Here is a 42182-nt window from a genome sequence, read left to right on the forward strand (position 1 = left end):
ATACGGGTGCAATCTTTACCTTCTTGGCAGCAGTGAGTGAGGGCTTGGCTTATTCGGGGCGTCCATATACGCTCTAAATCCGCCACCTGGCGTCGCACCTGTTTGACGCCAGCCCCGGGTAAACCCCGAATTTCCACCGATCACCGAGGCGTCACAAGGGTGCAACGCGCCGCAGACAGACTCTGGGCAGTACCCGAGCAGGGATCACCCCAATGACGGCCCCTGCTGCATGCGGCACTCTTGCATCCATGGGCTGACGTTTCAGTGCCCAGCGATGTTTTTGCAGGTGTTTGTAAAGCCTGGTGTTCGCAGCGGCTTTGGCAGGCTTTGTGCTTATGAAGCCTTGCAGGGTGCATCCAACGGTGCCCCTGGGCCGGGATTTGCAGGTTATGCGGGTGCTGCAGAGCACGCCGCCATCAGGAGTAACGGATGAAGAAGTTCGCCCCACTGGGTACCTTGGGTACTTTGAGTTCTGGTTTGCTGGTCGCCGTCCTGACCACTGGATGTGCAAGCGTTCCCGCCGAGAAGGTGGCGTTTGGCGAGCGCAGCAACAACATGCAGTTTGCGTGTGGCAATGGCGACAAGGTAGAGATGCAGTTCTTCCCCGAGGAGGGCATGAGCGTGCTGGTGCGCAACGGCTGGACCGTGGGTCTTCCCGAACAAGCCACTGACACCGGCTACGCCTACAGCAACGGCCCCACCACGGTGCGCGGTCAGGGCAACGAGATGACGATCCAGATCGGCTACCTCACCCCCATCTGGTGCCGCGGGCGCCCCATGTTGGTGTCGGGCCGCTGAAGGCCACGCACCTTTTCTCGGATCTTTGGCCGGGTCTTCGGGTCTGCCCCGGTTTTGGCGATAGGAAGCCATCGCCGCTTAGCGGTTGATTGTGAGAATCAAAAAAGATAGCTGCTAGCGCTTGTCCGTCAAGCGCTAGGAGCTTTTTTTATGCCTAAATCGCCAAGCGCCTGCGGCGCGCGGCGTGTCACGGGCTTGTGCCGCAGGTTGCGGGGGCGTGTGCCCTGGCGCCCTGCTGCAGCGTTACGGGTGCCACCAGGTTGGCGCCCGTGGCATCGCGCACCGTCAGCGCCACTTCGCGGGGGGCGGCCGCTGCGTCACTGAACTGCAGGCGCATGACTGCGGGGCTGCGCGTGGTCTGGGGCTGGCCGTTGACGATATCGGTGGTTTCGAGCGTGCCTTCCAGCACCACCACCCCTTGCTCATCCAGCGCCCACGCACCGACGTAGACAAAGCGTTGGCACGGCGCGGTGAACTCCACGCGGTCGTTCTCCAAAACCAGGCTGACACCCTGGCAGTCGTCCACACACGGCGCACCGACGGAAAAACCGGGGCCACCGTAGCCGAAGACGCCGGTAACGGGGCCCGTGCCGGTGCCACCGGTGCCCGGCCCACACGCCGCCAACACCAGCAGCGATACCGAAAGTGCGCACGCCCCAAGAGCGCGCCTAACAAGGTCAGGAAGGGTGGTCATCTTTGTCTGCCGCGTAAAAGTAGCTGCCAAACCGCGCGCGGTGCATGCGCAGGTCGGGGGCGGTGTGTTGCTGGTCGTGGTCGAAACGGGCTTGCGCTTCGGTCATTACCGTTTTGAACGCCTGACGCCAGGCCTTGGCGGCCACCGCGTGCAGGCGCCGGGTGGACTCGTCGCTGAGCTGGTCTACAAAAACGGACTGCTCCAGGTAGTTGTGATCGCCCTGCAGGTTCAGGCTGGCGGCGGCTAGGTGGTCGTGCAGGTTGTCCTGCATCAACTGCGCCATTTCGGCAAAGCCCTGGCGCGGCACAAAGCCGGTGATCAACAGCGCCACCTGTTGCTGGTCGTCCTCTTGCGCCATGCCCAGGCGCAGCAGTTCGTCCAGCACGGCGCGCGGGCGCACGTCGCTGCTGACACTGGTCACCAGCGCATCAAAGGTGGGCCAGTCGCCAGACCGGGGCAGGGGGCGGGGCTGGCCTTCGTCGTCCAGGCAATCGGTCTGGCTCAGCCAACGCGCCACGACCTGGCTGGCCATGTTGAGCGGGGTTTCGCCTTCCACCTCTGCGGCCGCGGGCTCGGCCAGGCGGCCCAAGTTGCGCACATCGCGCCGGTGCACGCCCGACATCAGGCTGACCGCGCTGTCGGTGGGCTTTTTGCCGCTGTCACGTAGCTCGTCGTGGGCGGCGTCCAGAAACACTTTCTTCATCGCCACCGCAAACGCCGGGTACGCCACGCCATTGCGCAGCAGCAGGCGCGCCAGCGGGCGCAACACGTGCAGTGCACAAGCCAGAACGATGGCGGAGCGGGAGGACATGGTCAACAACGGAGAGAGGGGCAGAAACGGGTTGCCATTGTGCTTGGGTTGCCGTCGGCAAATTTGACGTTTTCAAATTGTGTGGGATATTATCCCACCTATCTGCAGCGGGTGTGGCCGTGATAACGCAACACCGGATTGAACGAACGCTTGCGCCCGCCTGGTGCAGATACCTATCTGGAGAAATAAAAATGACGAACTGGGAATCAAGGTTGGGCGTGCGAATGGGCTGGGGTGCGCTGTGCGCCGCTGCGTTTGTGGCAAGTTGCGGTGGTGGCAGTGGCGATGCGGGTGGGCCGCAGACGCCCAACGAGGCGCGCCTGCAGAGCGCGCATTCCGGCGACTTGGTCGGCTACTTCAAGACCAAGGTCGCGCAGCGTGTGGCGGCCGGGCTGCCGGGCACGTCCATCACCGTGCCCACAGTGGGCGGGCTGACCACGGCGGGCTCGGTGGTTGGCAACACGGGCACGCCGCTGGTGGGACCGGTGGTGGAAGAAGACGGTTTGATCAAGGCCGACGGCAGCATGGTGTATGCCCTGCACCGCGGCTACGTTGCCGACGCAGGCAAGGAGCCGCCGCGGTTCTCGGCCATGGCGCGGCTGGCAGACAGCAGCCTGCGCAGCGTAGGTCGCGTGACGCTCGACCCCAAGTTTGTCCCTTACGGCTTTTACGTGGCCGGTGGCGGCACGCGCGCTGCCATCCTGTCGCAGCAAGACCCGTATGCCGACCGGCAGCCCATTGCGACCACCGAGGCCACTGAAAACCCCGCAGACATCACGGTGCTGCCCGAGTACAGCCGCACCTTGTCGGTGGACGTGTTCTCCATCGGCAAGGATGTGGTGCCCGCACAGCTCAAGCAGATGCGCATTGACGGCCTGGTGGTGGGCAGCCGGTTGATAGGCAACACGCTGTACCTCGTCACCACCTGGTCGCCCGACCTCACGCGGTTTTCAGTTGCGGCAGGTGCAACGGCATCGGCTGTGGACGCAGCCCTCAAGGACCTGAAGACGGCGGACATCCTACCCACCTTGCGTGTAGACAGCGGCCAGCCCCAGCCGCTGGTGGCCGAGGCCGATTGCCTGGTGCAGACGGCCAATGCATCGCTGGCGCTGCAGGTCACCACGGTCACTGCCATCGACCTGTCGTCCCCCAGCCTGGCGCGCAGCAGCCGCTGTTTTGCGGGTGGCAGCGAAGGCTTGCACATGGGCGTGGCCAGCGTGTATGTGGCCAGTTCGCGCCAGTATCGCTATGCGGGCGATGTGGCCAACACCGTGTTCCCCACGGGCAGCCGCACCGACATTCACCGCTTTGCGCTGCGCGGTGCGCAGGTGGACTACAGCGCATCGGGCAGCGTGGATGGGCACCTGGGCTGGGACATTGGGCGGCTGCCTGCTCGCATGAACGAATACCAGGGCGACCTGCGCGTGGTGAGCTACACGGGACAGACGGGCCAAAGCGGCACCGCGCCCGTCACCATCCAGTCCAAACCCGTGTCCACCGCCGTGTTGTCAGTGCTGCGTGACAACCCGGGCGACAGCCGTCTCACGCTGCTGTCCAAGCTGCCCATCCGGCAGCGGCTGTCGCCCCTGGGCCAGGGCGGGCAGCAGATCGACACGGTGCACTTTGCGGGCGCGCGGGCTTACGCTGCCACCTTCTTGCAGGCCGACCCGGTGTATGTGCTGGACCTGGGCAACCCCGCCAATCCGTCCATGACGGGAGAGTTTGCGGCGTCGGGCCACAAAGACCATCTGTTCCCCTTGCCCAATGGCTGGCTGCTGGGCATTGGCCAGGACCGAAGCCATGGCGGCACGGCAGACGGCATTCCGCTCGCGCTGTTTGACGTGCGCAACCCTGCCCAGGCACGGCGGGTGGCCACCGACACGCTGGGGCTCGAAGGCAGCACCACGACGCTGGGTGGAGTGCGCCCCGTGCTCAACGTGCTGCAGCAGGGATCGCGCGTGTGGGTTGCCTTCCCGGCGCGCGCCATGCGGGTGTCCGCCATCGTCGGCACGCCGCCCCCGGTGCGGGGTGAACAAGGCGCTGCGCGGTGGGAGGTCAACACCAACACGGGCACGCTCACACAGCGGTCGATGCTGGTGACCAGCAGACTCACCTCGGCGGACCCGTCGGTGCCGGGCTGGAACGGCCAAAACGACCTGTGGAACGAACGCAGCCTGCAGATCGACAACGCGGTCTATCAGCTGTCAGGCGGGCAAACCTTTTACAAGGTGGGCGACTGAGTGAGAGTGAATTTCAAAAATGATAGCTGCCAGCGCTTGATGGATAAGCGCTAGCGGCCATTTTGGCTTGAATTCTGTGCGTCGGAGCCTGCACGCAGCCGCTGCAGCGCGGCCTCGGCTACGTCGATGCGCACGGTGCCCTGCGCCGCGTGGTCGATCTCGTCGCCCACCGCCCCGGGCATCATCGCGATGGTCTGCGCATGCAGAGGGCCATGTGTCCGGTGGTGGCAACCTCGTTCATGGCCGAGAAGTTCTGCGCCAGGCCCACGGCCGGTTTGGGTTCAAAGATCCGTGCGCAGCTTCCAGATCTCGGGGAACAGCACCACGTCCAGCATCTTGCGCAGGTAGCTCACGCCGCCCGTGCCGCCCGTGCCGCGCTTGAAGCCGATCACGCGCTCCACGGTGGTCACATGGCGAAAGCGCCAAAGGCGGAAGGCGTCCTCCAGGTCGGTCAGCTCCTCGCCCAGCTGGTACAGGTCCCAGTGCTCCTTGGGATTGCGGTACACCACCAGCCAGGCCTGTTCCACCGCATCGCTTTCGGCATATGGCAGCGTCCAGTCGCGGTCGGTGTGGCTGGCAGGCACGGGGATGCCGCGGCGCGCCAGCAGGCGCAGGGCTTCGTCGTACAGCGACGGTGCCTCGTAAGCGGCTTGCACTTGGGCCAGCAGGTCGGCGCGGTGCTCGTGGGGCTTGAGCATGGCGCGGTTCTTGTTGCCCAGGGCGAATTCAATGCTGCGGTATTGGTAGCTTTGGAAGCCGCTGGACTGGCCCAGGTACGGGCGCATGGCGGTGTATTCGGGCGGCGTCATGGTGGCCAGAACGTCCCACGCGTGCACCAGCTGCTCCATGATCTTGCTGACGCGCGCCAGCATCTTGAAGGCCATCTGCAGCTCGTCGTTGGCGATGTGCGCAATGGCGGCGCGCAGCTCGTGCAGCATGAGCTTCATCCACAGCTCGCTCGTCTGGTGCTGCACAATGAACAGCATCTCGTCGTGCGCGGGCGACAGCGGCTTTTGCGCGGTGAGGATGGCGTCGAGCTGCAGGTAGTCGCCGTAGCTCATCGACTGGCTGAAGTCGAGCTGGGCGCGCTCTTCGTGCACGATGGATTCGGGCAGGGCGGCGGCCGGCGTGTCACTGGCGGGGATGGTGGTTTGGGAAAAGGGGCACATGGTCAGTCTCCTTGGATACACGTTCGATCCACCAGGGCCGTTCGGGCTGAGCCTGTCGAAGCCTTGCGCAGCGCTTCGACAGGCTCAGCGTGAACGGCTTGGGGTTTGTTTAGATGCCGACTGGCCTCAGGTCACCGCGTGCGTCTGGTTGAACTCGGGCTTTTTCCATTCGCCGTTTTCCAGCACCTGGCGCAGATGCTCCACCGCGTTCCACACATCTTCAAAGCCGATGTACAGCGGGGTGAAGCCAAAGCGCAGGATGTCCTTGTGCGGTCCCTTGCCGCCATCACCCTTGCGGAAGTCGCCGATCACGCCGCGCGCAATCAGCGACTGCACGATGGCATAAGCACCGCTGCCCTCGCCGTTGACGCCTGCGCCTTCATCACGCGTTAAACACACCTGCGAGCCACGTTGTGCGTGGTCACGAGGTGTGGCCAGGCCCAGGCCTTGGCCTGTGCAGCGCTCTTCCACGAGTTTGATGAACAGGTCAGTCAGTGCTAGCGACTTTGTGCGCAGCGCGGCCATGCCGCCCAGGTTTTCTGCGGCGGTGAACACATCCAGCCCGCACTGCAAGGCCGATAGGCTGATGATGGGCTGCGTGCCACACAGGTAGCGCGTGATGCCTGGTGCGGGTTTGTAGTCGGGGGTGAAGGCAAACGGCGCCGCGTGGCCCCACCAGCCAGACAGCGGCTGCCAGAAGCGATTGGCATGGCGCGGGTGCACCCACACAAAGGCCGGTGCGCCGGGGCCGCCGTTCAAATACTTGTAGCCGCAGCCGATCGAGAAGTCGGCGCCCGCACCGTTCAAGTCCACGGGCACGGCGCCTGCGCTGTGCGCCAGGTCCCACACGCACAAGATGCCTTGGGCGTGCGCTGTAGCGGTGATAGCCTCCATGTCGTGCATCGCGCCGGTGCGGTAGTTCACATGCGTCAGCATCAGCACGGCCACGTCGCTGGTCAGCGCGGCGGCAATCTCCTCGGGCTCCACCAACACCAGCTCCAGGCCGCGCTCCTTGCACAGACCTTCGGCGATGTATAGGTCGGTGGGGAAGTTGCTGCGCTCGCTGACGATGCGTTTGCGCGCCGGGTTGTCTTCGCGCGCGATGTTCAGCGCGGCGCTCAGCACCTTGTAGAGGTTGATGGAAGTGCTGTCGGTGCACACCACTTCATCTTTGCTCGCGCCAATCAGCGGGGCCAGCTGGTTACCCAGGCGCTGGGGCAGGTCAAACCAGCTCGCGGTGTTCCAGGATTTGATGAGGTCCGTGCCCCATTCGCGCGCCACCACGTCGGCCACACGCGCTGCGGCGGCCTTGGGCAACACGCCCAGCGAATTGCCGTCAAGGTAGATCACGCCCTCGGGCAGGCTGAAGTGCTCTCGCAGCGGGGCGAGTGGGTCTTGCGCATCGAGGGCGCGGCAGTCTTGGAGGGTTATCGTCATGGCGGTTCAGGTCGGTTACTTCTATTTTGATAGCTGCTAGCGCTTATGGAATAAGCGCTAGAGGCCAAAAAGGCTTGAAATTTTTGTTGTCAGAGTGCTCTGAGCACGGCGCGCACGGGCGATGCATCGGCGGTAGTCAGCTTGAGTGGCAGGGCGATCAGCTCGTAGTCGCCCTCGGGCACGTGGTCGAGCACCAGGTTCTCCAGCACGCGCAGGCCCCGGCGGCGGATCACCTGGTGGCTGTCCAGCGTTTTGCTGTCGGCAGGGTCGATGCTGGCGGTGTCGATGCCCACCAGCAACACGCCCCGGTCGGCCAGGCGTTCAATGGTGTCGGGGGCGTAGGCGGTGAGCTGGCCGTCCCACTGCTCGGGCGCTTGGGCGTAGGTGCGGACCAGTACGCGCTGAGGCAGGGCGTCATCCACTGCGTGGGCTATGTGGTCCCAGGTGATGAGCGGGCCGCATCCGATGGCGTGGATCACGCGGCATGGCCCGAGGAAGGCGTCGAGCGACACGTCACCGATGCTGGCACCGTGCTCGTCGTAGTGCAGCGGCGCATCGGCATGGGCGCCCACATGGGGCGACAGCGTGATGGCACTCACGTTGACCGGGCAACCCGGGCCAATCGTGGCGCACCACTGCTGGCTGTAGGCCGTGTCACCCGGAAACACGGGGCTGCCCGCGTGCACGGGCGGCGAGATGTCCCAGAGCGGGCGGGCGTTGGAAGGGGGGCTTGCTGACATGGGACAAAGTTTGCATGTCCCGGAAAACCCGTGGTGTCGGTTATTTCCAACAGCTCCGTGGTTTTTTGTTGAGGCCTAAAGTAACTGAACACTACTGCTCTATAGCGTTCTGTGCATCGCACGCACCCTGTAGAACCTACGCGGCCGTCGCCAGCGGACGCCGAGCAAGGGCCGCCCCGCAGTGAAGGCGTCGTCCCCCTGGGGGGAAGGCGCGAAGCGGCTCAGGGGGTTAAAAGATCAAGCCTTCGGCCAGCGGTGGCAACCCGTGCCGCAAGCGTGCCCTGTGACAGGCATCGTCCCCCGCCTCGAACTCGCGGCAGGGCGACGGCCGCCACTCGTAGATGCCGCAGGCCGCTTTCTCGCCGATCTTGCCGGTGAGCGCTGCGCAGCGCGCAGGCACGTGGTCCGTGCCGCGCATGCGGCAGGTGGTGCGGGTCACTTCCACGGCCAGGCCGCCCGGCACGGTGCCACCCATCTCTTGCATCTCTTCCACCGCAAAGTCCACACGAAAACTGGCGCAGCAGGCGCCGCAGGTCAGGCAAGGGTGGACGGAGTGGGGCATGGCGGGCGAAGTAGTAAGTGGTTCGCCTGGGTGGACTCAGGCGCTGCGGGGGAGGGGAATCCTAACGAAAAATCCCACGCCTTTGCCGTTGAGCCCATCCCCCACCTGCACCTGCCCGCCCATGCGCCGCACCGCCTGCTGCACGATGGCCAAGCCCAGGCCCGACCCATTGGCCGCATGCCCGGCGCCCCGGTAAAACCGCTCGAACACCCGGCTGCGCTCGGTGACCGGAATGCCCGGCCCATCGTCCTGCACAACAAGGTGCAGCAGGGCGCCATCGTGCCGCAGGCCCACCGCCACGTTGCCGCCAGCCGTGGCGTAGCGCACCGCGTTGTCGATGAGGTTGTGCACGATGGATTCGAACGCGGGCAGGTCCAGCCGCGCGGGCAGGGTGTCGGGCGCGTCCAGCGACAACTCGATCTGCTGCGCCATGGCCTGTGGCGCGGCCTGCGCCAGCGCGGCGCGCAGCCACTGCGCCACGTCCAGGTCGCGCGGGGCAGGGCGCTGCGCTTCGTCCAGCGCGGCCAGGTCCAGCAGCTGCTGCGCCAGGTGCGAGGTGCGGGCGATGGCCTGCTCCAGGTGCGCCTGGGCCTGCGTGCGCTCGTCTTCGCTTTGCGAGCGCGCCATGACATGGGCCTGCGCGGTGATCACGGCCAGCGGCGTGCGTATCTCGTGCGCAGCGTCCTGCACAAACGCGCGTTCGCGCTCGACCTTCTGGCGCATGCGGGCCAGCAGGGTGTCCAGCGATTGTTCCAGCGGCTTGAGTTCGCGGTGGCGGGCATTGAAGCCGACCCGTTCCAGGTCGTCGGTGTTGCGCTGGGCGATGCGGTGGGCGAGTTGCTGCAGCGGGCGCAGACCGTTGCGCACCGAGAGCCAGACGGGCAGCAGCACGAACGGTGCCGCCAGCAGCAGGTACGGAACCAGGTTGCGACCGCTGGATTGCAAGAAGTGCGCATCTGCGCGTTTCATCTCGACGATGCGCAGAGTCCAGCGCGCGTTCTGTCCGGCGTAGACGCGGTATCGCTGACCTTGCACGACGGGCTCCGAAATCAACGACCCGTTGACGTTGAGTTGCTCGGGCAGGGCGATATCCAGGTCCTGAAGACCGGGGGGCGAATAAACGACGTGGCCGGTGGCGCTGTCGCGCAGCTCATGCATCGCCACGCCCGGCAGCAGGCCGTTCTGACGGCGGCGGATGTTGACCCAGCGGTTGGTGGCGGACACCGCCGCCGCAGCCTGCCCCGGGTCGGTGATCGGGGTGAGCGAATCCAGCAGCGCATCGCCGTACTTCAGCAGCCCCGGATCGTTGGTGATGGTGTGCTTGTAGTTGATGAAGTTGTAGCTGAGCAGCACCGCCCACACCAGCACAAACGCCACGGTGACTGAAACCACGCTGCGGCGCACCAGCGTCGGCTCTGCCAGCTTGGTCCAGGTCGTGCGCATGTAGCGTGGAATGGAGATGGGGTGTGTCATGGCTGCAGCAGGTAGCCCACGCCGCGAACAGTGCGGATCAACTCTGCACCAATCTTTCGGCGCAGGTTGGACACATGCACTTCGATGGCGCCAAAGTCCACCGGCTCGCCCAGTGGGTCCAGCCGCTGCGACAGCACGCTTTTGGACACCACCACGCCCGGCTCGCGCGCCAGTTCCAGCAACAGCTGGAATTCGCGGGGCGACAGGTCGAGCGCTGTACCCCCACGCTGCGCGGCATGGCGGCGCGGCTCCACCACCAGATCGCCCAGCACCCAGCGCTCGCTGGCCTGCCGTGCACTGCGGCGCAGCACGGCACGGATGCGCGACATCAGCTCGGCCGTGGCAAAGGGCTTGATCACAAAGTCGTCCGCCCCGCCGTCCAGTCCCGCCAGCCGGTCTTCGACCGCCGAGCGCGCAGTGATCACGATGATGGGCACCTGCCCGCCCTGGCCCGCCTGGTTGCGCCAGCGTGCCAGCAGATCAAAGCCACTGCCGTCGGGCAAGGTCAGGTCCAGCAGCACACAGTCCACCGTGGTGGCGTCCACCGTGGCGGGCGCGTCCACCGCACGGCGCAGCCATTCGCTGGTCAGACCTTCCACCTTCAGCGCGGACTGCAGCGCGCGGCCCAGGTCCAGGTCGTCTTCGATGAGCAGGATGTGCATGGGCCGATTGTGGGGGCGGCGCAAGCGCGGAAAACAGGCAGCAGTCGCCTCTTTGGCTCGCGTTAAGGTCGTGCCATGCACCATGGCGAATGGGAGCAGAAAAGCCAAGAAGGAATAACAGAGGGATGTATGAACGTGAGTGATGGCACTTTGTTGATCGCTTCGGCGCCAGTGGATGGCGTGGTACTGCGCTTGTTTCGTGGGGCTGCAGACTTTCTGGCCATGGCTAATGTGGCCAACGCCAGTTTTGAGGCTGACGGAGTACAGGCGCGGCGCACGGCCGAAGATCTGGAGCGTGACTACGCCGCTTTCACCCGCTGCGATCCCTTGCAGGACTGCGTCGTGGCGGAAATTGATGGCGAGATGGTTGCTTATGGCCGGTGCTGGCGAGTCACCCAGGCAGATGGCTTGACCATGCACGCACACCTCGGCTTCGTGCCGGGGTCTTGGCGGGCGCGTGGTGTTGGGCGCATGTTGCAAACCTGGATGGAGCAGCGCCATCGCACTGTGGCCGAGCATCTGCCGCCAGGCCAGCACGTACACCATGCGTACGTGCAGCAGGGCGAAGATGCGCGCGCCAAACTTCTTGTGGCGTGCGGTTTTAGACCTGTGCGGTACTTCTTCGAAATGCTGCAAACCCGACTGCATTCCGTGCCTGACTTTCCCATGCCCGAAGGGCTGGAGCTGCGGCCTGTGCTGCCGGAGCACTACCGCGCCATCTGGGACGCGCACTACGCCGCGTTTGCGGACCATTGGGGAATGGCTGCGCCTTTGCCCAGGGATTACGACACCTGGCTCGAAAGCTGGGTGTTCCAGCCCGCACGCTGGCAGGTTGCGTGGGATGGCGACGAGGTTGCAGGCCAAGTCCGCACCTTTATCAACGCGGACGCAAACCGCCATTTTTCGCGGGCCAGAGGTTTCACCGAGTACATCAGCGTTGGCCGGAGGTGGCGCGGGCGTGGCCTTGCAAGGGCGTTGATCGCCCGAAGCCTGCGCCTGCTGGCAGAAGAGGGAATGTCAGAGTCGGCGTTGGAAGTGGACAGCGAAAACGAGACCGGAGCCAAACGGGTGTATGCCGACTGCGGGTTCGAGGTGATCAAACGCGGCACGGTTTATCGCAAGGCACTGGAGTTTTGAGTTTCTTTGTGGTCCTGCCCTCTTTTCACATTGATTGGCGACGCGGCGGTGCCTGTCTTTGGCTGCGCTTAAGCCTTCGCCTTGGACAATCTGGCGCAGAGAGGGTGTCTATGAAACCAACAACACACAATTGCCATCGCGTCGCCATCTGGGCGGCGTGCGTGGCATCCGCGGCAGGGAGCGCAGCCTGGGCGCAGGGCATGCCAGAGGGAACGGGCGTCGCCACGCCGCAGCTCGATGGCGTCACGGTCACGGCACGCAGGTCTTTGGAGCAGCGTTTTTTTGCCGCCGGTTCGCTGGTGGTGGTCGACCGCAGTGACATTGAGCAGATGGGCGCGTTCTCGGTGGCCGACGTGCTGCGCCAGTTGCCGGGCGTGCAGGTGACGCCAAGTGCTGACGGCAGCGTGGAGATCCGCATGCGCGGCATGGAGCGCGGCGCCACGCAGTTGCTCATCGACGGTCAGCGCGTGGGCGGCAAGCGCACCCAGCTGCCCATCGACCAACTGCCGCCCGAGCTGATCGAACGCATCGAGGTGGTGCGCGCGCCCAGCGCGGAGTTCTCGGGCGCCACAGGCGGCACGCTCAACATCGTGTTGCGCCAGGCTACGGTGAAGCGCGAAACCACGCTGCGCCTGACCGACAACCACGTGTGGGGCCGGGATGCGGGACAGGCATTCTTCTCGCGCACCGGTCCGCTGGGGACAACGCCCAAGGGCACCGACGAGCCGCGTGAAGCCGAGGCCAGCCAGCCCTGGTCTTACTTTGTCGCCGCGTCTGCAACAGGACTGCTGCTGGGTTCGGACACACACCGCAGCACGCAGCGTGCCGGGGCCGACGTGGCGCAGTCAAACACCAGCGCCCGCTACAAGCGCACCGACTACGCACTGGTGCCGCGCATCAGCGGAAAGCTGGGTGCGGCAGACCAGGTCACGCTGCGGGCAACGCTCAGCAAGGCAGACTTTGGCGGCACAGCCGACAGCGTAGGCAGTGGCGATGGCACCTACGCACTGAACTCGCAGGAGTCGCACCAGTACGACCGGCGTTACCTGCAAGCAGCCGCCGACTGGACGCACCGCTTTGCTGCCAGCAAGCTCGAAACCACGTTCACCGCCAGCCGCGCCAGCGACACCGTGGACCGAAGAGGCGATCTGCTGCGCAACATTGGCGCGGGCGGTGCCGTCGTGACGGACAGCTACAGCTTTGTGGACGACCGGCGCGAGGACGTGTGGAGTCTCAGCAGCAAACTCACCGGCACGGCCGATGCACTGCTGTGGAGCGCCGGGGCGCAGTTGGAAGACCGCAAACTTTTCGTGAGCACCACCGCGAGCGGCGCCCTGCCGGTGAATTCAGGTCTGGACGCCGGGATTCGCCGGTGGGTGGTCTGGGGGCAGAACGAATGGGAGCTGCCCGCCAGCACCACACTGACGCTGGGCCTGCGCGGCGAACGTGTGGAGCTGAACGGCGGAAGCTCTGCAGTGGCGGGCAGCAAGCAGTGGAACATCCTGCAACCATCGCTGCACACCCGCACGCCGCTGTCCGACGACCTGCAGTGGCGCGTGAACCTGGCCCGCGTTACCCAGTTGCCGCGTGTGTGGGACCTGGTGGACCGGGTCATTCCCAGTCAGGGCAGCAATAGCCTGAGCAACCCCGACACCATCGGCAACCCCAACCTGCGCCCGCAGGTGGCGTGGACGCTGGACACAGGCTTTGAGCGGCGCCTTGTCAACGGGCACGCCGGCCTGAACCTGTTTGTGCGGCAGATGAGCGATGTGCTGGCGCCGACGCTGGCATTGAACGGATCGCGATGGTTGGAGCAACGTGCCAACGTGGGCGACGCGATGGTCTGGGGCCTGGAGGCCGATGCGCGCACGGGGCTGGCGTGGTTGGGCCTGGGGCGCGACTGGACCCTGTCGGCCAATGCCAGCCTGCTGCAGTCGCGCATGACCAGCGGGCCCAATGAAGGGCGGCGCATACCCGGGCAGGCACGCTATGTGGCCACGCTGACCGCTGCCAAGCCCATGCCGCGCGGGGGTGGCTGGTATGGCGGTGCCACGTTGACCCTGACAGGGCGTGCCGACCAGGACATCAACGCCACACTCACCGGCCAAAACCGCGCGAGCGCCATGCTGGACTTCTACGTGGGCCAGCTGGTGCGCGGCTTGGGGTATTGGCGGCTGGGTGTGTACAACGTGGGCGACGCGCACTTCCGCCGGGACCGCGTGGATGCCTCGGGCGCGGTGCCGCTGGTCAGCCGCAGCAGCATGCAGTGGACGCCACGCGCGTACCTGACCGTGGGGACGCAGTTTTGATCATGGGGCGGAGCGGCGGTGAAAGCATCCGTCTGCGCGCTCAGGGCGCTGAGTAAGCCAGAAAGGTCAACCTGAAAACAGGAATGAGGTTTCCAGCAGTTTCTGGCCAGCTCGCGGTGCTGGTAGTGACGGCGTCGCTGTGCTGCGCCCTAGCGCCGAGTGCGGTTGCCGCACCGTCTGCCCCGGCAGCGCAGGGCGACTCGGGCGCCGCCACCGTGGATCCCGTTTACACGCGGGCCGCTCTGGTGTCGGTGCAGAAGGAGCCAGACGGCCGATTGCTGGTGCGTTTGAAGCTGCTGCCGCGGGCCAAGATTCCGTTTACCACGCTGGCGTTCGTGGCGGTGGATCGGGCGTGGCTGGCTGGTATTCCAGAAGGCGCCTGGGTCAAGTTCACGGCCCGGTCTGTGGAGGGCGAGAATTTCCTGACCTCCATGCACGTGGTGGAGGAGTGCCGACGGTTTCAACCCTGCGATGAATGAAGCGCCGAACGCGCTTTCCTGAGCCAACGCCTTATTTTGTTTCTGGGCCGTAGAGTCGACCCCCGCTCAGCGCCCCCAGCGCACGGCGCAGGTTCGCGCGCGCCTGCGCTTCATACCGTTGGTAAAACAGGTCCGTGCCGTAGATGCGAGGCCGGTCGAGAAACCCCTGCAGCACCGCACTGCGCCCCGCCACATAGCGCGGCCAGCGCACAAAGAAGTATTCGCGCCGCACGTTCCGCTCGAACTGGCGGTACACCGCATCGCTCTGGCTCAGGATGGCCAGGTCGATATCGACCACCCACTGTGCATCGCCCGCGAGGGGGCCTGGCATGTGGCGGGTGTCCAGAATGTGCTGGTGTACGGTCTGCGCCAGCGTGGCGGACAGGCCCTGGCTGAGCAGGAAACGGCTGGCCCAGTCGGCGCTGCGCGCTTCGTTGTGCTTGCTCCACGGCCAGTAGATGGCGTCGTGGTACCACAGGGCCAGAGCCACAGCGTGCGGATTGTCGAGCGCACCCGGTTTCTGATCCTGCACCATTTGCCAACGCCGCAGGCAGGCCCAGAGGTGGGTGGTGTCGTGGTACGCGCGCGGCCAGCGAGACCAGGCGAGTACCAAGCGTCGCCCTTCCTTGCGCCAAGCCGGTGTATCCCTGCCCAGCGCTTGGCCCAATGTTTGCCAATGCGCCAGCAGTTCGGCGCTATGGGCAGGCTGGCGGCGCCAAGGCATGGATGGGGCTTTGGGGATCAGGCTACCTTGCCAAGCAGCAGATATTCCATGAGCGCCTTCTGCACATGCATCCGGTTCTCGGCTTCATCCCAAACCACCGATTGCGGCCCGTCGATCACATCCGCCTCGACTTCCTCGCCACGGTGCGCAGGCAGGCAGTGCATGAAGAGGGCATCGGGTTTGGCGGCCGCCATCATTTCGGCATCCACACACCAGTCGGCAAACGCCTTCTTGCGCTCTTCGTTCTCGGCCTCGTAGCCCATGCTGGTCCACACGTCGGTAGTGACCAGGTCGGCGCCTTGGCAGGCTTCGAGTGGGTTGCTAAAAAATTGATAGCTATCAGCGCTTATCCCACCTGCGCCAGCGGCCAATTTCTCATCAATTTCATAGCCACGGGGCGTGCTGACGTGTACCTTGAAGCCCAGCAGCGCAGCCGCCTGCAGCCAGGTGTTGGCCATGTTGTTGCCATCACCCACCCAGGCCACTGTCTTGCCCTTGAGGCAATCGGTCAGATGGCCGGTTCCGTCCTTGGAGCCACGGTGTTCGATGAAGGTGAAGATGTCCGCCAGGATCTGGCAGGGGTGGTATTCGTTGGTCAGGCCGTTGATGACAGGCACGCGCGAGTTGGCGGCAAAGTCTTCGATCTTGGTCTGCTCATAGGTGCGGATCATCACCAGGTCCACCATGCGGCTGATGACCTTGGCGCTGTCTTCAATCGGCTCGGCGCGCCCCAGCTGGCTGTCGCCCGTGGTCAGGTGCACGACCGAGCCGCCCAGCTGGTACATGCCCGCCTCAAAGCTCACGCGGGTGCGGGTGCTGGCCTTCTCAAAGATCATGGCCAGGGTGCGGTCGACCAGCGGGTGGTGCTTTTCGTAGGCCTTGAACTTCTTCTTGATGAGCGCGGCACGTTCGAAAAGGTAGCTGTATTCGTCGGCGTTGAGGTCGCTGAACTGCAGGTAATGTTTCATGGGCTTGTGTCTCAGTGCCGGCCGATCATTCGGCCAGGATGGCTTTGACCAGCGGGGTCAGTTTTGCGACGATTTCGTCGGCTTCGGCAGGGGTCAGGATCAGCGGGGGAACCAAACGGATCACGCTGTCGGCGGTGACTGAAAGCAGCAGGCCCGCTTCCGCCGCGCGGCCAATCAGCGCGCCGCAGGGCTTGTTCAGCTCAATACCCAGCATCAGGCCCTGACCGCGGATTTCTTTCACGCCGGGCAGGCTGCCCAGTTCGCGCTGCAGGGCCGCGCGCAGGTGATCTCCCACCGTGGCAGCGTTTTGCAGCAGGCCGTCTTCTTCCATGATGCGGATGGTCTCGACCCCGGCCCGCATGGCCAGCGGGTTGCCACCAAACGTGGTGCCATGGTTACCGGGCTGAAGCACGTTGGCAGCCTTGGGGCCCGCCACCACAGCCCCCACCGGCACGCCAGAACCCAGGCCCTTGGCCAAGGGCATCACATCCGGAACGATGCCCGCCCACTGGTGGGCAAACCACTTACCGGTGCGGCCCATGCCGCACTGCACTTCGTCGATCATCATGAGCCAGCCGCGCTCGTCGCACAGCGTGCGCAGCTGCTGCAGGTACTCAATGCGCATGCCGTTGATGCCGCCTTCGCCTTGGATGGTTTCAAAGAACACTGCCACCACATTGGGGTTGCCTTCGGTCGCCTTTTTGATGGCGTCGATGTCGTTCATGGGCACGCGCACAAACCCTTCGACCAGCGGGCCGAAGCCGTTGTGGATCTTGGGGTTGCCCGTGGCCGACATGGTGGCGATGGAGCGGCCGTGGAAGGCTTTTTCATACACCACGATCTCGGGCTTGGCGATGCCTTTGTCCACGCCGTACTTGCGCGCGATCTTGAGTGCAGCCTCATTGGCCTCCAGGCCCGAGTTGCAAAAGAACACATTGGTCATGCCCGACAGCTCCACCAGCTTGGCGGCAAGCTGCTCTTGCAGCGGCACGTGGTAGTAGTTGGAGGTGTGGATCAGCTTGGTGATCTGGTCTTGCAGCGCGGGCACGAGCTTGGGATGGTTGTGGCCCAGCGTGTTCACCGCGATGCCGCCCAGGCCGTCCAGGTATTCTTTGCCGTTCACGTCCCAGACGCGGCTGCCTTGTCCACGTGCCAGTGCAATCGGCACACGGCCATAGGTGTTCATCACGTGGGGCGAAGCTGCCGGGATGGAAGCGGTCATGCAGAAATCTCCAGACGGTACGGTAATGGGTCGGCTTGTGGCCTGTAAACCCGAAAAAGCGAAGCACGATTCTAGGGGGAGCAGGGTGATCGTCTGTTGACGATTGCGCATCACTGCAATGCAGTGCTCTACCTGAGTTTGGGATCTATGGGTAGCGCGGCATAAGGATTAGGGAGTCAGCTCTTATATAAGAGTTAGAATGTCGCGCTGCGGTGCAGCATGCAGTGATCCTGTGTCTGGCGCGCCCACTACCACTCCAATCCCCGATGGTTTCCCCCTCCTCCAAAGAAGTCTTCATTCAGGGCATTACCCACGACGGGAAAACCTTTCGCCCCAGCGACTGGGCCGAGCGGTTGGCCGGGGTCATGAGCAGTTTCCGCCCGGGTGGGGCACGCCCGGGCAGCCATCTGAGCTATTCACCCTGGTGCATTCCGACCACGCTCAACGGTGTGAAATGCGTGGTGGTGAACCACGATCTGCGCGACCACGAGCCCATGGCCTGGGATTTCGTCATCAACTTTGCGCGCGACAACAACCTGCAGGTGGCCGAAGCCTGCTTGTTGCCGGACGTCCCGCCGCTTCCCAAGCCCTGACAGTTGGATCGGGAAAGGTCTGGCTGGCTGGTGTGCTGCGCGTGCACCACTGGTGCCCGACTCAGTACCGCACGATGAGCCCAACAATGCCCAAAAAGCGGCAATGGCGGCTCCACCCCCGGTAGTTCAATCACCAACTCGCGTTTGAGGGGTGCTGGCCGCTCCTAGCCCAGGATCATGGGGTACCCGGTGTAACCCACGCAATGTCACAAGCCCGTGAAGGGGCCGGAAACGAAAAAACCGCCCGAAGGCGGCTTAGTCGTTTTTCTTTTGCTGGCAGCGCACCCGTTACAAACGGCGAACGGCACATGCCGTTCGGGCTGTTTGCCTGCCGAGGCAGGCGGTGAATGTTTAGGCTGCTGCCAGGGCCAGGGCTTTCACCTTGGCAGACAGACGGCTCTTATCGCGAGCTGCCTTGTTCTTGTGGAAGATGCCCTTGTCAGCCACGGTGTCCACCACGGCTTGCATCTTGGCGAACAGTTCGGTCGCCTTGGTCTTGTCGCCAGCCAGAACAGCCTTTTCGACGTTCTTGACAGCGGTACGGTATTTGGAACGCATGGAGGTGTTCGCAGCGTTCAGCTTGACGTCCTGACGGACGCGCTTGCGGCCGGAGGCCAGGCGGGGGTTCTTCTTCTTTGGTTTAGCGGATGCCATAATTTATTTCCTTGGGGTCTGTGGATGATGCCAGCAAAGCCCGCGATTATAGCCCAGGGTGGGTTACGGGTGCCGCCCCACTCAAAAACCGGAGCGCCGCCATCGCCAGCGCACCCGTGGAACTGGCTCTGCCAGGCCACCGGGTGCGTCCCCCTCGGGGGAAGACGCGAAGCGGCTCAGGGGGAATACACTCCCTGCGGTGTCATTGTTCAAAGCCGCCTCTACCGTCTCCCTGCTGACCCTGGCCTCCCGTGTGACGGGCCTGGTGCGCGATCTGCTCATGGCCTCCATGTTCGGGGCCAACGCCCTGACGGACGCCTTCAACATCGCCTTCCGCATTCCCAACTTTTTTCGCCGCCTGTTCGCTGAGGGCGCCTTCAGCCAGGCTTTTGTGCCGGTGTTGGCCACCACCAAAGCGCAAGAGGGCGAAGAGGTCACGCGCCGCCTGATTGCAGCGGTGGCCACCGTGTTGGCCTGGGTGCTGCTGCTGGCCTGCATTCTGGGCGTGTTCGGCGCGCCGGTGCTGGTCTGGGCCCTGGCCAGCGGCCTGCGCCAAAGCGGCGAGGCCTATGACGCAGCGGTACTGATGACGCGCTGGATGTTCCCCTACATCGGCTTCATGTCGATGGTGGCGCTGTCGGCGGGCATTCTCAACACCTGGAAGCACTTTGCGGTGCCCGCCGTCTCGCCGGTGCTGCTCAACTTGTGCATGATCGCTGCCGCCTGGCTGGGGGCTCCGCAGCTGGAGGCGCGGGGGATCGAGCCCATTTTTGCGATGGCGGGCGGTGTGATGCTGGGCGGTGTGTTGCAACTGGCCGTGCAAGTGCCTGCGCTGGCGCGGCTGGGTCTGCTGCCACGCATCGGCGTGACCTGGGGCGCCATCCGTGCGGCCTGGGCCGAGCCCGGCGTACGGCGCGTGCTGATGCTGATGGGTCCCATCCTGCTGGGCGTGGGCGTGGCGCAGATATCGCTGCTCATCAATACCCAGATCGCCTCCTACCTGGAACCCGGAAGCGTGACCTGGCTTTTTTACGCTGATCGGTTGATGGAGTTTCCGACTGCATTGCTCGGCGTGGCCCTGGGTGTGGTGCTCACCCCGCAGCTCACGGCCGCCAAGGCCGCGGGCGACTCTGAACGTTACTCGGCCATGCTGGACTGGGGCCTGCGCATTGTGGTGCTGCTGTCCGTGCCCTGCGCGGTGGCGCTGCTCACGTTTTCCACGCCCCTGGTGGCCACGTTGTTCCACCATGGCAAGCTGACCGATAACGATGTGGCGCAGATTGCTGTCGCGCTGTCGGGCTACGGCGCCGGTTTGCTCGGCATCGTGGCCATCAAGGTGCTGGCGCCCGGCTACTACGCCAGCCAGGACGTGCGCACACCCGTCAAGATCGCGATCGTGGTGCTGGTCATCACCCAGTTGCTCAACATTGCGCTGGTGCCTTTGATTGAGCACGCGGGCCTGGCGCTGTCGATTGGTCTGGGCGCGCTCATCAACGCCCTGTGGTTGCTGGTGGGTTTGCTGCGGCGCGGCAGCTACCAGCCGCTGCCGGGCTGGGGCAAGTTTGCGCTGCAGGTGGTGGCCGCCAGTGCGCTGTTGGCGGTGTTGCTGGTGTGGGGCGCGCAGCACTTTGATTGGGTGGGAATGAAAGCGCAGACCTGGCAGCGCGTGGGCTTGCTGGCTGCGCTGATGGCCGCCGCCGCGGTGCTTTACTTTGGCGCGCTGTGGGCGTCGGGCCTCAAGTTGCGCAAGATGCTGCGGCGCTGACGTTTCGGGCTTGTCCCTTCAAAGCCGTCAAATGCCCCTTGAAACCGCTCTTCCTGTCGCTTGACGCGGCCGGGCGAGGCACTTACAACCCTGCCATGTCCCTGAGTTATTCCGTACCCACCTCGCTGGAGTACTTTGCATCGCTGGTGCAAAGCGACGATCACTTTCCGCTGCTGGAGGCCGCGGCCAGCCTGGCCCAGGACGAATACCCCGAGCTGGACATGCAACTGCTGCTGGGCGACATGGACCAGCTGCTCGCCCGCATCAAACGCCGCCTGCCTGCCGATGCGCCTGCGCTGCAGCGCTTGCGCACCCTCAACCAGTTCTTTTTTGCCGACCTGGGCTTTGGCGGCAACATCAACAACTACTACGACCCCGAAAACAGCTACCTCAACGCTGTGCTGCGCACGCGCCGGGGCATTCCCATCAGTCTGGCGGTGTTGTGGATGGAGCTGGCTCAGGGACTGGGTCTGCATGCGCGGGGCATTGCGTTCCCGGGGCATTTCATGGTCAAGGTGCTCTTGCCCAAAGGCCAGGTGGTGCTCGACCCGATCTCGGGCCAGTCATTGAGCCGCGAAGAGCTGGCCGAGCGGCTGGAGCCCTACAAGCGCCGCAACGGCCTGGTGGACGATTACGACGTGCCCCTGGGCCTTTACCTGCAGGCCGCCACGCCGCGCGACATCATTGCGCGCATGTTGCGCAACCTGAAAGAAGTGCACCGCACGCAGCAGGACTGGCAGCGGTTAATTGCGGTGCTGGACCGCCTCATCGTGTTGCTGCCCGAGGCCTGGGGCGAGTGGCGCGACCGCGGCCTGGCCCATGCCGAGCGCGGCAATACGGCAGAGGCCGTGGCCGACCTGGAGGCCTATCTGGCCCATGCCGACGATGGGCTTGACATTGACCTGATTGCCGACCGGCTGAGCGCGCTGCGCAGCGCCAACCGGTGAGTCGGGTGGGCCGGATCGACCGGATTGACCGCCCCGCGAGGGCGGTCAACACACCGCGTCAGAACGGCTGATCGGCGGGGTTGAGCTGGGCCAGCTGTCGGCGCAGTTCGGCGTTCTCTGCCGTCAGCTCTGCGATCTGCTGGCGCAGCCGCTGGACCTCATCGCTGTCACCGCTACTGCTCTCGTTTTCGACATCGGCCTGGTCTGCATCCGGCTGATCTTTTGGCGCTTCCTCCCGCGGGGGCTTGCGCTTAAGGTCGCGCACACGCTTGGCGGCCTGCTTCAGCTCCTCTTTGCCTGCGGCCACAGCCGCCACCTGCTCTTCGGCGGGCAAGGTGGCCACGGCGGCGGCCGCGTTGATGGAGATGGTGCCGGACTTCACCGCCGCCACCAGCTCCGGCGCGGCTTGCTTCTGGATCTTTTCGATCATCACCACCTGGCTGCTGCTCAGGCGTGCAGCCTTGGCAATAGCTTCGCGGCTGTTCAACGGGTCGGCGGCGGGCAGGCCTGCGGCGGTTTCTGCGGGGTAGGAGTTGGCGGCGCTCTCGCCCGAAGCACCGGTTGCGTCAGGCGCAGCGACCGCGCGGGCGCGGCGGTCAGCCACGATTTCGCGCTTGCGCAAGGCCAGCACACCGCGCTGGAAGTCCGACACGCTGCGGCGTCCCAGGTGCTGGTCAATCATCCACAGGTGCACGTCTTCCATCGACTGAAAGCGCGGGTTTTGCACGGTCTGAAACGGCAGGCCATGTTTTTGGCAAATGCCATAGCGGTTGTGGCCGTCCACCAGCACGTCGCCCCACAGCACCAGCGCGTCGCGGCAGCCCTCTGTGAGGATGCTGCGCTCCAGGGCCTCGTGCTCGTCGGGGGTCAGGGGTTCGATATAGGCTTTGAGTTCTTCGTTGACGACGATGTTCATGGTGGGCGTGCAGTCGGGGGGCAGGGCAAGGCAAGGGGCGCGATTGTAGACATGCTGGCCACAACCCAGCGCGCATCTTTACCGGTCGCGCGTGCCTCGCAGTGCCAGCCAGCCAGCCACCGCCGTGAATGCCGCTACCACCGCCACGATGATCCAGAACCCGTGGCCGTTGTCCGCCAGCGGCACGCCGCCCACGTTCATGCCAAACAGCCCGGCCAGGATGTTGATGGGCAGGGCCAGCACCGTGACCACCGTCAGCACAAACAGGCTGCGGCTGTTGGCCTCTTGCACGCTGGCAGCAATCTCTTCTTGCAGTAGCTTGATGCGCTCCTGCAGCCCCAGCATGTCGCGCAGCACCACCGAGAACTCCTCGGTCGAATCGCGCAGCTCTTGCGCGTCATCAGCGCCCATCCACGCGGGCGGGTGCTGCAGCAGGCGAAACAAGGCGGCAGGCTCCGGCGCCATCAGGCGCTGCAGGCGCACCAGCAGGCGCCGCAGCACACCCAGCCGCGCGCGCTTGTGGTCCAGCCGCCCGGCCAGCAGCGCGTCTTCGACATCGTCAATGCGCTGCGTCACGCCCCGCACGATGTCCACCAGACCCGAGGCCTGGGTGCGCATCAACTCGGCCAGCAGTGCCACGCTGGAGTTGGGTGCGTTGCCAGCGCGCACGGCCGTGCGCAGCGCATCCACCGACCGCAGCGGGCGGGTGCGCCCCGTCACCATCAAGTGGGGCGCCACGCTGGTCCACAGGGTGGCGATGTCCGACGGCTCAAACGCAAAGTCGAAATGCGCGTCGTTCAGCACGGCGATCAGCGTGTCATCGTCACGCTCAATGCGGGTCGAGACCGAGCGGTCCTTCAGTGCATCAAAAAACGCCTCGGGCAGATCGGCATGCCGCTCCATCCAGCGCACGGCCTGCGCGTGGCTCAGGTTGAAGTGCAACCATAAAAATGTGCGCGGTGTCTGGGGCGGCGCCGAACCCGCGGCGCTTGCGTGCACCACCCGCTGTGCCAGCCACTGCGCGGCTTGCGCAGAATCCACCGTTTGAGGCGCCGCGCCATCTCCATCGGTTAGCAAGTAGCCGCAGATCAGTCCCGCTGAGTCACCGCCGTAGTTCAGGCTGGCGCTCACCGAGGCGAGGGTGGCGGGGGCGTGGGGAGGTCGGTCAGAAGCGGGCACGGGTGGTCAGAATCTGACGGGGCTGTGACGCTGTTGTGACGTTTTGCACAAATGTCACAGTTGTCACGCCGCTGTCACCCACGGGCGCCACCATGGCACATTCTATTTTTTGCCTGGTTTGACGCCCATGTTCCACAACAACGCCCTCGACACCCAGGACCTGATGCAGCGCATCGCCAATGACCTGATCGACAGCTACGACGAAGAGCTGGAGCTGGAGATTGAGGACCGCAATGTGGACGACATCGGCGCGCCGCAGCCCACCGACCGCCTGGCGCGCCAGCAGTATTTCAAAGACCTGTTTCACCTGCAAGGCGAACTCGTCAAGCTGCAGGACTGGGTACAGCACAGTCGGCAGAAGGTGGTGATCTTGTTTGAAGGCCGCGACGCTGCAGGCAAGGGCGGTGTGATCAAACGCATCACCCAGCGCCTGAACCCCCGCGTGGCCCGCGTGGCCGCGCTGCCCGCACCCAACGACCGCGAGCGCACGCAGTGGTACTTTCAGCGTTATGTGGCGCACCTGCCCGCGGCGGGCGAGATGGTGCTGTTTGACCGCAGCTGGTACAACCGCGCGGGCGTCGAGCGCGTGATGGGTTTTTGCAGCGACGACGAGTACGAAGAGTTCTTTCGCACCGTGCCGGACTTCGAGCGGATGCTCGTGCGCTCGGGCATCACGCTTGTCAAATACTGGTTCTCCATCACCGACGAAGAGCAGCACCTGCGGTTCCTCGGCCGCATTCACGACCCGCTCAAGCAGTGGAAACTGAGCCCCATGGACCTGGAAAGCCGTGTGCGCTGGGAGGCTTACACCAAGGCCAAAGAAACGATGCTGGAACGTACGCACATCCCCGAAGCGCCCTGGTGGGTGGTGCAGGCGGTAGACAAGAAAAAAGCGCGCCTGAACTGCATTGCGCACCTGTTGTCGCAACTGCCCTACCAGGATGTGCCGCACCCCGCCGTGGTGCTGCCCGCCCGCGTGCGCAACCCCGAATACCTGCGCCAGCCCGTGCCCGCGAGCATGTACGTGCCTGAGGTGTATTGATCACTGGGCCACGCGGATGTGGTCGTTTTGCTATTGATTAAATAGCTAGTAGCGCTTATCCATAAAGCGCTAGAGGCCAAAAACACTTGATTGGCTACATGCCTTAGATCTGCCCCCAACCGTTCGGGCTGAGCCTGTCGAATCCAGGGCGCTTTTTGCGAACAGCCCTTCGACAGGCTCAGGGCGAATGGTCTATCTGAGGCAGGTACCTCATCAGGCAAAAGCACTCAAAAATCAGCGCTGCACCCGGCGCACCGCCCCGCTCCGCCACGTGGCCTCAGTGCGCCCGCCCCGCGCCGCCTTGCGATGGCGTCCCCCCGCGCCCGAACTGGTGCCACGCCCGGCGCAGCTGGGTGTCCGAACTGAACCCGGCCATCAGCGCCGCCTGCGTCACGTTCTGCCCCGATTGCAGTGCAGCCTCAGCCGTGGCCAGGCGGATGCGGCGCAGGTACGACAGCGGCGCGATACCCGCATGTTCCAGAAACAGCCGCGTCAGGTGTCGGGGCGACGTGTGGGCCACCTCGGCCATGGCGGGCACGTTCCAGTCGGCCTGGGGTTCGCGGCCGACGGCGTCTTGCACGCGGTGCAGGGCGGCATGCAGGTGGTTGCGGTGGTGCAAAAACGGCGACAGCTCGGGGTCGTTGGGCCCCCGGCGCAGGGCCACCACCATGGTTTGCGCGACCTGTGCGGCCACGGCGGGGCCGCAGGTGTCGGCAATGCGGTGCAGCAGCAGGTCGATGCCGGTGGTGACGCCCGCGCTGGTGTGCACCGGGCCATCGGCCACAAACACGCGGTTGGGGGCCACGTCGCATTGCGGGTCCACTTCGGCCAGCTCGTCCAAGTGCTGGTGGTGGGTGGTAGCGCGGCGCCCGGTCAGCAGGCCGGCGTGGGCGGGCGGCCAGCACGGCGCCAGCGCACACGGTCACCAGCTCCAGCTGGCCGGTGGCCAGACGCAGGCCGCGCAGCCAGTGCAGCAGCGCCAGCGCGTCCGGGTTGTTGATGTCAATGCGCTGTCCGGGCAGGCCGACCAGCACCACCCAGGAGGGGCGGGGCAGGGTGGCGGTATCGGGCAGCGGCGCAAGCCCCGTCAGCATCACGCCCACCGAGGTGAGCGACTGCGGTGTGGGGCTGACAAAGTGCAGCACAAACCGCTCGGGCTGGCCCAGCGCGCGCAGGGTCTGGTTGGCAATGCGCAGGGCTTCGGCCGGGCCCGCCCAGTCCAGCAGCAGGCTGTGGGGCAGCAGCGCGAAGTAGATATGGATGGGGTCGGGGCCTTGGCCCAGGGTGGCAGGGGTCATCGCTGCTCGGGTGGCACGCCCCGCAGGCTGGCGGCGAAAGCCGCGTGCGCCGCAACATCCACGGGGCGATGGCGCACCTGGGTGCTGGCCGGATCGTTGCCCAGGTAGTTGCCGTTGCGGCGGTCGTGCGCCGGGCGCACAGGGCGGGGCGCAAAACCGCCGCCGCAGTTGGGGCACACGTTGCCCAGCACCGTGTCCACACAGGTGGCGCAAAAGGTGCATTCAAAGCTGCAGATGCGGGCCTGCAACGAGGCCGGGGGCAGGGCGGTGTTGCAGTGCTCGCAGGTGGGGCGCAGTTCCAGCATGGTGGGCTCCTTAGGGTTACGCGGGTTAGCGGGTTATGAGGGTTGCGTGGTTGGCGTTGAACGTGTCAGCGCCTGTTGCACCGTGCACAGCGTGGCAAAACGGCCCTGCAGCACGGTGGCCGTGCGGGTTTTGATGTCTGCAGCGGTCAGCGTCTGGCCGTCGGGCTGCGCCATGTCCCAGGTCAGCGTGGCGTCGATCACGTAGTCCACTTCCCAGCCCAGGTCTGACGCATGGCGGGTGGTGGTCTCGCAGCATTGTTCGGTGCGGATGCCGCTCACGATGAGGCGTTGAACGCCGTGCTGTGTCAGCCACACGTCCAGCCCGGTGCCCACCAGCGCGCTGTGGCGGGACTTGGTGAACGTGGCCGCCGCGTCAAACGGGGCCAGCCCTTCGAGCGGGCGCACATGGCCGGAGGTTTTGGAAAAAGCGTTCTCGGGCACGTCGGGCCCGTCGCTGTGGAACACCCGCACCACCGGCACGCCGCGCGCGATGCAGCCGTTGATGAGGTCGTTTTGCGCGCTCAGGTAGGCGGGCAGATCCGTGTCGGTGAAGTATGGACGGTGGCGGAACGACTCTTGGACGTCGATCACTATCAGACAAGATTGCATGGGATGGGTCTTTTGGCGGGTGATTGGTGCCGCTTATTTTGATTGGATGCCGCGGCAATGTCCGAACCCTTGCAGACAAGAGTCGATCATTTTCAGCCATAGGTGTGGTGTTTGGTCGAGCGTTTGGTGCATTCCTTAAGTTCAAAGGACTCACTGATGCAAGGTTTTTAAGCCAAATTGGCCTCTAGCGCTTATCCAATAAGCGCTAGCAGCTATAGATTTGATAGTTTTCACGCCCAGGGCCGGAAACTGCTATGGTGGCAAGGGTTTTCCCTATACCTGCTTCGCCCTTACCCCCGCTGACAAAGCTCCCCCCAGCTCCCACCCGCTCCCACCCATCCATGCCGCGCCGTTCCCGTCTGTTCTCGTTGTCTGCGCTGACCCGGGCGTACCAGCGCAACCTCAAGGCGTTTGCACGTGCGACCAAACCCGCGCGGCCCAAGGCCCCGGCCAAGTTGCGGGTGGTGTCGCCCAAGGCGCCCGCGGTGGCGCGCACCAAACCTTCGGTGGGCAAGCCCACGCCGGTCAGCGGTGAATGGCTGGCGGGCCTTGCCCCCGGGCCTGCCGGGGCGCGGCGGTATCAGCTGTACGTCCCCCCCGGGTTAGCGCTCAAGACCGGCGAAAAGCTGCCGCTGCTGGTCATGCTGCACGGCTGCGGGCAGACGGGGCGCGACCTGGCGGCCGTGTCGCGCATGAACCGGCTGGCCGCGCGCCATCGCTTTTTGGTGCTGTACCCCGAGCAAGAGCGCATGGCCAACGCCCACGGCTGCTGGAACTGGTTTGAGCGCCGCAACGGCAAGGCCGAGGCCGAAGCCGCCACGCTGCTGGCCGCGGTTGACCTGGTCGCCCGCAAGCAGCCGGTGGACCTGGCGCGTGTCGCCGTGGCGGGCCTGTCGGCCGGGGCCAGCATGGCCGTGCTGATGGCGGCCCGCTACCCCGAGCGCTTTTGCGCCGTGGCCATGCACTCGGGCGTGGCACCGGGCACGGCCGAATCCGCCGCATCGGCCATGGCCGCCATGCACGGGCGGCGCGAGGCGCAACTGCCCAACACCTTTGCCGAAGGCGCAACTCCCGTGGCGCTGCCGCCCCTGCTGGTGCTGCATGGCGATGCCGATGGGGTGGTATCGGTGCGCAATGCTGCGGCCACCGCCTTGTTGTGGGCGGGCGCACTGGGCGCACGCGCAGGCGCCATTCGCACCTTGCAGCGCGGGCAGCGCCATGCCATGCGGGTGACAGAGTTCAAGACCGGTGGGCGCACCGTGGTGGCGCTGCGCGAGGTGGTGGGTCTGGCCCACGCCTGGAGCGGCGGCACTGCACAGCTGTCCTTCAGCGACCCGGCCGGGCCGGATGCGTCGGCGCTGGTGTGGGCGTTTGTGGTGCGGCAGTTTGCTAAAAAATGAGTCAAATTAGGCTCTAGCGCTTATTGGATAAGCGCTGGAAGCTACTTTTTTGGTAGCAATCTGGCCGCCCCCTGCATCGCAAGAATCGGCACAGGGCAACAGATGATGGGGTGAGCGGCGGGCCCAGCCGCCAGCCCTGCCCCCGCGCCAACCGTGCCGGTGTCAGCGCAACGGGCGCGGCGTGGGCGCAGCGGGCAGGGCGCGCGCACCTGCGTCGCCCCCGTGCCCCGCTTGCAGCTGAAAGGCCGCCACCACCTGCTTGAGTTCGTTCGCCTGCTGCTGCAATGCGGCGGCGGCGGCCGTCGCCTGCTCCACCAGCGCCGCGTTCTGCTGCGTGCCCTGGTCCATCTGCGCCACGGCCTGGTTGATCTGCTCGATGCCATCGGTCTGCTCGCGGCTGGCCTGGCTGATTTCTTCGATCACCGAGGACACACGCTGCACGCTGTCCACCACGTTTTGCATGGTGGCCCCGGCCTCTTGGGCCAGCAGCGCACCGGCTTTCACCTGTTCTGCCGAGTTCCCGATCAGCGCCTTGATCTCCTTGGCTGCCTCGGACGAGCGCTGCGCCAGGCTGCGCACCTCGCTGGCCACCACCGCAAAGCCCCGGCCCTGCTCACCGGCGCGCGCGGCCTCCACGGCGGCGTTCAGCGCCAGGATGTTGGTCTGGAACGCGATGCCCTCAATCACCCCAGTGATGTCCGACACCTTGCGCGACGACGCGTCGATGGAGCCCATGGTCTGCACCACCTTCTCTACCACCGCGCCGCCCTGGCGCGCCACTTCGGACGCCGACTGCGCCAGCACGCTGGCCTGGCGGGCGTTGTCGGCGTTCTGCTTGACGTTGGACGTCATCTCCTCCATCGAGGCAGCGGTCTGCTCCAGCGCGCTGGCCTGCGACTCGGTGCGGCCTGACAGATCGTGGTTGCCCAGGGCGATCTCCTGCGAGGCACTGGCGATGTGCTCGGTGCCGTCGCGCACCCGCTGCACGATGCGGTGCAGGCTGCTCTGCATGGCCTGCATGTCCAGCATCAGGCTCGACTGGTCGCCCTTGCGGGTGGTCACGTCCACCGACAGGTCGCCTTCAGAGATGCTGCGGGCAATGGTGCGGGCATAGCTGGGCTCACCCCCCAGTTGGTGCAGCAGGTTGCGCGAGATCAGCGTGCCCACCACCAGCAGCGCCGCGCCCAGCACCAGCGCGATGGCGCCAAAGCCCAGGGCGCGTTTCCAGATGGCGGAATCCACGGTGTCGATGTACACGCCCGAGCCAATCACCCAACCCCAGGGCGTAAAGCCTTTGACGTACGAGGTTTTCTCCACCGGCGTGTCGCTGCCCGCCTTGGGCCACAGGTAGGGCACAAACCCAGCGCCGCTGGCCTGCACGGTGCGAACGAACTCGACGAACAACTGTTTGCCGTTGGGGTCCTTGTTGGCGGTCAGGTCCTGGCCGTTGAGCTCGGGGCGAATGGGGTGCATCACCATGCGCGGGTGCATGTCGTTGATCCACACGTATTCGTTGCCGCTGTAGCGCACCGCCTGGATGGCCGCCGCCGCGCGCTTGCGGGCCTCGTCGTCGGGCATGCCGCCCTTGGTGCTCAGGTCGTGAAAATGCGTGGCAATGCCGTGCGCGGCCTCCACCACCTGGCGCACGCCGGTCTGGCGCTCTTCCAGGATGAGCTTGCGCTCGGAGACCAGGAACCATCCCGTCATCACTGCGATGCCAAGGATGGCGCTCAACACCAGAAGGGCCAGTTTTTTGGCGATGGTCATCGAGAACCTCTGTCTGCGGCAGAGAGCGCCGCCGTGTCAGGGTACTGCTGGATACAAGCGGCCCAGCTTGGCACAAACCCGCATCGAGGCTTGCTGTGCGGGCAACCATCGGGGATGTGTTGGAGCGCAAAAAAGCCCGGTCGGGCCGGGCTGTGTGGCGGCGCAAAGGCCGCAGGCGCAGTGTGCAGGCGTGGTGCGCAGGCCCGCTACACCAGCCGCGCCGCCACCAGTTCTTTCTTGAGGTAGGCGTAAAACAGTGGCGCTGCCACCAGCCCTGCGGGTCCAAACACGGCTTCGGCCACAAACATCACCGACAGCAGCTCCCACACGCCCATCTGCGTGCGGCGGCCCACCACCTTGGCGTTGATCACGTATTCGGCCTTGTGGATCAGGATCAAAAACCCCAGGCAGGCCGCAGCCGCCAATGGCGACACGGACAGCCCCACGATGGTGATGACCACGTTGCAGATGAGATTGCCCACAATCGGCACCAGCCCCGCCACAAACGTGAAGGTGATGAGCACGGGGGTGTAGGGCAGCTCCAGGCCCCACAGCGGCAGCACAAACAGCAAAAACAGCGCCGTCAACAAGGTGTTGAACGCCGCGATCCAGAACTGTGCCGCCACGATCTGCCGGAACGCCTCGCCAAACAGCGAGATGCGCAGCCGCAATTGCTGCGCCAGCGGGCCGCGCGCCAGCACCGCAGGGCGCACAGCGGCCAGGGCGCCAATCAACAGGCCCACATAGGCAAACAACACGCCCGCGAGCCAGGCGCGCCCGGCCATGGCCAGTGCACCTGCCTTGGCGCCCAGGTAGCTGGCGATGATGCGCTGGATTTCTGCCGCGCCTTCGGGCAGGTGGGAGGCCATGTCCACCGGCAGTTTCAGGCGCAGCTCCAGCACCGTGCGGGCCATGTAGTTCATCAGCTCCTGGTACTGCTGCGGCGCGGTGACGAGGTATCCGCGCGAATGGGTCAAGCCCACGGCCAGCAGCGCCAGCGGCAGCAGCATCACGAGGCCCGCGGCCGCAATCTGCGCGACGCGCAGCCCCGAGACGGACGGATGGCCGCGGCGCTGCAAGCCGCTCAGGCCCTGTGCAAACCAGCGGGTCAGCGCCCGGGTCAGCAGAAATCCCAGGCACACACACAACAAGCCTGGCAGCAGCCCGCGCCACATCACCAGCAGCAGCGCGGCGGCCATCAGCACGTAGCTGGCCACCACAATGCCGTGCGTGCTGTGGCGCGGCGGCAGCGTGGTGGGGGCGGGCTCAGGCGTGTGGTGTATGACGACGGGGGCCGAGGGGGGGCTTTGCGCCATGCGCGGGCGTTCGTGGTGTGGTGATGAGGAGGTGCGGCGGCGGGTCAGGCCACCACTACGGCAGCGCCGTCGCCACGCGGCGCAATCGTGCCGATGGCGTACACCTGCTCGCCCGCGGCGCGCAGCGTGGCGGCCGTGGCGTCGGCATCCGCCGCGCCCACCACCACCACCATGCCAATGCCGTTGTTGAAAGTGCGGTTCATCTCGATGTCGTCGATGCCAGCGGTCTTTTGCAGCCAGGCGAACAGCTCCGTCTGGGGCCAGCTGCCCTTGGTCAGGTGGGCGGCGGTGCCGTCGGGCAGCACGCGGGGAATGTTCTCTAGCAGGCCACCACCGGTGATGTGGGCCAGGGCCTTGATGCCGCCGGGCGAGGTGGCATCGTCCGAATGGGGGTGGGCGGCCAGCGCCGCGAGCACGTTCTTCACGTACAGGCGGGTGGGTTCCATGATGGCTTGCTTGAAGGGTTTCCCGTCCAGCGTGGCGGGCAGGGTGCCCGCAGCCTCGGCACGTTCGATGCACTTGCGCACCAGGCTGAAGCCGTTGGAATGCACGCCATGGCTGGCCAGGCCCAGCACCACGTCACCGGGGGCGACTTCCTTGCCGGTCAGAATCTTCGACTTTTCGACCGCGCCGACTGCAAAACCAGCCAGGTCGTATTCGCCTGCGGGGTACATGCCGGGCATTTCAGCGGTTTCGCCGCCAATCAGCGCACAGCCGCTCAGCTCGCAGCCCTTGGCAATGCCGCCGATCACGGCTGCAGCGGTGTCCACGTCGAGCTTGCCGCACGCAAAGTAGTCCAGAAAGAACAGGGGCTCGGCGCCTTGCACCAGCACGTCGTTCACGCTCATGGCCACCAGGTCGATGCCGACGGTGTCGTGCATGTTCCATTCAAACGCCAGCTTGAGCTTGGTGCCCACGCCGTCGGTGCCGCTCACCAGCACGGGTTCCTTGTAGCGCTTGGGCACTTCAAACAATGCGCCAAACCCGCCAATACCGGCCAGCACGCCTTCGCGCATGGTCTTTTTGGCCAGCGGCTTGATGCGCTCGATCAGGGCGTCGCCCGCATCGATGTCAACGCCAGCGTCTTTGTAGGACAGGGGGGTGGGGGAGGTGGCAGAGGTGCTCATAGGGGTGCTCAAGGCAGAGATGACACGGACCAGCGTGCGCGGCAGACTAAAATTTGCCCAGATTTTACGGGTTGCGCACCCAGTGCCACCCGCTCACCCCTTCTTACCGCCCTGTTTTGCCCCTTAAACCCATGCTGATTCATGCCACCAACCGCTGCAAGGGCCCGCGCGCCTGCAGGCTGCAGCCATGATGAAACAGCTGGCGCTGGACATTGGCCTGGCCACCGGGCCCACGCTGGCCCGGTTTTATGCGGGGCCGAATGAGGCAGCTTTGCAACACTTGCGCCTGGCCGTGGGTCAGGGCAGCAGCCAGGCCACCCGGTCGCCGGTGCCCACGTACCTTTGGGGCGAGGCTGGCAGCGGCAAGTCGCACCTCCTGAACGCCGTGCGCCAGTCGCTGCGCGAACAAGGCTCCAGCGTCGGCTGGCTGGACCCTTCGGTCGCAGAGCCGCCGGATTTCGACGACCACTGGGCTGCCGTCGTCATGGACGACGTGCACCTGTACAGCACCGCCCAGCAGGCCACGGCCTTCAACTGGTTCGTCAACGCCATCAGCCCCGCCAGTGGCAGCCAGCGCTGGGTGCTGGCTGCGGGCAACCTGCCCCCGGCCGACCTGCCCCTGCGCGACGACCTGCGCAGCCGCCTGGGCTGGGGCCACGTGTTCCAGCTACAACTGCTGGGCGAGGCCGAGCGCCGAGCGGTGCTGCGCCAGGAGGCCGACGCGCGCGGCGTGTTCCTGGGCGACGACGTGATGGACTACATGCTCAACCGCTTCTCGCGCGACCTGGGCAGCCTGATGCACCTGCTCGACCAACTCGACGCCTTTGCGCTGCGCACCCAGCGCGCCATCACGATTCCCCTGCTCAAGACGATGCTGGAATCGGAATGATGCCGATCCATGGGCCCCTTTTACTCGTGAACCTGAATGACTTCTGAACCCCGCCGCCTGCGGCTTGCGCTGTTTGACCTGGACCACACGCTGCTGCCGCTCGACTCCGACTACGAGTGGGGCGAGTTCACCATCCGCATCGGCTGGAACGACCCCGTGGAATTCGCGCGCCGCAACGACGCGTTCTATGCCCACTACCAGGCAGGCACGCTGGATGTGCACGACTACGTGCGTTTTGCGACTGAGGCAGTGCGCGCACGCGGCCCCGAGGCGGCGGCGGCCGCCCACCTGCAGTTCATGCGCGATGTGATCACCCCGGCCATCCAGCCCCAGGCGCTGGCCCTCATCCGCCAGCACCAGGCTGCGGGCGACGAGGTGCTGATCGTCACCGCCACCAACGAGTTCGTCACCACCCCCATCGCCCAGGCCTTGGGGGTGCCGCAACTGTTGTCCGTGCAACTGGCGCGCGATGCAAGCGGCTGGTACACCGGCGAGATCGACGGCATTCCCACCATGCGCGAAGGCAAGGTTTTGCGCATGGAGCAATGGCTGGCCGAGCGACAACTGGGCTGGGCCGATGTCGAAAGCACGTTTTACAGCGACTCGATGAACGACGTGCCCTTGCTGGAGAAGGTGAACTACCCGGTGGCCACCAACCCCGACCCGCGCCTGCGCGCGCTGGCCCAGGAGCGCGGCTGGCGCATACTGGACCTGTTTTCGGCCGACGCCGAAACGCCTGCACCACCCGCTGCGTGAGCTCTTTCCAGCCCCCACCAGCCGCCGTTTCGTGCCCGACCCCCTGAAACCTTTCATTCCATGATCAAGAAGTTCTTAGACAAACTGATGGGCAAATCGACGCCTGGCACCTCGGGCGGCAAGCCCCATTTCGGCAAGCGTGAAGAGGTGCCCGCCTCGGTCCACGGTATCAACCCCGAACTGGTGGACCGCCGCGCCGCCGAGGTGGTGGCCACGCTCAAGCAGGCAGGCTTTGAGGCCTATATCGTCGGCGGCGCCGTGCGCGACCTGCTGCTGGGCCTGCGCCCCAAGGACTTTGACGTGGCCACCAACGCCACGCCCGAGCAGGTCAAGGGCCTGTTTCGCCGCGCGTTCATCATCGGCAAGCGTTTTCGCATCGTGCATGTGGTGCACGGCCGGGGCCGCGAGCACGAGGTGATCGAGGTCTCCACCTTCCGCGCCTACCTCGACAACGCCGCTGCGGGCCAGGTCGCGGGCAACGAAAAGACCAGCAAACAACAGCTGTCGGGCATGCAGCACGCCGTGGACGCCAGCGGCCGCGTGCTGCGCGACAACGTCTGGGGCCCGCAGGACGAAGACGCCACGCGCCGCGACTTCACCGTGAACGCCATGTACTACGACCCGGTCAGCCAGATCGTGGTCGACTATCACAAGGGCCTGCAGGACGCCAAGAAGAAGACGCTGCGCATGATTGGCGACCCCGCCACGCGCTACCGCGAAGACCCCGTGCGCATCATCCGCGCCGTGCGGTTTGCCGCCAAGCTCAGTGGCCTGGGTTTCAGCATCGAGGCCAAGACCGCCGCGCCCCTGGTGCAGTCGCAACTGCTGCTGGCCGAGGTGCCCCAAAGCCGCATGTTTGACGAAATGCTCAAGCTGCTGCAAACCGGCCACGCCATTGCCACCATCGAACAGCTGCGCAAGCTGGGCATGGCCAAAGGCATCTACCCGCTGCTGGATGTGGCGGTGGAGCGCGCCGACACGCCGTTTGTCAAAGCCGCCCTGGTCGACACTGACCGCCGCGTGAACGAAGGCAAGCCCGTGGCCCCGAGCTTTTTGCTGGCTTGCGTGTTGTGGGAAGACGTGCGCAATGGCTGGCAAGAGCGCCTGAACCAGCGCCACCACCCGCTGCCTGCGCTGCAGGAGGCCATCGACGAAGTGTTCGACAAGCGCATTGGCGACGTGTCGGGCCGCGGCAAGCTGGCGGCTGACATGCGCGAGATCTGGGTGATGCAGCCCCGCTTTGAAAAGCGCGTGGGCAGCACGCCGTTTGGCATGGTGATGCAGCCGCGTTTTCGGGCCGGTTTCGACTTCATGCGCCTGCGCGCGGATGTGGGCGAGGTGGGCGAAGCCCTGGCCGAATGGTGGCAGGACTTCCAGACCGCTGATGACGAGCGTCGCGAAGACCTGATGGACCAGGCGCGTGAAGAACAGAAAGTGCGCCAAAAGGCCCAGCCGGTGGTCAAGCGTGTGCCCCGCGCCGCGCCTGCCGCCGACCCGCGCGCTTTGCCCCGTGCCGAGGGTGCTGAGGGCGATGCCAACGCGAACGATGGCGACGCCGAGTTTCCGTCAGACGGTGGCGCCCCCAAGAAGCGCCGCCGCCGTCGCCGCAAGCCCGGTGGTGCAGGGGGTGGCGAAGGCGCCGCACCCGCCGCCGCGGGCGATTGACGCACCCCGGCGCAGCGTGGTTGCCCATGCCTGAGTCTCCCGACGCTGAGGGGGGCGTCTCCTCCGTATTCATCGGCTTGGGCGCCAACCTGGGGGACCGCAAAGCCACCCTGCGTAGCGCTCTGGCCGCCATTGGCCAGTTGCCCGGCACGCAGTTGCTGCGCGTGTCACCGCTCTATGGCAGCGCCCCGGTGGATGCGGGCGGGCCAGACTATCTCAACGCCGTGGCCGAACTGGCCACCACGCAGGCGCCACAAGCCCTGCTGCAGGCCCTGCAAACCATCGAACAATCCGCAGGCCGCGAGCGCCCCTACCGCAACGCCCCGCGCACGCTGGACCTCGACATCCTGTGGTTTGGCGGCGAAGTGATCACCACCCCCCACCTCACCGTGCCCCACCCGCGCATGGCAGAACGCGCATTTGTGCTGCGCCCCCTGGCGGACCTGGTGCCCGAGCGCGTGGGTGCAGACCTGCTGCAGGCGGTGGCGTCGCAGGACATCCATCCGCTGGAAGGGCCGAGTTGGGCGGATCGGGTGGATTGAGGGTGATTTGCTCCTGAAAGAGGAGCTGCTAGCGCTTGATGGATAAGCGCTAGAGGCCAAAAACACTCAATATTTAGGCACTCCGGCCGAGCCTTGTGGCAACCCGACAGGCCCCTGGCGTGTGCAGGGTGACCGGGCGGAAAGACTGGACGCTCCTGAATGAGAATCTGCGGCGCTTGCGGGACCACCGCTATCCCGTAGGTCGGGTTAGCGCAGCGTAACCCGACATTCTCGGTGCGCGTCCGATGTTTGTCGGGTGACGCCTTGGCGGGCTAACCCGACCTACGGTGTTACGTGGTGGGTAGATCAAGTGCTCCCGAATTAATAGCTGTTAGCGCTTATTGGATAAGCGCTAGAGGCCAAAAACACTTAAAAATCGTTCCCCGCGCACCGGTTTCACCGGCACCGTTTGAAACCGGCGCGGCCCACCACCAGTGCCCCCGTGCAAGGGCCGCCCCGCCGCACCGGGGGCGTCCCCCTTGGGGGAAGCGGCGCAGCCGCTCAGGGGGTTAGTCGACTTTTGCTCCAGACGCCTTCACCACCTGCTGGTACTTAGCCCGTTCGCTGGCCATGAAGGTGTCGAACTGCTGCGGCGTGCTCGTCACGGGCTCGGCCAACAGCAGGCCGAAGCGGGTCTTGGTTTCAGGCGCGTTCAGGGCGGCCACAAACGCCTTGTTCAGCTTGTCGATCACCGGCTTGGGCGTGGCCGCTGGTGCCACCAGGCCCCACCACGTGTCGATGGCAAATCCCTTGAACGTGGCCGACAGCGGGGGCACGCCGGGCAGCGACGGTGAGGCCTCCAGCGAGGTGACGGCCAGCGCCTTCAGCTTGCCCGCACGGATGTTGGGGGCGGCGGCTGCCAGGTTGTCGATGTTGAAGTCCACCTCGCCGCCCAGCAGGGCCAGTTGCGCGGGGTTGGCGCCACGGTAAGGGATGTGCAGCGCAAAGATGCCTGCGCGCTGCTTGAACATTTCGCCCGCCAGATGGCCCGCGCTGCCGTTGCCGCCGCTGCCGTAGTTGAGCTTGGCGGGGTTGGCCTTGGCATACGCAATCAGGTCGGCCAGGGTGTTGATCTTGAGCTGCTCGGCCTTGGCGGCGTTGATGACCAGCACGTTGGGCACGCGGACCATTTGCGTGATGCCCGCAAAGTCCTTGGCCGCGTCGTACGGCATGCGCGCATACAGCCAGGGGTTGACGGCGTGGGTGGCGGTGGCGGCAATGCCGATGGTCAGGCCGTCGGGTGCGGCCTTGGCGATGGCGTCGGCGCCGATGTTGCCGCCTGCGCCGCCCTTGTTGTCGATGATGACCGTGCCCAGCGAGTCACGCACCCGCTCGGCCAGTGCGCGGGCCGTCACGTCGATGGGGCCGCCCGGTGCGTAGGGCACGATCAGCCGGATGGGCTGGCCGGAGTCCTGTGCAAATGCCACTGACGCAGCAAACGGGGACGAAAAAACCGCTGCAAGAGCGGCGCTGGCGAGGAGGTGGTTTCTGCGGTTCATGGGCGCCATTGTGCAAAAGAATCGTAAGAAAGCTTATGAAACCCTGTCATGGGATGCGAAAAACATCGGCGGGCAGGCCCAGATCTTCGACCAGCATGCCCAGTTCGTGCGACGTGCGGATGTCCAGTTTGAGGAAGATGGCCAGACGGTGGGTGTCCACCGTGCGGGGGTCTATCGGGCGCTCGGGGTCTTGCTGGGCCAGGGCGCGGGCGGCTTCTTTGCTGCTGAGGCCCGTGGCCAGCAGGCGCGCCACGGCCTGCTGGCGCGGGCTCAGGCTGTTCCAGCGCTCCAGCAGTTGGTGGCGGCGCTGGGCGCGCTGCGCCTCGGTTTGCGACAAGGCCGCTGCTTTGGCGACGGCGCTCAGCAGCGTTTGCTCGTTGCAGGGCTTTTCCAGCCAGTCCACCGCCCCGTGTTTGACGGCCGCCACGGCCGACGCCAGCTCGCCGTGGGCCGAGAGGAACACCGTCTTGAGCACCGTCTGCCGCTTGCGCATGTCTTCAAACACCTGCAGGCCGCTCATGCCGTCCATGCGCAGGTCCAGCAGCACGCAGCCGGGCTGGGCCAGGTCAGCCCGGGCCAGAAACTCCGGTCCGCTGCCGTAGGTGTGCGGCTGGTAGCCACCCGCCAGCAGCAGGGCCGCCAGTGAATGGCGCACGCCCTCATCGTCATCCACGATGTGGACGGTGGCGGGCTCGGTTGCATCAGATGGGGCGAGGTGGTCGTCTGTCATGGGGTGGGCGCCTGGGGCAAACGGATTTCAAAGATGGCACCGCCGCCTTCGCGGTTGCGGGCCAGCAGTTCTCCGCCCATGCTCTCCACAATCGAGCGGCAGATGTTGAGGCCCAGACCCAGTCCGTCCGAGCGGGTGGTGAAAAACGGTTCGAACAGCCGCTCGGCGATTTCGGGCGGCAGGCCTGGGCCCCGGTCCAGTACCTGCAGTGATGCCTGGCCTGCGTCGGTCGTGGTGCGCAGCAGCAGCTCTTGGGGGTGTGTGGCAGTGTGCAGGGCCTTGGCTGCAGTCTGCATGGCCTGCATCGCTTGCAGGGCATTCAGCCCCAGGTTGAGCACCACCTGCTCCAGCAGTACGCGGTCTGCGTGCACCTGCAAAGAGGCTTGCGCCAGGTCCAGTCGCACCACCACGCCATGGCGCCGGGCCTCGGCGCGCAGCAGCAAGTCCAGCGATTGGTCCACGGCTGCATTCAGGTCGCAGGGCTCGCGCGCTTCGGGGTGCTGGCGAACCCAGCGGCGGATGCGTCCCACGATGTCGGCGGCGCGCAGTGCCTGGGCCGACAGGGCCGTGAGGCTGTCGTTCAGCAGCTCGGTTTTGCCCTGCGCGGCCAGCGAACGTGCGGCGGCCGCGTAGTTGACCAGCGCTGCCAGCGGCTGGTTCAGTTCGTGCGCCAGGGTGGAGGCCATCTCGCCCACGGTGATCACGCGCTGCACGCGCTGCAACTGGGCTTCGCGCTGCTGCTGCTGTTCTTCGGCGCGCTTTTGCGCGGTGATGTCCACCACCGAACTCATCCAGCCGATGTGTTTGCCGTCACCATCAATGAGCTGGGCTGTGTAGAACATGGTGTACACGTCCGAGCCATTGCGGTGCCGCAGCCGGTTTTCGTTGCCCTGTGGCGCGGCCTTGCCAGCCAGCGCGGTGTCGCTGTCGTTCCAGTGGCGGTCCAGGTCGTCGGGGTGCCAGTAGGGGTAGGGCGGCAGGCAGCCGATGAGTTCATCTGCGCTGTAGCCCACCATGTCGCACATGGCGGCGTTCACGTAGACGATGCGGCCTTCCAGGTCGCGGGCGCGCATGCCCACCAGCAGCGAGTCTTCCATCGACTGTCTGAACGCCTGGGCCTGCTGCAGCGCGTGGGTGCGCTCCAGCACGCGTTGTTCCAGTTCAATGCGGGCCTGGCGGTTTTCTTGCAGGCGGCGCTCGCGCAGTTGCCAGTACAGCGCGCCCAGCACCAGCAGGCCCGAGGCCAGGGTGGCCAGCACCCAGGCTTGCTGCCGGGCCTGGGCCACCACCTTGCTGTCGGCGGTGAGGGTCAGCGTCCAGCCCAGGTCGGGCAGAGGCTCTTCAAACGCCAGATAGTTTTTGCCGCTGCTGGGCAGCTTCAGCTCCACGCCCGGCTGGTCGTCGCGCTGGCGCACTTGCCAAGGCACGGGCTGCGGGGCCCACCGGGCGCCGTACTGCTCGTCGTGCTGCACCTGCAGCACGTCCTGCGCCGACAGCGGTCGGGTGGTCTTGTACAGCCAGGGCGCTACCGATCCGAGAAAAAGGATGCCACGCTCGTCCGCCAGAAACACCGGGTCGCGCAGCTGCGCCCAGGTGTCCACAATGGGCTGCATCTGCACTTTGACAGCCACCACGCCGATGACCTTGCCATCGTCGTAGACGGGGGCCGATGCAAACAGGCCCGGCTCGCCGGTGGTTTTGCCCACGCCGTAAAAACGCCCGGCCAACCCCTGGAGTGCATCGCGAAAATACGGGCGGTTGCTGTAGTTCTGGTCCACAAAACTGCTGGGGGTGTTCCAGTTGCTCGATGCCAGCGTGAGGCCATTGGCATCCATCACATACAGCGTGTCCGATCCCGCGTGGGCGTTCACGGTCTGCAGGTAGGTGTTGGCGGCGTCCCGCACACTGCGGGAGTCCGGGTCGCGCAGCAGGGCCGCCACCAGGGGCTGCTGGGCGGCGGTAAAAGGCAGGTAGCTGTACCGCGTGGCGACCCCGCGCAAGGCCAGCGCCTGCACTTCGCCGGACCGGCGCAGGTTGTCCCATTGGGTGTCTAGCTCGTCGCGGGTAGCCCATTCGCCCGCGCCCAGCACCAGCAGCACCGCCACGCCCAGCACGGCTGCCATGGAGCCGGTGCCGCGCAAGGCAGCGCGCAGGCGGGAAAAGGTGGTGGCGGACTGGGCTGGGGGCGTGCCGCCGTGCGCGGCGTCAGTCACTCTCTCATCCATGGGCATGGCCGGTATGTGGGGCGGGCCCATGGCGGTGCAGCGTCTGCTCAGCCGCCGTGTTTATCAGCTTCAGACGTGAAAGAGTCCGCGTAGAACTCCTCTGCGGGCAGACCGCGGTGGGCGCTGTAGGCGTCGCGTGCCGAGTCCACCACGATGGGCGCACCACAGGCATACACCTGGTGGCCCGAGAGGTCCGCAAAGTCGTCCATCACCGCCTGGTGCACAAAGCCGGTGCGACCTGACCAGCCGTCTTCCGCTGCCGCATCGGACACGACGGGCACGTAGGTCAGGTGCGGCATTTCGGCCACGCGGGCCAGCATCCAGTCGTGCAGATAAAGGTCGCCGGGACGGCGGCCGCCCCAGTAGAGCACTGTGGGTCGCGTGATGCCCTTGAACTGCATGTGCTCAATCAGGGCCTTGATGGGTGCAAAGCCCGTGCCGGAGGCGAGGAACACCATGGGCTTTTCCGAGTCCTCGCGCAAGAAGAAACTGCCAAACGGGCCTTCCACCCGCAGGATTTCCTTTTCCTTCATGGCGCCGAACACATGGTCGGTGAACTTGCCGCCGGGCATGTGGCGGATGTGCAGCTCCACGCCCGGGGCCTCGGTCTGTGTGTGCGGTGCGTTGGCCATCGAATACGCACGGCGGGCGCCGTCGCGCAGGATGAATTCGATGTACTGGCCTGCGTGGTAGCGGAAGGTGTCGGCGGCGGGCAGTTGCAGGCGCACCTGCATCACGTCGTGCGATTTTTTCTCCAGCGTGGACACGCGCACCGGCATCTTCTTGATGGGGTAGGCGCTTTCATCGGTGACCTGGCGCGACTCCAGCACCACATCGGTGAGCGGCTGCGCGCAGCAGGTCAGGACCAGGCCCGCGGCCTCTTCATCGGCGGTGAGCGCCTTGGACTGGTGCTCGGTGTGATGAACTGCGCCGCTGATTTTTTTGCATTTGCAGGACCCGCAGGCGCCGTCTTTGCAGCCGTAGGGCAGGCCCACGCCGCTGCGGATGGCTGCGGCCAGGATGGCTTCGCCCGCATTGGCACTGAAAGCGCGGCCGCTGGGCTGCACGGTGATCTGGAACGCTGCGGGGGTGGCAGCCTCTGCGCTGGTCATGTTGTGGGTATCCTTGGGACGTACATCTTCAAGAACCGAAGGCGTGCGTGTTGGGGCAATGCCCGCCGCGCGCACCGGTTCGTAGCAAACGGATCCGATTTTGCCCTCAAACCAAAACCCCCTCGGCGCTCTGCCAGCGCGCTTTCGCCGTGAACGCCTGCTGATCGTAGGCTGTGGTGATGTCGGTCAACGGGTGCTTCACAACCTGCAGACCGGCCCCGGGGCCGGGCGCATGCGGGTGCTGGCGCTGACCTCCAGTGAGGCCAGGGTGGCCGCGTTGCGCGCTCAGGGCGCCACGCCCTTGGTGGGTAACCTGGACGATGTGGGGACGTTGCGGCGGCTGTCGGGCGTGGCCACGCGCGTGTTGCACCTGGCGCCTCCTCCGGGCGAAGGCGCTGGCGGCAATGCCTGGTGGCGTGAC

At 65.6% G+C, this 42182-nt stretch carries 39 protein-coding genes and 2 pseudogenes; 15 read left to right on the forward strand and 26 right to left on the reverse strand.

The genetic code is table 11. The annotated features are described in order from the left end of the window. Window positions 1-429: 429 nt before the first annotated feature. Complete coding sequence (locus ACK41V_RS16055) at window positions 430-798, forward strand: hypothetical protein (protein ID WP_409783642.1); 369 nt, start codon at window positions 430-432, stop codon at window positions 796-798. Between the two features lie 187 nt (window positions 799-985). Here ACK41V_RS16055 and ACK41V_RS16060 read toward each other — a convergent pair whose 3' ends face one another. Both ACK41V_RS16060 and ACK41V_RS16065 read right to left on the reverse strand, forming a co-directional pair. Further along, window positions 986-1492 (reverse strand): hypothetical protein, encoded by a 507-nt coding sequence (locus ACK41V_RS16060; protein ID WP_409783644.1) that lies wholly within the window; start codon window positions 1490-1492, stop codon window positions 986-988. Continuing rightward, window positions 1476-2303, reverse strand: a complete 828-nt coding sequence (locus ACK41V_RS16065; protein ID WP_409783646.1) for a DUF6502 family protein — start codon at window positions 2301-2303, stop codon at window positions 1476-1478. The genes ACK41V_RS16060 and ACK41V_RS16065 overlap by 17 nt, the downstream gene beginning before the upstream one ends. 191 nt (window positions 2304-2494) lie before the next feature. Between ACK41V_RS16065 and ACK41V_RS16070 the strand changes: the two genes are divergently transcribed. Continuing rightward, entirely contained in the window at window positions 2495-4543 is a 2049-nt protein-coding gene (locus ACK41V_RS16070) for a beta-propeller domain-containing protein (protein ID WP_409783648.1), read from the forward strand. A 50-nt stretch (window positions 4544-4593) separates the two neighbouring features. On the opposite strand, the gene ACK41V_RS16075 is transcribed toward ACK41V_RS16070, so the two are convergent. The 8 genes and pseudogenes from ACK41V_RS16075 to ACK41V_RS16110 all read right to left on the reverse strand — a co-directional run bounded on the left by ACK41V_RS16075 (window position 4594) and on the right by ACK41V_RS16110 (window position 10586). Beyond that, complete coding sequence (locus tag ACK41V_RS16075) at window positions 4594-4728, reverse strand: hypothetical protein (protein WP_409783649.1); 135 nt, start codon at window positions 4726-4728, stop codon at window positions 4594-4596. Window positions 4729-4824: 96 nt separating this feature from the next. Further along, a complete protein-coding gene (gene kynA / locus ACK41V_RS16080; RefSeq protein WP_409783651.1) occupies window positions 4825-5712 on the reverse strand; it encodes a tryptophan 2,3-dioxygenase in 888 nt (295 codons plus the stop codon). 126 nt (window positions 5713-5838) lie between these two features. Beyond that, on the reverse strand, window positions 5839-7149 hold the full coding sequence (gene kynU / locus ACK41V_RS16085; protein ID WP_409783652.1) for a kynureninase: 1311 nt from the start codon (window positions 7147-7149) through the stop codon (window positions 5839-5841). Then, a pseudogene (locus tag ACK41V_RS16090) lies at window positions 7146-7220 on the reverse strand (hypothetical protein); the annotation flags it as partial. The gene kynU and the pseudogene ACK41V_RS16090, both read right to left, overlap by 4 nt. A gap of 18 nt (window positions 7221-7238) precedes the next feature. Then, window positions 7239-7889 carry an arylformamidase gene (gene kynB, locus ACK41V_RS16095; RefSeq protein ID WP_409783654.1) on the reverse strand — a complete coding sequence of 217 codons (651 nt, stop codon included), beginning with the start codon at window positions 7887-7889 and terminating at the stop codon, window positions 7239-7241. Between the two features lie 229 nt (window positions 7890-8118). Next, window positions 8119-8451 (reverse strand): YkgJ family cysteine cluster protein, encoded by a 333-nt coding sequence (locus ACK41V_RS16100; protein ID WP_409783656.1) that lies wholly within the window; start codon window positions 8449-8451, stop codon window positions 8119-8121. 36 nt (window positions 8452-8487) lie between these two features. Next, the gene (locus ACK41V_RS16105; RefSeq protein WP_409783657.1) at window positions 8488-9924 is read right to left on the reverse strand and encodes a sensor histidine kinase; all 1437 of its coding nucleotides are present in this window, start codon (window positions 9922-9924) and stop codon (window positions 8488-8490) included. Further along, window positions 9921-10586: a response regulator transcription factor gene (locus ACK41V_RS16110; protein WP_409783659.1), complete on the reverse strand. Its 666-nt coding sequence runs from the start codon at window positions 10584-10586 to the stop codon at window positions 9921-9923. The genes ACK41V_RS16105 and ACK41V_RS16110 overlap by 4 nt, the downstream gene beginning before the upstream one ends. Window positions 10587-10715: 129 nt before the next feature. On the opposite strand from ACK41V_RS16110, the gene ACK41V_RS16115 reads away from it, so the two are divergent. The 3 genes from ACK41V_RS16115 to ACK41V_RS16125 all read left to right on the forward strand — a co-directional run bounded on the left by ACK41V_RS16115 (window position 10716) and on the right by ACK41V_RS16125 (window position 14511). Then, window positions 10716-11723 carry a GNAT family N-acetyltransferase gene (locus ACK41V_RS16115; RefSeq protein ID WP_409783661.1) on the forward strand — a complete coding sequence of 336 codons (1008 nt, stop codon included), beginning with the start codon at window positions 10716-10718 and terminating at the stop codon, window positions 11721-11723. A gap of 200 nt (window positions 11724-11923) precedes the next feature. After that, window positions 11924-14032, forward strand: a complete 2109-nt coding sequence (locus ACK41V_RS16120; protein WP_409783663.1) for a TonB-dependent receptor plug domain-containing protein — start codon at window positions 11924-11926, stop codon at window positions 14030-14032. Window positions 14033-14115: 83 nt separating this feature from the next. After that, on the forward strand, window positions 14116-14511 hold the full coding sequence (locus ACK41V_RS16125; RefSeq protein WP_409783664.1) for a hypothetical protein: 396 nt from the start codon (window positions 14116-14118) through the stop codon (window positions 14509-14511). Between the two features lie 31 nt (window positions 14512-14542). On the opposite strand, the gene ACK41V_RS16130 is transcribed toward ACK41V_RS16125, so the two are convergent. Genes ACK41V_RS16130 through ACK41V_RS16140 form a run of 3 tightly spaced genes read right to left on the reverse strand, consistent with a single transcriptional unit; the run spans window position 14543 to window position 17425 of the window. Further along, window positions 14543-15235, reverse strand: a complete 693-nt coding sequence (locus ACK41V_RS16130) for a hypothetical protein (RefSeq protein WP_409783666.1) — start codon at window positions 15233-15235, stop codon at window positions 14543-14545. A gap of 17 nt (window positions 15236-15252) precedes the next feature. Beyond that, window positions 15253-16203 (reverse strand): ornithine carbamoyltransferase, encoded by a 951-nt coding sequence (gene argF, locus ACK41V_RS16135; protein ID WP_409783668.1) that lies wholly within the window; start codon window positions 16201-16203, stop codon window positions 15253-15255. Window positions 16204-16228: 25 nt separating this feature from the next. After that, entirely contained in the window at window positions 16229-17425 is a 1197-nt protein-coding gene (locus tag ACK41V_RS16140) for an aspartate aminotransferase family protein (RefSeq protein WP_409783669.1), read from the reverse strand. A 266-nt stretch (window positions 17426-17691) separates the two neighbouring features. On the opposite strand from ACK41V_RS16140, the gene ACK41V_RS16145 reads away from it, so the two are divergent. Next, the gene (locus ACK41V_RS16145; protein ID WP_409783670.1) at window positions 17692-18018 is read left to right on the forward strand and encodes a DUF3579 domain-containing protein; all 327 of its coding nucleotides are present in this window, start codon (window positions 17692-17694) and stop codon (window positions 18016-18018) included. A 351-nt stretch (window positions 18019-18369) separates the two neighbouring features. Here ACK41V_RS16145 and rpsT read toward each other — a convergent pair whose 3' ends face one another. Beyond that, window positions 18370-18672 (reverse strand): 30S ribosomal protein S20, encoded by a 303-nt coding sequence (rpsT, locus tag ACK41V_RS16150; RefSeq protein ID WP_409783672.1) that lies wholly within the window; start codon window positions 18670-18672, stop codon window positions 18370-18372. A gap of 199 nt (window positions 18673-18871) precedes the next feature. Here rpsT and murJ point away from each other — a divergent pair, with 199 nt between their 5' ends. Both murJ and ACK41V_RS16160 read left to right on the forward strand, forming a co-directional pair. Beyond that, on the forward strand, window positions 18872-20437 hold the full coding sequence (murJ, locus tag ACK41V_RS16155) for a murein biosynthesis integral membrane protein MurJ (protein ID WP_409783674.1): 1566 nt from the start codon (window positions 18872-18874) through the stop codon (window positions 20435-20437). A 95-nt stretch (window positions 20438-20532) separates the two neighbouring features. After that, a complete protein-coding gene (locus ACK41V_RS16160) occupies window positions 20533-21384 on the forward strand; it encodes a SirB1 family protein (protein ID WP_409783675.1) in 852 nt (283 codons plus the stop codon). A gap of 58 nt (window positions 21385-21442) precedes the next feature. On the opposite strand, the gene ACK41V_RS16165 is transcribed toward ACK41V_RS16160, so the two are convergent. Together ACK41V_RS16165 and ACK41V_RS16170 are read right to left on the reverse strand one after the other, a co-directional pair. Further along, the gene (locus ACK41V_RS16165) at window positions 21443-22300 is read right to left on the reverse strand and encodes a plasmid replication/partition related protein (RefSeq protein ID WP_409783677.1); all 858 of its coding nucleotides are present in this window, start codon (window positions 22298-22300) and stop codon (window positions 21443-21445) included. A 78-nt stretch (window positions 22301-22378) separates the two neighbouring features. After that, entirely contained in the window at window positions 22379-23479 is a 1101-nt protein-coding gene (locus ACK41V_RS16170) for a transporter (protein ID WP_409783679.1), read from the reverse strand. A 127-nt stretch (window positions 23480-23606) separates the two neighbouring features. Between ACK41V_RS16170 and ppk2 the strand changes: the two genes are divergently transcribed. After that, the gene (ppk2, locus tag ACK41V_RS16175) at window positions 23607-24521 is read left to right on the forward strand and encodes a polyphosphate kinase 2 (RefSeq protein WP_409783681.1); all 915 of its coding nucleotides are present in this window, start codon (window positions 23607-23609) and stop codon (window positions 24519-24521) included. A gap of 277 nt (window positions 24522-24798) precedes the next feature. Here ppk2 and ACK41V_RS16180 read toward each other — a convergent pair. The 3 genes and pseudogenes from ACK41V_RS16180 to ACK41V_RS16190 all read right to left on the reverse strand — a co-directional run bounded on the left by ACK41V_RS16180 (window position 24799) and on the right by ACK41V_RS16190 (window position 26733). Continuing rightward, window positions 24799-25819, reverse strand: a pseudogene (locus ACK41V_RS16180) (GlxA family transcriptional regulator). Continuing rightward, window positions 25816-26124 (reverse strand): DUF1272 domain-containing protein, encoded by a 309-nt coding sequence (locus ACK41V_RS16185; RefSeq protein WP_409783683.1) that lies wholly within the window; start codon window positions 26122-26124, stop codon window positions 25816-25818. The pseudogene ACK41V_RS16180 and the gene ACK41V_RS16185 overlap by 4 nt, the downstream one beginning before the upstream one ends. Window positions 26125-26157: 33 nt before the next feature. After that, window positions 26158-26733: a cysteine hydrolase family protein gene (locus ACK41V_RS16190; RefSeq protein WP_409783685.1), complete on the reverse strand. Its 576-nt coding sequence runs from the start codon at window positions 26731-26733 to the stop codon at window positions 26158-26160. 341 nt (window positions 26734-27074) lie between these two features. Between ACK41V_RS16190 and ACK41V_RS16195 the strand changes: the two genes are divergently transcribed. After that, on the forward strand, window positions 27075-28133 hold the full coding sequence (locus ACK41V_RS16195; RefSeq protein WP_409783687.1) for an alpha/beta hydrolase family esterase: 1059 nt from the start codon (window positions 27075-27077) through the stop codon (window positions 28131-28133). Between the two features lie 162 nt (window positions 28134-28295). On the opposite strand, the gene ACK41V_RS16200 is transcribed toward ACK41V_RS16195, so the two are convergent. From ACK41V_RS16200 to purM, 3 genes are all read right to left on the reverse strand, one after another. After that, entirely contained in the window at window positions 28296-29900 is a 1605-nt protein-coding gene (locus ACK41V_RS16200; RefSeq protein ID WP_409783689.1) for a methyl-accepting chemotaxis protein, read from the reverse strand. 206 nt (window positions 29901-30106) lie between these two features. Continuing rightward, window positions 30107-31216 carry an AI-2E family transporter gene (locus ACK41V_RS16205; protein WP_409783691.1) on the reverse strand — a complete coding sequence of 370 codons (1110 nt, stop codon included), beginning with the start codon at window positions 31214-31216 and terminating at the stop codon, window positions 30107-30109. 44 nt (window positions 31217-31260) lie between these two features. Then, on the reverse strand, window positions 31261-32343 hold the full coding sequence (purM, locus tag ACK41V_RS16210) for a phosphoribosylformylglycinamidine cyclo-ligase (protein ID WP_409783692.1): 1083 nt from the start codon (window positions 32341-32343) through the stop codon (window positions 31261-31263). Between the two features lie 190 nt (window positions 32344-32533). Between purM and hda the strand changes: the two genes are divergently transcribed. Genes hda through folK form a run of 4 tightly spaced genes read left to right on the forward strand, consistent with a single transcriptional unit; the run spans window position 32534 to window position 36195 of the window. Continuing rightward, entirely contained in the window at window positions 32534-33232 is a 699-nt protein-coding gene (gene hda, locus ACK41V_RS16215) for a DnaA regulatory inactivator Hda (RefSeq protein ID WP_409783710.1), read from the forward strand. Window positions 33233-33268: 36 nt separating this feature from the next. After that, a complete protein-coding gene (locus tag ACK41V_RS16220; RefSeq protein WP_409783694.1) occupies window positions 33269-33988 on the forward strand; it encodes an HAD family hydrolase in 720 nt (239 codons plus the stop codon). 60 nt (window positions 33989-34048) lie between these two features. Beyond that, entirely contained in the window at window positions 34049-35653 is a 1605-nt protein-coding gene (gene pcnB / locus ACK41V_RS16225; protein WP_409783696.1) for a polynucleotide adenylyltransferase PcnB, read from the forward strand. Window positions 35654-35679: 26 nt separating this feature from the next. Next, window positions 35680-36195 (forward strand): 2-amino-4-hydroxy-6-hydroxymethyldihydropteridine diphosphokinase, encoded by a 516-nt coding sequence (folK, locus tag ACK41V_RS16230; RefSeq protein ID WP_409783698.1) that lies wholly within the window; start codon window positions 35680-35682, stop codon window positions 36193-36195. 509 nt (window positions 36196-36704) lie between these two features. On the opposite strand, the gene ACK41V_RS16235 is transcribed toward folK, so the two are convergent. The 4 genes from ACK41V_RS16235 to ACK41V_RS16250 are packed head-to-tail and all read right to left on the reverse strand — an operon-like array spanning window position 36705 to window position 41761. After that, on the reverse strand, window positions 36705-37694 hold the full coding sequence (locus tag ACK41V_RS16235; RefSeq protein WP_409783700.1) for a Bug family tripartite tricarboxylate transporter substrate binding protein: 990 nt from the start codon (window positions 37692-37694) through the stop codon (window positions 36705-36707). Window positions 37695-37740: 46 nt separating this feature from the next. Beyond that, a complete protein-coding gene (locus ACK41V_RS16240) occupies window positions 37741-38424 on the reverse strand; it encodes a response regulator transcription factor (RefSeq protein ID WP_409783702.1) in 684 nt (227 codons plus the stop codon). Continuing rightward, entirely contained in the window at window positions 38421-40679 is a 2259-nt protein-coding gene (locus ACK41V_RS16245; protein WP_409783704.1) for a PAS domain S-box protein, read from the reverse strand. The genes ACK41V_RS16240 and ACK41V_RS16245 overlap by 4 nt, the downstream gene beginning before the upstream one ends. Window positions 40680-40696: 17 nt before the next feature. Next, a complete protein-coding gene (locus tag ACK41V_RS16250) occupies window positions 40697-41761 on the reverse strand; it encodes a CDP-6-deoxy-delta-3,4-glucoseen reductase (protein ID WP_409783706.1) in 1065 nt (354 codons plus the stop codon). A 100-nt stretch (window positions 41762-41861) separates the two neighbouring features. Between ACK41V_RS16250 and ACK41V_RS16255 the strand changes: the two genes are divergently transcribed. Further along, window positions 41862-42182 (forward strand): NAD-binding protein (locus tag ACK41V_RS16255; RefSeq protein ID WP_409783708.1); only part of this gene is annotated, 321 nt, incomplete at its 3' end.

This window comes from Acidovorax sp. (assembly GCF_046291265.1).
Taxonomy (GTDB): domain Bacteria; phylum Pseudomonadota; class Gammaproteobacteria; order Burkholderiales; family Burkholderiaceae_C; genus Acidovorax.

Coding starts and splice junctions, on each gene's coding strand:
- ACK41V_RS16245 (WP_409783704.1), bottom strand. CDS start 40,679: ATGGGCCCGCCCCACATACCGGCCATGCCCATGGATGAGAGAGTGACT.
- ACK41V_RS16055 (WP_409783642.1), top strand. CDS start 430: ATGAAGAAGTTCGCCCCACTGGGTACCTTGGGTACTTTGAGTTCTGGT.
- ACK41V_RS16165 (WP_409783677.1), bottom strand. CDS start 22,300: ATGAACATCGTCGTCAACGAAGAACTCAAAGCCTATATCGAACCCCTG.
- ACK41V_RS16120 (WP_409783663.1), top strand. CDS start 11,924: ATGCCAGAGGGAACGGGCGTCGCCACGCCGCAGCTCGATGGCGTCACG.
- ACK41V_RS16185 (WP_409783683.1), bottom strand. CDS start 26,124: ATGCTGGAACTGCGCCCCACCTGCGAGCACTGCAACACCGCCCTGCCC.
- ACK41V_RS16060 (WP_409783644.1), bottom strand. CDS start 1,492: ATGACCACCCTTCCTGACCTTGTTAGGCGCGCTCTTGGGGCGTGCGCA.
- ACK41V_RS16070 (WP_409783648.1), top strand. CDS start 2,495: ATGACGAACTGGGAATCAAGGTTGGGCGTGCGAATGGGCTGGGGTGCG.
- ACK41V_RS16220 (WP_409783694.1), top strand. CDS start 33,269: ATGACTTCTGAACCCCGCCGCCTGCGGCTTGCGCTGTTTGACCTGGAC.
- ACK41V_RS16205 (WP_409783691.1), bottom strand. CDS start 31,216: ATGGCGCAAAGCCCCCCCTCGGCCCCCGTCGTCATACACCACACGCCT.
- argF (WP_409783668.1), bottom strand. CDS start 16,203: ATGAAACATTACCTGCAGTTCAGCGACCTCAACGCCGACGAATACAGC.
- ACK41V_RS16195 (WP_409783687.1), top strand. CDS start 27,075: ATGCCGCGCCGTTCCCGTCTGTTCTCGTTGTCTGCGCTGACCCGGGCG.
- ACK41V_RS16100 (WP_409783656.1), bottom strand. CDS start 8,451: ATGCCCCACTCCGTCCACCCTTGCCTGACCTGCGGCGCCTGCTGCGCC.
- ACK41V_RS16110 (WP_409783659.1), bottom strand. CDS start 10,586: ATGCACATCCTGCTCATCGAAGACGACCTGGACCTGGGCCGCGCGCTG.
- folK (WP_409783698.1), top strand. CDS start 35,680: ATGCCTGAGTCTCCCGACGCTGAGGGGGGCGTCTCCTCCGTATTCATC.
- ACK41V_RS16200 (WP_409783689.1), bottom strand. CDS start 29,900: ATGACCATCGCCAAAAAACTGGCCCTTCTGGTGTTGAGCGCCATCCTT.
- ACK41V_RS16160 (WP_409783675.1), top strand. CDS start 20,533: ATGTCCCTGAGTTATTCCGTACCCACCTCGCTGGAGTACTTTGCATCG.
- kynU (WP_409783652.1), bottom strand. CDS start 7,149: ATGACGATAACCCTCCAAGACTGCCGCGCCCTCGATGCGCAAGACCCA.
- ACK41V_RS16145 (WP_409783670.1), top strand. CDS start 17,692: ATGGTTTCCCCCTCCTCCAAAGAAGTCTTCATTCAGGGCATTACCCAC.
- rpsT (WP_409783672.1), bottom strand. CDS start 18,672: ATGGCATCCGCTAAACCAAAGAAGAAGAACCCCCGCCTGGCCTCCGGC.
- ACK41V_RS16125 (WP_409783664.1), top strand. CDS start 14,116: ATGAGGTTTCCAGCAGTTTCTGGCCAGCTCGCGGTGCTGGTAGTGACG.
- ACK41V_RS16140 (WP_409783669.1), bottom strand. CDS start 17,425: ATGACCGCTTCCATCCCGGCAGCTTCGCCCCACGTGATGAACACCTAT.
- ACK41V_RS16240 (WP_409783702.1), bottom strand. CDS start 38,424: ATGACAGACGACCACCTCGCCCCATCTGATGCAACCGAGCCCGCCACC.
- ACK41V_RS16250 (WP_409783706.1), bottom strand. CDS start 41,761: ATGACCAGCGCAGAGGCTGCCACCCCCGCAGCGTTCCAGATCACCGTG.
- kynA (WP_409783651.1), bottom strand. CDS start 5,712: ATGTGCCCCTTTTCCCAAACCACCATCCCCGCCAGTGACACGCCGGCC.
- hda (WP_409783710.1), top strand. CDS start 32,534: ATGAAACAGCTGGCGCTGGACATTGGCCTGGCCACCGGGCCCACGCTG.
- ACK41V_RS16130 (WP_409783666.1), bottom strand. CDS start 15,235: ATGCCTTGGCGCCGCCAGCCTGCCCATAGCGCCGAACTGCTGGCGCAT.
- ACK41V_RS16075 (WP_409783649.1), bottom strand. CDS start 4,728: ATGATGCCCGGGGCGGTGGGCGACGAGATCGACCACGCGGCGCAGGGC.
- ACK41V_RS16235 (WP_409783700.1), bottom strand. CDS start 37,694: ATGAACCGCAGAAACCACCTCCTCGCCAGCGCCGCTCTTGCAGCGGTT.
- ACK41V_RS16105 (WP_409783657.1), bottom strand. CDS start 9,924: ATGACACACCCCATCTCCATTCCACGCTACATGCGCACGACCTGGACC.
- ACK41V_RS16190 (WP_409783685.1), bottom strand. CDS start 26,733: ATGCAATCTTGTCTGATAGTGATCGACGTCCAAGAGTCGTTCCGCCAC.
- kynB (WP_409783654.1), bottom strand. CDS start 7,889: ATGTCAGCAAGCCCCCCTTCCAACGCCCGCCCGCTCTGGGACATCTCG.
- purM (WP_409783692.1), bottom strand. CDS start 32,343: ATGAGCACCTCTGCCACCTCCCCCACCCCCCTGTCCTACAAAGACGCT.
- pcnB (WP_409783696.1), top strand. CDS start 34,049: ATGATCAAGAAGTTCTTAGACAAACTGATGGGCAAATCGACGCCTGGC.
- ACK41V_RS16115 (WP_409783661.1), top strand. CDS start 10,716: ATGAACGTGAGTGATGGCACTTTGTTGATCGCTTCGGCGCCAGTGGAT.
- ppk2 (WP_409783681.1), top strand. CDS start 23,607: ATGTTCCACAACAACGCCCTCGACACCCAGGACCTGATGCAGCGCATC.
- ACK41V_RS16065 (WP_409783646.1), bottom strand. CDS start 2,303: ATGTCCTCCCGCTCCGCCATCGTTCTGGCTTGTGCACTGCACGTGTTG.